The organism is Duganella sp. Root198D2 (assembly GCF_001428585.1).
Classification (GTDB): domain Bacteria; phylum Pseudomonadota; class Gammaproteobacteria; order Burkholderiales; family Burkholderiaceae_D; genus Rugamonas.
In genome coordinates, this window is sequence record NZ_LMIC01000005.1 from 56916 (window position 1) to 114586 (window position 57671).

The 57671-nt window shown below is 63.0% G+C and carries 50 protein-coding genes (2 of these 50 cut by a window edge); 23 read left to right on the forward strand and 27 right to left on the reverse strand.

Annotation, left to right across the window (positions count from 1 at the left end):
* Together carB and carA are read right to left on the reverse strand one after the other, a co-directional pair.
* Positions 1-1861: the 5' end (the start) of a carbamoyl-phosphate synthase large subunit gene (gene carB, locus ASE26_RS07570; RefSeq protein WP_055926407.1), read on the reverse strand. 1955 nt of this gene lie to the left of the window's left edge; 1861 of the gene's 3816 nt are visible here — the first part of the coding sequence; it begins with the start codon at positions 1859-1861; its stop codon lies beyond the left edge, outside the window.
* Positions 1854-3011 (reverse strand): glutamine-hydrolyzing carbamoyl-phosphate synthase small subunit, encoded by a 1158-nt coding sequence (gene carA, locus ASE26_RS07575; protein WP_055926409.1) that lies wholly within the window; start codon positions 3009-3011, stop codon positions 1854-1856. The genes carB and carA overlap by 8 nt, the downstream gene beginning before the upstream one ends.
* Before the next feature lie 214 nt (positions 3012-3225).
* Here carA and ASE26_RS07580 point away from each other — a divergent pair, with 214 nt between their 5' ends.
* The 4 genes from ASE26_RS07580 (at position 3226) to ASE26_RS07595 (ending at position 8241) form a co-directional block, all read left to right on the forward strand.
* Positions 3226-3708, forward strand: coding sequence for a dihydrofolate reductase (locus ASE26_RS07580; protein WP_082507157.1), 483 nt, complete (start codon positions 3226-3228; stop codon positions 3706-3708).
* A gap of 3 nt (positions 3709-3711) precedes the next feature.
* The gene (locus tag ASE26_RS07585; protein WP_055926414.1) at positions 3712-4275 is read left to right on the forward strand and encodes a DUF4337 domain-containing protein; all 564 of its coding nucleotides are present in this window, start codon (positions 3712-3714) and stop codon (positions 4273-4275) included.
* Between the two features lie 83 nt (positions 4276-4358).
* Positions 4359-6614, forward strand: coding sequence for an arginine/lysine/ornithine decarboxylase (locus ASE26_RS07590; protein WP_055926417.1), 2256 nt, complete (start codon positions 4359-4361; stop codon positions 6612-6614).
* A gap of 289 nt (positions 6615-6903) precedes the next feature.
* Positions 6904-8241, forward strand: coding sequence for a sigma-54 dependent transcriptional regulator (locus tag ASE26_RS07595; RefSeq protein ID WP_055926420.1), 1338 nt, complete (start codon positions 6904-6906; stop codon positions 8239-8241).
* A 6-nt stretch (positions 8242-8247) separates the two neighbouring features.
* Here ASE26_RS07595 and ASE26_RS07600 read toward each other — a convergent pair whose 3' ends face one another.
* The 9 genes from ASE26_RS07600 to ASE26_RS07640 all read right to left on the reverse strand — a co-directional run bounded on the left by ASE26_RS07600 (position 8248) and on the right by ASE26_RS07640 (position 17744).
* Entirely contained in the window at positions 8248-8976 is a 729-nt protein-coding gene (locus tag ASE26_RS07600; RefSeq protein ID WP_055926423.1) for an amidohydrolase family protein, read from the reverse strand.
* The gene (locus ASE26_RS07605) at positions 8973-10067 is read right to left on the reverse strand and encodes a hypothetical protein (RefSeq protein WP_156397881.1); all 1095 of its coding nucleotides are present in this window, start codon (positions 10065-10067) and stop codon (positions 8973-8975) included. Before ASE26_RS07605 ends, ASE26_RS07600 begins: the two co-directional genes overlap by 4 nt.
* The gene (locus ASE26_RS07610) at positions 10060-11097 is read right to left on the reverse strand and encodes an aminotransferase class I/II-fold pyridoxal phosphate-dependent enzyme (protein WP_055926429.1); all 1038 of its coding nucleotides are present in this window, start codon (positions 11095-11097) and stop codon (positions 10060-10062) included. Before ASE26_RS07610 ends, ASE26_RS07605 begins: the two co-directional genes overlap by 8 nt.
* A gap of 7 nt (positions 11098-11104) precedes the next feature.
* Entirely contained in the window at positions 11105-13279 is a 2175-nt protein-coding gene (locus ASE26_RS07615; RefSeq protein ID WP_055926432.1) for a hypothetical protein, read from the reverse strand.
* A gap of 13 nt (positions 13280-13292) precedes the next feature.
* Entirely contained in the window at positions 13293-14552 is a 1260-nt protein-coding gene (locus ASE26_RS07620; protein WP_055926435.1) for a hypothetical protein, read from the reverse strand.
* A gap of 5 nt (positions 14553-14557) precedes the next feature.
* Positions 14558-15727 carry a hypothetical protein gene (locus ASE26_RS31165; protein ID WP_200953762.1) on the reverse strand — a complete coding sequence of 390 codons (1170 nt, stop codon included), beginning with the start codon at positions 15725-15727 and terminating at the stop codon, positions 14558-14560.
* Positions 15728-15876: 149 nt separating this feature from the next.
* Positions 15877-16722, reverse strand: a complete 846-nt coding sequence (locus ASE26_RS07630; RefSeq protein ID WP_055926438.1) for an intradiol ring-cleavage dioxygenase — start codon at positions 16720-16722, stop codon at positions 15877-15879.
* Positions 16723-16735: 13 nt separating this feature from the next.
* The gene (locus tag ASE26_RS07635; RefSeq protein WP_055926441.1) at positions 16736-17260 is read right to left on the reverse strand and encodes a hypothetical protein; all 525 of its coding nucleotides are present in this window, start codon (positions 17258-17260) and stop codon (positions 16736-16738) included.
* Positions 17250-17744 carry a Spy/CpxP family protein refolding chaperone gene (locus tag ASE26_RS07640; protein WP_055926445.1) on the reverse strand — a complete coding sequence of 165 codons (495 nt, stop codon included), beginning with the start codon at positions 17742-17744 and terminating at the stop codon, positions 17250-17252. The genes ASE26_RS07635 and ASE26_RS07640 overlap by 11 nt, the downstream gene beginning before the upstream one ends.
* Before the next feature lie 127 nt (positions 17745-17871).
* Between ASE26_RS07640 and ASE26_RS07645 the strand changes: the two genes are divergently transcribed.
* Positions 17872-18555, forward strand: a complete 684-nt coding sequence (locus ASE26_RS07645) for a response regulator transcription factor (RefSeq protein ID WP_055926809.1) — start codon at positions 17872-17874, stop codon at positions 18553-18555.
* Positions 18556-18558: 3 nt separating this feature from the next.
* Positions 18559-20103 carry an ATP-binding protein gene (locus ASE26_RS07650; protein ID WP_055926447.1) on the forward strand — a complete coding sequence of 515 codons (1545 nt, stop codon included), beginning with the start codon at positions 18559-18561 and terminating at the stop codon, positions 20101-20103.
* Between the two features lie 23 nt (positions 20104-20126).
* On the opposite strand, the gene dcd is transcribed toward ASE26_RS07650, so the two are convergent.
* Positions 20127-20693: a dCTP deaminase gene (gene dcd, locus ASE26_RS07655; protein ID WP_055926450.1), complete on the reverse strand. Its 567-nt coding sequence runs from the start codon at positions 20691-20693 to the stop codon at positions 20127-20129.
* A 41-nt stretch (positions 20694-20734) separates the two neighbouring features.
* On the reverse strand, positions 20735-21574 hold the full coding sequence (locus tag ASE26_RS07660; RefSeq protein ID WP_055926453.1) for an alpha/beta fold hydrolase: 840 nt from the start codon (positions 21572-21574) through the stop codon (positions 20735-20737).
* A gap of 186 nt (positions 21575-21760) precedes the next feature.
* On the opposite strand from ASE26_RS07660, the gene ASE26_RS07665 reads away from it, so the two are divergent.
* Positions 21761-23245 carry a rhomboid family intramembrane serine protease gene (locus tag ASE26_RS07665; RefSeq protein WP_057245918.1) on the forward strand — a complete coding sequence of 495 codons (1485 nt, stop codon included), beginning with the start codon at positions 21761-21763 and terminating at the stop codon, positions 23243-23245.
* Here the strand turns inward: ASE26_RS07665 and ASE26_RS07670 are convergent.
* The 6 genes from ASE26_RS07670 to ASE26_RS07695 all read right to left on the reverse strand — a co-directional run bounded on the left by ASE26_RS07670 (position 23230) and on the right by ASE26_RS07695 (position 31267).
* Entirely contained in the window at positions 23230-24537 is a 1308-nt protein-coding gene (locus tag ASE26_RS07670) for a hypothetical protein (RefSeq protein WP_055926459.1), read from the reverse strand. The genes ASE26_RS07665 and ASE26_RS07670 overlap by 16 nt on opposite strands.
* A gap of 231 nt (positions 24538-24768) precedes the next feature.
* The gene (locus ASE26_RS07675) at positions 24769-27252 is read right to left on the reverse strand and encodes a DNA internalization-related competence protein ComEC/Rec2 (protein ID WP_057245919.1); all 2484 of its coding nucleotides are present in this window, start codon (positions 27250-27252) and stop codon (positions 24769-24771) included.
* A gap of 25 nt (positions 27253-27277) precedes the next feature.
* The gene (locus tag ASE26_RS07680) at positions 27278-28081 is read right to left on the reverse strand and encodes a TatD family hydrolase (protein ID WP_055926465.1); all 804 of its coding nucleotides are present in this window, start codon (positions 28079-28081) and stop codon (positions 27278-27280) included.
* A 10-nt stretch (positions 28082-28091) separates the two neighbouring features.
* Positions 28092-28769: a lipoprotein-releasing ABC transporter ATP-binding protein LolD gene (gene lolD / locus ASE26_RS07685; RefSeq protein ID WP_055926468.1), complete on the reverse strand. Its 678-nt coding sequence runs from the start codon at positions 28767-28769 to the stop codon at positions 28092-28094.
* Positions 28762-30024, reverse strand: a complete 1263-nt coding sequence (locus ASE26_RS07690; protein WP_055926471.1) for a lipoprotein-releasing ABC transporter permease subunit — start codon at positions 30022-30024, stop codon at positions 28762-28764. The genes lolD and ASE26_RS07690 overlap by 8 nt, the downstream gene beginning before the upstream one ends.
* Positions 30017-31267, reverse strand: coding sequence for a lipoprotein-releasing ABC transporter permease subunit (locus ASE26_RS07695; RefSeq protein ID WP_057245920.1), 1251 nt, complete (start codon positions 31265-31267; stop codon positions 30017-30019). Before ASE26_RS07695 ends, ASE26_RS07690 begins: the two co-directional genes overlap by 8 nt.
* 66 nt (positions 31268-31333) lie before the next feature.
* Here ASE26_RS07695 and ASE26_RS07700 point away from each other — a divergent pair, with 66 nt between their 5' ends.
* Positions 31334-32323, forward strand: coding sequence for a hypothetical protein (locus ASE26_RS07700; RefSeq protein WP_057245922.1), 990 nt, complete (start codon positions 31334-31336; stop codon positions 32321-32323).
* A complete protein-coding gene (gene recJ, locus ASE26_RS07705; protein WP_057245923.1) occupies positions 32320-34014 on the forward strand; it encodes a single-stranded-DNA-specific exonuclease RecJ in 1695 nt (564 codons plus the stop codon). The genes ASE26_RS07700 and recJ overlap by 4 nt, the downstream gene beginning before the upstream one ends.
* Here recJ and ASE26_RS07710 read toward each other — a convergent pair whose 3' ends face one another.
* The 3 genes from ASE26_RS07710 to ASE26_RS07720 are packed head-to-tail and all read right to left on the reverse strand — an operon-like array spanning position 34015 to position 36694.
* Complete coding sequence (locus ASE26_RS07710) at positions 34015-34467, reverse strand: DUF4440 domain-containing protein (protein ID WP_055926483.1); 453 nt, start codon at positions 34465-34467, stop codon at positions 34015-34017.
* 32 nt (positions 34468-34499) lie between these two features.
* Positions 34500-35309 (reverse strand): type VI secretion system baseplate subunit TssG, encoded by an 810-nt coding sequence (locus ASE26_RS07715; protein ID WP_162259164.1) that lies wholly within the window; start codon positions 35307-35309, stop codon positions 34500-34502.
* A complete protein-coding gene (locus ASE26_RS07720) occupies positions 35273-36694 on the reverse strand; it encodes a type VI secretion system baseplate subunit TssF (protein WP_156397882.1) in 1422 nt (473 codons plus the stop codon). Before ASE26_RS07720 ends, ASE26_RS07715 begins: the two co-directional genes overlap by 37 nt.
* 132 nt (positions 36695-36826) lie before the next feature.
* On the opposite strand from ASE26_RS07720, the gene ASE26_RS07725 reads away from it, so the two are divergent.
* Genes ASE26_RS07725 through ASE26_RS07735 form a run of 3 tightly spaced genes read left to right on the forward strand, consistent with a single transcriptional unit; the run spans position 36827 to position 38278 of the window.
* Positions 36827-37264 carry an MbcA/ParS/Xre antitoxin family protein gene (locus tag ASE26_RS07725; protein ID WP_055926491.1) on the forward strand — a complete coding sequence of 146 codons (438 nt, stop codon included), beginning with the start codon at positions 36827-36829 and terminating at the stop codon, positions 37262-37264.
* Entirely contained in the window at positions 37265-37948 is a 684-nt protein-coding gene (locus ASE26_RS07730; protein WP_055926494.1) for an RES family NAD+ phosphorylase, read from the forward strand.
* Between the two features lie 9 nt (positions 37949-37957).
* Positions 37958-38278 carry a DUF2288 domain-containing protein gene (locus ASE26_RS07735; protein ID WP_055926497.1) on the forward strand — a complete coding sequence of 107 codons (321 nt, stop codon included), beginning with the start codon at positions 37958-37960 and terminating at the stop codon, positions 38276-38278.
* Here the strand turns inward: ASE26_RS07735 and ASE26_RS07740 are convergent.
* Together ASE26_RS07740 and ASE26_RS07745 are read right to left on the reverse strand one after the other, a co-directional pair.
* Entirely contained in the window at positions 38241-42359 is a 4119-nt protein-coding gene (locus ASE26_RS07740) for a DUF3857 domain-containing protein (RefSeq protein WP_082591310.1), read from the reverse strand. The two genes, ASE26_RS07735 and ASE26_RS07740, sit on opposite strands and share 38 nt — an antisense overlap.
* Before the next feature lie 44 nt (positions 42360-42403).
* Positions 42404-44389: a bifunctional 2',3'-cyclic-nucleotide 2'-phosphodiesterase/3'-nucleotidase gene (locus tag ASE26_RS07745; RefSeq protein WP_055926502.1), complete on the reverse strand. Its 1986-nt coding sequence runs from the start codon at positions 44387-44389 to the stop codon at positions 42404-42406.
* 230 nt (positions 44390-44619) lie between these two features.
* Here ASE26_RS07745 and ASE26_RS07750 point away from each other — a divergent pair, with 230 nt between their 5' ends.
* The 9 genes from ASE26_RS07750 (at position 44620) to lysS (ending at position 51171) form a co-directional block, all read left to right on the forward strand.
* The gene (locus ASE26_RS07750) at positions 44620-45240 is read left to right on the forward strand and encodes a PEP-CTERM sorting domain-containing protein (protein WP_055926505.1); all 621 of its coding nucleotides are present in this window, start codon (positions 44620-44622) and stop codon (positions 45238-45240) included.
* Positions 45241-45306: 66 nt separating this feature from the next.
* The gene (locus ASE26_RS07755) at positions 45307-45816 is read left to right on the forward strand and encodes a phage tail protein (RefSeq protein ID WP_055926508.1); all 510 of its coding nucleotides are present in this window, start codon (positions 45307-45309) and stop codon (positions 45814-45816) included.
* A gap of 19 nt (positions 45817-45835) precedes the next feature.
* Complete coding sequence (locus ASE26_RS07760; protein ID WP_055926511.1) at positions 45836-46378, forward strand: phage tail protein; 543 nt, start codon at positions 45836-45838, stop codon at positions 46376-46378.
* 14 nt (positions 46379-46392) lie between these two features.
* Positions 46393-46914: a phage tail protein gene (locus tag ASE26_RS07765; protein ID WP_057245929.1), complete on the forward strand. Its 522-nt coding sequence runs from the start codon at positions 46393-46395 to the stop codon at positions 46912-46914.
* A 6-nt stretch (positions 46915-46920) separates the two neighbouring features.
* Positions 46921-47397: a GNAT family N-acetyltransferase gene (locus ASE26_RS07770; RefSeq protein ID WP_057245931.1), complete on the forward strand. Its 477-nt coding sequence runs from the start codon at positions 46921-46923 to the stop codon at positions 47395-47397.
* A gap of 3 nt (positions 47398-47400) precedes the next feature.
* A complete protein-coding gene (locus ASE26_RS07775; protein WP_057245933.1) occupies positions 47401-47787 on the forward strand; it encodes a hypothetical protein in 387 nt (128 codons plus the stop codon).
* Positions 47788-47857: 70 nt separating this feature from the next.
* A protein-coding gene (gene prfB / locus ASE26_RS07785; RefSeq protein ID WP_156397884.1) for a peptide chain release factor 2 occupies positions 47858-48962 on the forward strand; the annotation gives its coding sequence in 2 pieces (ribosomal slippage) (positions 47858-47938 and positions 47940-48962; 1104 coding nt in all).
* A gap of 3 nt (positions 48963-48965) precedes the next feature.
* The gene (locus tag ASE26_RS07790; RefSeq protein WP_057245934.1) at positions 48966-49628 is read left to right on the forward strand and encodes an HAD family phosphatase; all 663 of its coding nucleotides are present in this window, start codon (positions 48966-48968) and stop codon (positions 49626-49628) included.
* A 4-nt stretch (positions 49629-49632) separates the two neighbouring features.
* The gene (gene lysS, locus ASE26_RS07795) at positions 49633-51171 is read left to right on the forward strand and encodes a lysine--tRNA ligase (RefSeq protein WP_055926524.1); all 1539 of its coding nucleotides are present in this window, start codon (positions 49633-49635) and stop codon (positions 51169-51171) included.
* A gap of 33 nt (positions 51172-51204) precedes the next feature.
* Here the strand turns inward: lysS and ppnN are convergent, their stop codons facing one another.
* Positions 51205-52575, reverse strand: a complete 1371-nt coding sequence (gene ppnN / locus ASE26_RS07800) for a nucleotide 5'-monophosphate nucleosidase PpnN (RefSeq protein ID WP_055926526.1) — start codon at positions 52573-52575, stop codon at positions 51205-51207.
* Between the two features lie 182 nt (positions 52576-52757).
* On the opposite strand from ppnN, the gene ASE26_RS07805 reads away from it, so the two are divergent.
* On the forward strand, positions 52758-54263 hold the full coding sequence (locus tag ASE26_RS07805) for a peptide MFS transporter (RefSeq protein WP_055926528.1): 1506 nt from the start codon (positions 52758-52760) through the stop codon (positions 54261-54263).
* A 133-nt stretch (positions 54264-54396) separates the two neighbouring features.
* Entirely contained in the window at positions 54397-55725 is a 1329-nt protein-coding gene (locus tag ASE26_RS07810; protein WP_055926530.1) for an IS4 family transposase, read from the forward strand.
* A gap of 29 nt (positions 55726-55754) precedes the next feature.
* Here ASE26_RS07810 and glpD read toward each other — a convergent pair whose 3' ends face one another.
* Positions 55755-57266 carry a glycerol-3-phosphate dehydrogenase gene (gene glpD / locus ASE26_RS07815; RefSeq protein WP_055926533.1) on the reverse strand — a complete coding sequence of 504 codons (1512 nt, stop codon included), beginning with the start codon at positions 57264-57266 and terminating at the stop codon, positions 55755-55757.
* An 11-nt stretch (positions 57267-57277) separates the two neighbouring features.
* Positions 57278-57671, reverse strand: partial view of an amidohydrolase family protein gene (locus ASE26_RS07820; protein ID WP_057245936.1) — the end only. 878 nt of this gene lie beyond the right edge of the window; the window shows 394 of its 1272 coding nt (coding positions 879-1272); its start codon lies beyond the right edge, outside the window; its stop codon occupies positions 57278-57280.

Here is a 57671-nt window from a genome sequence, read left to right on the forward strand (position 1 = left end):
GCACATCTTCCAGCGTCAGCGATTCGAAGTACAGGCGGTCGGAAGTATCGTAGTCGGTCGATACGGTTTCCGGATTGCAGTTGACCATGATGGTCTCGTAGCCGTCTTCGCGCATTGCCAGCGCCGCGTGCACGCAGCAATAGTCGAATTCGATGCCTTGGCCGATCCGGTTCGGGCCGCCGCCCAGCACCATGATCTTGCGGGCGCCGGTCGGCTCGGCTTCGCATTCCTCGTCATAGGTGGAATACATATAGGCGGTGCGGGTCGCGAATTCGCCGGCGCAGGTGTCGACGCGCTTGTACACCGGGCGGATGCCCTGGGCGTGGCGCTGCTTGCGCACCGCATCTTCGTGCACGCCAAGCAGGTCGGCCAGGCGGCGGTCGCCGAAGCCTTGCTGCTTCAGCCGGCGCAGCACCGCGCGGTCGAAACCGCCCAACTGCTGCGTGGCTACCCATTCCTCGACTTCCACCAGGTCCTGGATCTGGGCCAGGAACCAGGGATCGATATGCGACAGGCGATTCACCTCCGCCAGCGACATTCCCTGTGCGAAGGCCTCGCCCACGTACCAGATACGTTGCGGGCCTGGCAGGCCCAATTCCTGTTCGATCACGTCGCGGCCGGTGGCGATGCGCTGCAGGCCGTCAACGCCGATATCGAGGCCGCGCAGCGCCTTCTGGAACGATTCCTGGAAGGTGCGGCCCATCGCCATCACTTCGCCCACGGATTTCATTTGCGTGGTCAGGCGGTCGTTGGCGCCGGCGAACTTCTCGAATGCGAAACGCGGGATCTTGGTCACTACGTAGTCAATCGCGGGCTCAAAAGAGGCCGGGGTGGCGCCGCCGGTAATATCGTTCTGCAGTTCGTCCAGCGTGAAGCCGACTGCCAGCTTGGCCGCGACGCGGGCAATCGGGAAGCCGGTCGCTTTGGAAGCCAGCGCGGAGGAGCGCGACACACGCGGGTTCATTTCGATCACGATCATGCGGCCGTCCTGCGGATTGACCGCAAACTGCACGTTCGAGCCGCCGGTATCGACGCCGATCTCGCGCAGCACGTCCAGCGAGGCATTGCGCATGATCTGGTATTCCTTGTCCGTCAGCGTCTGGGCCGGAGCGACGGTGATCGAGTCGCCGGTATGCACGCCCATCGGGTCCAGGTTTTCGATCGAGCAGACGATGATGCAGTTGTCCTTGCGGTCGCGCACCACTTCCATCTCGAATTCCTTCCAGCCGATCAGCGATTCCTCGATCAGCAGTTCAGAAGTCGGCGACAGCTCCAGGCCGCGCAGGCAGATGGCGGTGAATTCGTCGGCAGTGCGGGCGATGCCGCCGCCGCTGCCGCCCATGGTGAAGGACGGGCGGATGATGACCGGGAAGCCGAGGCGTTCCTGCGCCTGCCAGGCTTCGGCCATGGTATGGGCAATGCCGGAACGCGCCGACTGCAGGCCGATACGCTCCATGGCTGCCTTGAACTTGGCGCGGTCCTCGGCGCGGTCGATGGCTTCCGGTGTAGCGCCGATCAACTCCACATTGAAGCATTCCAGCACGCCGTGGCGGTGCAGGTCGAGCGCGCAATTCAGCGCGGTCTGGCCGCCCATGGTCGGCAGCACGGCCTGCGGACGCTCTTTCTCGATAATGCGCGCCACGGTTTCCCAGGTGATCGGCTCGATATAGGTGACATCGGCCATGCCCGGGTCGGTCATGATGGTGGCCGGGTTGCTGTTCACCAGCACCACCTCATACCCCTCTTCGCGCAGCGCTTTGCAGGCCTGGGCGCCGGAGTAATCGAATTCGCAGGCCTGGCCGATCACAATCGGGCCGGCGCCAATGATCAGGATGCGCTTGATGTTGGTCCGCTTAGCCATGGCGTGCGCCCTCCATCATGCTGACAAAGCGGTCAAACAGCGGCGCCAGGTCGTGCGGTCCCGGCGATGCCTCCGGGTGCCCCTGGAAGCAGAACGCCGGTTTGTCGATGCGGCGGAAGCCTTGCAGCGAACCGTCGAACAGGGAAATATGAGTGACTGCGCAGTTATTCGGCAGCGAATCAGGATCGACGGCAAAGCCGTGGTTCTGCGAGGTGATCATGACACGTCCAGTCTCGATATCTTGTACAGGATGGTTGGCCCCGTGGTGGCCGAATTTCATCTTCACGGTGCGGGCGCCGGAAGCCAATGCCATGATCTGGTGGCCGAGGCAGATGCCGAAAGTCGGCACGCCGCGTTCAATCAATTCGCGTGCGGCTTCAATGGCGTAGTCGCAGGGCTGGGGATCGCCAGGGCCGTTCGACAGGAAGATCCCGTCCGGGTGCAGGGCCAGTGCTGCTGCGGCGCCGGCTTTGGCAGGCAGCACCGTCACGCGGCAGCCGCGCTGGGCCAGCATGCGCAGGATATTGGCTTTCACGCCGAAGTCGTAGGCCACCACGTGGCAGCGCGGCTGCACCTGGCGGCCATGGCCGTGGCCCAGCATCCATTCGGTCTCGTTCCATTCGTATGGCGCAGCGGTGCTGACGGTTTGCGCCAGGTCCATGCCGGACAGGCCGGGAAACTCGCGGGCCAGGCGCAATGCCTCTTCCGCTGCGCCGCCGGCGATGATAGCGCCGGACTGGGCACCCTTCTCGCGCAGGATGCGGGTCAGCTTGCGGGTATCGATGCCGGCGATGGCAACCACGCCCTGCTCCGCCAGCCAGGACGACAGGTCTTGCTCGCTGCGGAAATTCGATGCGAGGAAAGGCACGTCTTTCACCACCAGGCCTGCCGCGTGGATCAAAGGCGCTTCGCCATCTTCGCGGTTGACGCCGGTGTTGCCGATGTGCGGATAAGTCAGCGTGACAATCTGGCGGCTGTAGCTTGGGTCGCTCAGGATTTCCTGGTACCCGCTCATGGCGGTATTGAATACGACTTCGCCAGCCGTGGAGCCATTGGCACCGATCGAGGTGCCTTCAAACAGGGTGCCATCAGCCAATGCGAGAATAGCGCGCCCGGCATTCCCTTGGGGATGCTTGAGTGGGTGTTTCATCAGGGGTTCTCCTGGGGTCCATATCGTTATAAAACCAACAAACAGAATTACTCAGCAGTAATTCCTAGCGCGCTGGAAGCTACGATACGCCGGCACACCCCCGCCAAAACTCTCCAAACGTCACAAGGCCCCGTTCCAAGGCCAAAATACATTGCGGTGGCGCAATTCCGCAACGTGACCGGATTGCAAAGTGCTCCGATATATAATGTCGGCCATGACGAATTTGACCATTATCGTTGCCACAGATTCCAGTAATGGCATCGGCATCAACAACACTCTTCCTTGGCACTTGCCGGAGGACCTGGCGCACTTCAAACGCCTGACTTCCGGCCACCCGATTATCATGGGCCGCAAGACCTTCGATTCGATCGGCCGCCCTTTGCCCAACCGCCGCAACATCGTCATCAGCCGCAACGCGCAATGGCAGCACGACGGCGTGGAGCGCGTAGGCTCGCTGGACGAAGCGAAGGCCCTGATCGCCGGCACCGACGAGGCATTCGTGATCGGCGGCGCGCAGGTGTACCAGCAAGCCTTGCCGCTGGTTGATAAGCTTGTAATCACCCGCATCGGCCGCACTTACGAATGCGATGCATTCTTCCCGGCGCTGGCGGCGGGCGAATGGCAGGAAGTAGCGCGCGAGGAGCACGTTTCGGCAGCCGGGCTGCCTTATTCATTCATCAGCTTTATCAGGAACTAAAACATGTCCGGACACGGTTTCCACGTCCACGGCCCGCATGACCACGCCGTGGAACACGCAGCACACAGCAACGACAAATTCTCCGGCAACATCGCCGTGACAACGGCCATCCTGGCTACCGTGGGCGCCATCTTCGGCTACCAGGGCGGCGCTACGCAGAACGATGCAGCCCTGTTCAAGAACAATGCGGCCATCGCCAAGACCGAAGCGTCGAACCGCTGGAACTACTACCAGGCCAAATCGTCCAAGCAAAACCTGGCGGAGCTGGCCATGCTGCTGCCAAACGCCGATGTGGAGAAGTTCAAGGCCGAGGTGCTGCGCTACAAGGAAGAGAAGGACGCCATCAAGAAGGATGCCGAGGGATGGGAAGCAAAATCGACCGACTGGGACCATAAATCGGATCACGCCCTGCACAAGCACCACCAGTGGGCACTGGCCACCACGGCCGAACAAATCGCCATTGCGTTGGCCGCGATCACCCTGCTGACCAACCGTAAATGGCTGATGTATGCCACCTACGGCGTGGCGGCGGTGGGCATCGGCCTGGGCGTGATTGCGTTGCTGTAAAGTTTTTTCCCCCGGGAGCGTAAATTCTGCGATACTCCCGGTCTTATTTTTTTGAGGCGCTTGGTCGCGCCTGGAGACCATCGATGAAATTCCGCTTCCCCATCGTCATCATTGACGAGGATTTCCGTTCCGAGAACACGTCCGGCCTGGGTATTCGTGCCCTGGCCGCGGCGATGGAAAATGAGGGCATGGACGTCCTGGGCGTGACCAGTTACGGCGACCTGGCGCAATTTGCGCAGCAGCAGTCGCGCGCCTCCGCTTTCGTACTGTCGATCGACGACGAAGAGTTCGGCGGCGGCACGCCGGAGGAAACCGACAACGCACTGAAATCGCTGCGCGCGTTTGTCGAAGAAATCCGCTACAAGAACGCTGACATCCCGATCTACCTGTACGGTGAAACCCGCACTTCGCGCCATATCCCTAACGATATCCTGCGCGAGCTGCACGGCTTCATCCACATGTTCGAGGACACCCCGGAATTCGTGGCGCGCCACATCATCCGCGAAGCCAAGTCCTATCTGGACAGCCTGGCGCCGCCATTCTTCCGTGCCCTGGTGCACTACGCGAACGACGGCTCCTACTCCTGGCACTGCCCGGGCCACTCCGGCGGCGTGGCGTTCCTGAAGTCGCCGATCGGCCAGATGTTCCACCAGTTCTTCGGCGAGAACATGCTGCGCGCCGACGTCTGCAACGCGGTGGAAGAGCTGGGCCAGCTGCTGGACCACACCGGCCCGGTCGCCGCGTCCGAGCGCAACGCTGCCCGTATTTACAACGCCGACCACGCCTACTTCGTCACCAACGGCACCTCCACCTCCAACAAGATGGTGTGGCATTCGACCGTGGCCCCGGGCGACATCGTCGTGGTTGACCGTAACTGCCACAAGTCGATCCTGCACTCGATCATCATGTGCGGCGCGATCCCTGTGTTCCTGATGCCGACCCGGAACAACCTCGGCATCATCGGCCCGATCCCGCTCGAGGAATTCACCATGGAGAGCATCGAGCGCAAGATCGCCAACAACCCGTTCGCCCAGGCTGCGGTGAACAAGAAGCCGCGCATCCTGACCATTACCCAGTCGACCTACGACGGCGTGGTCTACAACGTGGAAACCCTGCGCGAAATGCTGGACGGCAAGATCGACACCCTGCACTTCGACGAAGCCTGGCTGCCGCACGCCACCTTCCACGATTTCTACAAGAATATGCACGCGATCGGCAAGGACCGCCCGCGCGCCAAGGAGTCGATGATCTTCTCGACCCAGTCGACCCACAAGCTGCTGGCCGGCCTGTCGCAGGCTTCGCAGGTGCTGGTGCGTGACTCGGAGACTGTGAAGCTGGACAAGGATGCCTTCAACGAGGCGTACCTGATGCACACCTCGACTTCGCCGCAGTACTCGATCATCGCCTCCTGCGACGTGGCAGCAGCCATGATGGAAGCGCCGGGCGGCACCGCCCTGGTGGAAGAGTCCATCCTGGAAGCGCTGGACTTCCGCCGCGCGATGAAGAAGATCGACGAAGAATGGGGCCAGGACTGGTGGTTCAAGGTCTGGGGTCCGGACAGCTTCGCCGAAGAAGGCATCGGCTCGCAGGAAGACTGGATCTTCACCGAAGACAGCAAGAAGTGGCACGGCTTCGGCGACCTGAAGGCGGGCTTCAACATGCTCGACCCGATCAAGGCCACCATCGTCAACCCGGGCCTGTCGCTGGACGGCCAGTTCGGCGAGACCGGCATCCCGGCGTCGATCGTGACCAAGTACCTGGCGGAACACGGCGTGATCGTGGAGAAGTGCGGCCTGTACTCCTTCTTCATCATGTTCACCATCGGCATCACCAAAGGCCGCTGGAACACGCTGCTGACCGCACTGCAACAGTTCAAGGACGACTACGACAAGAACGCCCCGATGTGGCGCATCCTGCCGGAGTTCTCGGCTGCCAACCCGCGTTACGAACAAATGGGCCTGCGCGACCTGTGCCAGCAGATCCACGACTTCTATAAAGCCTACGACGTGGCGCGCCTGACCACCGAGATGTACCTGTCGGACATGGTGCCTGCAATGAAGCCGTCGGACGCTTTCGCCAAGATGGCCCACCGCGAAATCGAACGCGTGGCGCTGGACGACCTGGAAGGCCGTATCACCTCGATCCTGCTGACGCCTTACCCGCCGGGCATCCCGCTGCTGATCCCGGGCGAGCGCTTCAACAAGACCATCGTGGACTACCTGCGCTTCGCACGTGACTTCAACGAACGCTTCCCAGGCTTCGAGACCGACGTGCACGGCCTGGTCAAGCGCGAAGTGAACGGCCGCAAAGACTACTTCGTCGACTGCGTCAGGCAGTAAGCTCGTCCCGCAGAAAGAAGCCCGCACAGGACGCAAGTCCCTGCGGGCTTTTTTGCATTCATGGCCGCCTCACGCTGGCGTTCAGGAGACGCCAACTGCGCAACCACGAGATAGTTGAGTATTCCGCCAGCATTCAGATACTTTGAAATATGACTCTACCCGCCGACGGTCGTGCGGGCGATGCGATCGCCGACAGGGCGACAGCTGCGATGCGCGATTGAGCAAGCTCAATCCAATGGACTGAGTTCGCTCTATAGTTGAACTTCAGTCCGCACCGAGGGGAGAATCTATGGCGCTTTCAGCTTGCATTCTCGCGGCCGGGAAGGCGCCTGCAAATGCCAGCAACAAGCTGCGGATCGACCTGACCGACGCTGGAGTCTCCGTCCTCGAAGCGCCACAGGAAAGCGACGCTTCCATCCTCTTGTTCAAACACTGGGATAGCGAACTGGCTGCGACCTTGCATGTGGCGGGCGCGCGGCAGATGCTGGCCATCTGCTGCGAACCTGGCGAACTGGCGGCCGACGCCATGTGGGAAGTTCTGGCAGCCGGGGCGTCCGACCTGCTCCTGTGGCGCAATGGCGAGGCAATCCTGCCGCAGGTCCTGGCTCGCCTGGAACGCTGGCAAAATGTCGCACAGCTCATGTCGTCCGACCGCATACGCGCTTGCCTGGTCGGGCAAAGTGCGCCGTGGCTGCACATACTGCAAAGCCTGGTCGAGGTGGCGGCCTTCACCGACTCCCCTGTCCTGATCACCGGCGAAACCGGGACCGGCAAAGACTTGCTGGCGCAAACCGTCCATCGCCTGCATGGGGGGCTGGGGCCGCTCACGGTGGTCGATTGCACCACACTGTCGCCAGAACTGGCCGGCAGCGAATTGTTCGGGCACGAGCGCGGCGCTTTCACCGGCGCCTACAGCGCGCGCGACGGCGCTTTCGCCGCTGCCAATGGCGGCGTGCTATTCCTCGACGAAGTGGGCGAGTTGCCGTTGCCGCTGCAGGCGCAGCTCCTGCGCGTGATCCAGGAGCAGCAATATCGTCGCGTCGGCAGCAATGACTGGCACCCAACGCGCTTCCGCCTGGTGTGCGCAACAAATCGGGACCTGGAGGCCGAAGTTGAGCGCGGGACCTTTCGCGCCGACCTTTACTACCGTATCGCGGCGTGGCGCTGCCGTACGCCACCGTTACGCGAACGGCAGGGCGACATCCTGCCGCTGGTGCAGCACTTCCTGCGCCAGTTGAGCGGGCACGATGTCGACCTCGATCCCGCCGTGCGCCAATACCTGCTCACCCGCAGCTACCCGGGCAATGTACGCGACCTGCGGCAGACCGTGGCACGCATCTGGCATCGGCATATCGGCCCGGGGCCGCTCACCATCGGCGATGTACCAGCGGAAGACCGGCCGCCCGGAGGAGCATCATGCTGGCCAGATGCAGCTTTCCTGAGTGCCATCGGGCGTGCGGTGGACCTTGGAGTCAACCTTGCACGCATTGGCCAGGCGGCGACCGACACAGCGATCCAGCTCGTGCTGCAGCAGGAAGGCGACAACAACCAGCGCGCCGCGCTGCGGCTGGGCGTGACTGACAGGACATTGCAACTGCGCCGCAAGGCACGCATTGCGCCTGCTTAGCCCTGTCTAAGCACGGCCAATCAGGCGCAGCAGGTTGCCGCCCAGGACCAGGGCTTCGTCCCCTGTCCCCAGTCGCAGCAAGCGGATCTTTTCCAGTTCCACGCCGGGATGCAGCCAGGGCCCGTCCGAACCGAACAAGATCTTGTGCGCACCAGCGCGGCGGATCGCCTGATCCAGCAGGTCGAAGCGCCGCACACCGGCAGTGTCCGTGTAGATATTCGGGTGCCTCGCCAAGTGGTCGATCAATGCCAGCTGCGCGGCCCAGTCGTCGGCAAAGCTGCCAAGATGGGGCAGGATGAAATTCACATCCGGATATTGCTCGGCCAGCAGCTCCGCCACCGATGTCACTCCGACCGGGTCGTACAGTACCGGCAGTCCAAAGCGGCGCGCCGCTTCACAGACTTCGCCGGTGATCGGCGCGTCGTGCCGATGCAGCTTGATGCCGGCAAAACCATACTGCTCCACCGCCTTGCGCACCAGCACGGCGATCCGCCCTGCGTCGCGCCTGGCGTGCACGAAAGCGAACGCAAGGTAGCGCTCCGGCTGCGCCGCCACCAGGCGCGCCACGCCAGCGTTGGCGGCACCGTAATCGGAATGGAAGGCGGCCAGCAGCACGGTGCGGTCGATACCGGCCTCCCTCGCGCGCCGGGCATACCGGCCCAGCGCGGCGTTACTGTCCCAAGGGCCGGTCAAGCCGTCACCGGGGCCGGCGTGGCAATGGCAGTCGATGATCATGACTTGCCGAAGTGCGGGGCGTGGGTACGCAGGGCGTCCAGCACGGCACGCCGCACTGCTTGCGGGCTGCCGTCGCTGTCGCCGGCCCCCTGTGCGGCGCTGCCGGCAATGCGCACGAAGCGGCGCGCCACCTCCAGCTCGCGGTCCACTTCCGGCATTTCCTGGATTTCCATTTCCATTTCCAGAGCATTGCTTAGCGCCCCACCCAGCGCGCGGCCAAGCGCTGTGCCGACTCCGGGAATCGGGATGAACGATCCCAGCGCGCCGCCGACAAACGGCAAGGCCTTCTTTGCAATCCCCTTCAGGATGCCACCCAGTGGCTTGGCGACTTTCTTGATGCCCTTCCACACGCCTTTGAACATCTTGCCGAGGAACTGTTCAAGTTCCTCTTCGCTTTGCACGCCCAGCAGCTCCATCGCCAGCTCCATTTCCTGCTGGGGGCTGAACGGGCCGTGCCGGCAGCGCTTGCAGCCGCAGGGCGCTGCATGCTCTTCGCCCAGCACTTCGAACTCCAGCTCCCGGCGCTGGTTGGTCAGTACGCCTTGGTGATGCCGGAACATCGTGTCGTGCAAAATTCGTTCGCGCCGGCGGCGATCGGCGTCGTCCGCCAGGTTGGCCGCGATGTAGACGCTGACATCAGATGGCCGGATGCCCATCATGCCGGCGCAGATGCGGTGCTGCGCCAGGCGCTGGCCCATGTGGCGGGCCTGGCCGCTGTAACCCCGGCGCTGGCCATTCACGGTGAATTCGAGGTAGTACAGTCCGGGTCCGTGTGTACGCGTATCGGCTGGTGCCCGGTCAAGCGTGGTAACCGGTGCATAGGCCGGTTGCAGGGCAAGCGGCATCCGCCCGACGGCCTGGGCGATGGTCGGCGGCAGTTCATTGTCGCCATCGCGGTCGCCCTCATCCGGACCCGGCTCGTCGCCGGCCGGCGGCTCAAGCAACGGTAGTGGCTCAAACACCGGCACACGGTAAGGCCAGCCTCCCCCAAACACTGGCGCTGGGCGCGATCTGCGGGCGGGACGCGCACGCGGCCGTCCCATTGCGCGGGCAGCTTTAGGCCGCCACTCAAATTCCATCGTCTCAAACATGCAGCACCTCCATCAGTTTTCCGATTGAGCGGGCGGCATAGGCAACCTGCTGTGCGCTGTGGTCAGCCCGCAGCAACAAAGTCAGGATTTGCCTTGCCGGTGTTCCCTGCAACAGCACTTCAACGCCGGCCAGCGACAGTTCGTTTCTTAATGCCTGGCCATCGCACGACGGCGGCAGCACGACGCGCTGAACCGGAAACTCGCCGCCCAGGCAATCGATCCCGTGTGCAGCCAGGGCCGCCTGAAGTTGCGCTATCCGATCCCTCAAGCGCTCGCGCAGCGCCCGGCCCACCCTGCGATTGGCGGCCAGCGCACAGCGGCCAGCCGCAATCGCAGCCAAGGATGGCGGGCTGCAATGGACCCGTGTCGCGCTGGCCGCCATAAATCTGCCCAGCATCCTGCGCGGCCCGGCGAGTACCGCCAGCGGCGCCCCGAAGCCCTTGGCCAGCGATGCGCCCACCAGTACCGGGGCGCCGCCAAGGCCATGTTCCGCCACCGATCCGCCGCCATCGACTCCCAGCAGGCCGAGCGCCTGTGTGTCATCCAGCAGCAGCATGCCGCCGCTGGAATCCGCGATGTCGGCGTAGGCCGCCAGCGGCGGTGCCGCAGCATCGCCCGGGGTATAGCCGTCCGACAGGATCACCGGCCTGCGCCCGGCGGTACGCCAGCGCAGCGCCATGGCCGCTGCCTGTGCTGCATTACAGTGGCTGAAGCACTGCAGGGGAACGCCTTGCGCACTGGCGCGTTCGGCGCCCCAGCGCGCCACCGGATAGGCGGCGCTGTCGACCAGCAGTGCCACGCGGGCGCTCGCCAGCCAGCCGAACAAGTCCCAGAACAGGTGCAGGCTGGAGGGAAGCAGGCAAGCCGCTTCGCAATCCATCAGGGTGGCAAGCGCGGCGCCAAGTTCCGGCTCACCCGGCACCGGTTCCATTGCCGCCGGCTTCCCCAGCGTCAGCTCATCCCACGCCAGCAGCGACTGCGCTGGATGGCGCATGCCCAGGTACAGGGCGCTGGTGAAGTCGGCGCGCACCGCTGCCTCACGCCGTGCGCGGCATGGCCTCCAGCCGCTGCCGCAGCAGCACCGACGGCATGCTGGACTCCAGTTTCGGATTCGCAGTTTCCGAAGTCATGTCAACACCGGTAACTGCGCGGTAGGCATGCATATAGCCCTGCGCCTGCGGGCGCCAGAAACGCGCCCACGCAAAGGCCTCGGTCGGGTCGTACACATCGCTCCAATGCGTGTAGCGGATCGACAGCAGCAACTGCTCGCCGAACATGGCCAGGTCGCGGAAATGGGCGATGCTGGTGTCGCTCCAGCCTTGCACCTTCTTCATCGCGTCCACCCGGTCCATCCACGGCTCTGGATGCGCCACCATCAGCCGGGTGGGCAGGAATTCTCGGAACTCCGGGCGCGCCAGCATCCATTGCTGCATCAGCATCTCTATGCGTGCCGTGGACGGCAAATCGCCGAACTGGTTATGCGCACCCTGCGACAGGATCAGGTGCACTTCCTTCAGCGCGTTCAGGATCGGGAAGGCGTCGGCCTTGACCGTGGTGTCGTCGTCCTGGCGATAGAACGGCATCAACTGGCGCAGCAGGTTGTGAAAGGCTTCGACGAATTTGGAACGGCTGTCGGCTGGGCGGAAGTCGCGCACGGCCCTGCCGTCCAGGTGGATGCCGTAATGGTGGTCGTACTCGTAATTGCGGCGCACCACGCTAAGGCGATGCTGCTCGTCCTGTACATAGCCCCACAGCAGGTTGTTCAGGGGACGCAGCATATCCACTTCCATATTGGCCAGCGGATCGGGGCCGTTGCCATGCGCGGGCGAGCGCACGTTCTGGAAGCGGCGAGTGATCGCGTTCATGGTCTGCACCAGCATCCCCTCTTCCTGCCAGTACGACCAGATCAGCTCCATCATGCAGGGATTGACCAGGCGGTCGCGGATAAAACCCGCGCACAGCTCGGCGTCATGGTGCTCCTTGTGGTCCATATGGATGCGCACATCGGGCAGCTTGCTGCGGATCAGGGCCAGGTATGGCAAGATCCTGGTCTTCGGGTCCAGCGAAGACAGGTAGCGCTTGACCAGTTCCTCCTCCAGCTTGCGGTCGTCGGGCAGGTCGCGCCGGTCCAGGTATTCAGCATCATCCTTGCCGCGGAAGGCATATGGGGTGCGCAGCACGCCGCAATTGACCATGACGAAGGCTTCGGTGGCGGCCTTCAGCACGCGATAGGAGTCCGAGTCGCTGAACGGCAAGGCGCGCCGCTTTTCGAGCGAACGGAAGGCGTGTTCCTTTTCGTGGAAGCGCTCGCGCTCGAACTCGGGGACAACGCCGCCGGCGTTGTGGCAGAACAAGTGATCGACGAAGAGCTGGTAGTTGTTGAAGGACAGCGCCTCGGCGCTGTTCCGGATCAAGGTCCAGTGGGCGATGACGGGGCGCCACTCCGCCTCGGTGCGCGAGGCCTGGGTCGTGATCTTGCCGGCCACCTGCAGCGGGCTTGGTTCGTCGACGATCACCTGCCTGGCGTTGCGGTAATGGGCAGCGTCGTCCGGATCGATCGCGCCGGCGTCGTCATAGGCGCGCATGTAGACGCTCACCGCCACCTCCGCAGTGCCGACGGAGTTCAGCCGCGCGCTCGATTCGACCCCGTCCCTGCCCTGGCTTTGCAAGGGTGCTTCCGGCACGTAGTACATGTCCGGCATCGGGTTCGTTTCTTTCGCATCGTGCTTCACTGTCACCCATGCCTGGTCGCCCACCAGCCCATGCAGGCGCGACAGCTTTTCGCCATTGGAGTAGAACTCTGTCTCCAGGCGGAAGCGGGTGTCCAGCTCATAGGCGCATTCGCCGCGCATGTCGCCATCGCTGATACCGATCAGCCGTCCCCTGATCATATTCCTGTCGAATGGACTGGCGTTCATGTACAGCACGATATAGAACCCGTTTTCCAACCCCGCGAACTGGCCATCGCCGGCGGGACTGGTATGCGTATGGGCGACCAGGGTCCATGCCGGATTCGCATCGACGGCAGCCTGCTGGCCGTCGATGCGCTTACTGGCTTTCAATGCATCGGCTTCAGCCTGGGTCAGCTTGTACAGGTTGAGTTTTGCATGCATGACCGGGACGGGGCCGTTGGCCGGCGTCATTGCGCGTACATGCACGTCGATCCGGCCATGCCCGCCACCGGATTTCGCCTGTGTTACGTTCTTTGCCATGATGGAGCTCTCCTCAAAGGTCGGTCAGGGTGTTGCGAAGCGCCCAGTGCGTCAGCAGGCGCGCCAGCAGCATGCTTTCGTGTTCCGGGCTCAGGATGCCGTCCGCACGCGCCTGGCCGATGACGGCGAACACCAGCACCGGCGAAGCCTCATACATGCGTTGCGGCTTGCGCTGCCACAGGCGGAACAACAAGGCCAGGTAGGCTGGCTGGCGTTGCTGCACTTGCAGCGCTTGCGGCAGCGAGGCCCCGCGCAGCAAGGCCGGACGGTGGCTGGCCAGCAAGCCCGCCAGCGCCGGCATCGAATTGCGCAGTGCCATCAGCAACCGCCGCTCCGCTTGCGGCAGGCCGTCCATGGGATAGTAGGACTCCCACAAGCGTGCCATGCGCTGCCACTGCGGGTGCGGATAGAGCCGCTCGCCCATCGCACAACTCAACAGGACCCGGATCCACGGCACCGGATGCGGGTCGTCGATGTTGATGCGAAAGACAAAAATACGCGGCAGGCTGACCACGCCGATCAGGCCGTGGGTCGCCGCCACGCCTACCCTTGCCAGCGACCAGAAGTCGGCGACGATTTCCGAGATCCAGCGCTCCCACAGCTTCCACACTTGCGCCGGCCCCGTCGCACCGGACTGCAGCGATTGCAGCACCGGCCGCAGCGAGTTGACCAGGTCCAGCAGCGCCGCCCCCTGGTGTCCAACCTCATGGAACAGCGAAGAGGCGATGCTGGCGCCGACCATCCGCTCGCGCGGCACGCGGATGATGGCGACAGGATTGTCGCCGCCGCCCGGCAGCCGGGTACGGACGCGCCGGATCGACGCGCCCGGCCCGCGATCCAGGTAGCACACGACCGGCGGGGCCTGGTAATAGCCGCCACGCAGTGCCAGCGCATCGGCGGAAGCGATGTCCAGCCCTGCCAGCCACACCCCGTTGCGGTGCTCGCTGCGCTGCGTGATCACGTCGTTGAACATGTCGAACTGGATCAGGGCCGCATTGAACTTCATGCGCAGGAACGTGAAGCGGCGCTGGGCATGGGACGGACTGGCGCGCCGCCCAGCGGGGCTGCGCAACCAGCGCAGGAAGCCGCGCACCATGGCCCGCAACTCGCGCCGCCCCGCGACGAGTTGCCGCTCGATGCCAAGCTGCGCGCTCGGCAGCAAGGCTGCAGCCGGCACCATCGGCTCGATCAGGGCGAATGGCAGCACTCGGGCCAGGCGCGTCAGCAGGGACCGCGCCTCCTGTGCCAGCATCCAGGCGGCGTACGGGCTCATTTGGCTCAAGCTCCGTACAGGACGATTTTGCGGCCCTGGCGCACCCAGCGGCCGGCGTTGCCGTGCATCGTTCCGGCCGTGCCGCGCGCGCCGCCCTGCTGCGCGCCCTGCCCGCCCTGCTGGCCGGCCCGTGCCAGCAAGCCCGGTGCGTGCTGGCGCACTGCCGCGGTAGCGGCCTGCATGGCGATCTGGCGCGGGTCGCCGCCCCGCGCCTGCGCCGCGCGGTTGACGGTGTCCGCTGCCACTTTGACGAAAGTGCGGGCGCCGTCGAATTCGCGGTCCTCTCCCGATACTTCACCCTCCGCCTCCAGGCCCAGCGCACTGCCCGCGGCCGACGCCAGGCCGCTACCGATCTTGGCCCCCAGCGGGCCGCCGAAGTAGCCGCCGATAGCGCCACCGGCCAGCGGCAACGCTTTCTTGGCCACACCTTTCAGCGCGCCGCCAATCGCCTTGCCGACCGGCGAGCGGATCACATTGCCGGCGAACGAAGCCGCCTTCTTCAGGAAGCTGCCCAGGAACTGCTCCAGTTCCGCTTCATTGGTCACCGACAGCAGTTCGCTGGCCAGTTCCATTTCTTCGGCTTCGGTCAGCATGCCTTGCTGGCCCATTTCGCCGCCCCATTCCGACTCGCCAAACTCATACTCGCCTTCATAGGAGGTTTCGTTGCCGAATTCCAGGGTGGTACGGTCGATGTCATGCATGATTAGCCCCCTTTGATGTGATGCTGCGGATGGTGGAACGGGATGCCGTTCCATGATGGATACGATGATGGGCAGCAGGCCCGGTGCATACTGCCTGGCCGCTAAGTTCAATGCGGCGCGCCTTACCTGGCGCGGGTCGCCGCGAGCGGCCTGCCTTGCACGGCGTGCGGCCAGGCCGGCGAAGCGCATGAACTGGCGCGCCGTTTCGAATTCGCGGTCTTCGGCACTCAGGCCTTCAAGCTCCAGGCCGAGCATGCGGCCAGCCCTGGGGCCCGCAGAGAGTACATGGTCGGCCAGTTTGGGCAGTAGGCCATCCAGGCCTGGTGCCGCATGGCGGAACCAGGCAGGCAATCGGCCTTCGCGGCGCGCCGCCAGCAATTCAGCGGCTTGCGGCAGGCTTTCATCGCGCCATGCCGCCTGTGGCGCCGCCGGGGACAGTTCCAGTTCCGGCCGATAGCTGAGCAGACGGTCCATGCTTTCTCCAGTGCCTAACCATGCAGGGATTAGTGCAAGGCGCGTGCCAGCGCAACCACCGGGGCAGGCGCCGACCGCGGCGAAAGCGGTTTCGGGGAACGGCGGAAAAGGAGGAAATGGGGCGAAATCGGCTTCGCCCCGAAAGGGAGTCAGGCGGCGACTGCTACCGTCAGGGTCACCACATAGCCGTCGGCGACGTTGCCGCTCATGGTGCCGAGCTGCAGGGAGTAGCCATCGCTGAAGATATTGTCGGTGGCGTAGCTGATGCGCGACAGGTTGCTGGCGGAACTGCTGTAAGCCGAAGTGGCATAGACCTGATTCAGCGTCGCCATCGGGAAGGTGAACTGCGAGGTCTTGATGCGGTTCGAGGCGCTGCTGCTTTGCGCCAGGCTGCGATAGACCTCGAAATGCACGTGCGGCATACGGCCGTCATAGCAACCGGGGAAGATGGTGGTGAAAGACAGGTCGCCGTTAGCGTCCGCGCCCTGCACCCCGCGCAGGTAATTCTGGTCCGTCACCCCGCTGGAGTACAGCGAATAGCGGCCTTCGCGGTCGCAATGCCACAGGTAGACCGCGAATTCTCCCGCCGCGCCGCAGCTGTTGTTCGCGTTGATGATCTTCAGCTTGATGGTCAGCGGAATGCCGGCCGCCGTGCCGCTGGCGCCATTGAAGCTGCCGCGGATATCGCTGCGTACAATGCCGCTTTGCGTCAGCACATTGACAATGCCGCTTGCATTACTGTTGGTGCCGTCGCCCGGATATGGGCCGCCGGTTTCCTCGGGAATCACCGTGCACCCTCCTGTGGAGGTGCTGGTGCCGGCGCTGCCACCGCTGCTGCCACTGCCCGCGCTCGTGCTGTCCGCGCCGCCGCCGCAGGCCACCAGCGGCAGCGTGGCCGCGCTGGCGAGCAACCATCGCAGCGAGCGGCGGCGGTTGCTGCCCATGTTCATCATTGCTTCCAGGTCTGCTGCCAGGCCGTGGTCGTGCGCGTCCATAAGGTTCTCCTTTTTATGCTGTGGTGTTAATCAGGTTGCCGCTACTGCCGGCCTGCGGCAGTTTGTCCGCCAGCGCCTGCAGGAAGCTGGCCAGCTTGCTCCTAGATTCAGCGCTGTCGGCACCGAGCGACGAGAGCAGCGACGAGAAGGAGGACTCGAGCGACGAAGTTTCGCTGGTTTCATCCGGATCGCCTTGCAGCGAAGAGACCAGGCTTTGCAAGTCCGCCGCCAGCCGGCCAGGGCCACCCGGGCCGCCAGCGCCTTCCGCTTGCGCACCATTGGCCTCGCCCTGCTCATGCAAAGAAGTCATGAGTTCCTGCAGGAAGCTGCCCAGCGAGGACGCCGCGCTTTCCTTGTCGGTCGACGCGACATCGCTGATGCCCAGCGATTCCAGCGCCGAACCGATCGCGTTGATGAAGCCTCCCTCGCCCGGCGGCGGGCCGGGTGGCGGCGGTGGCGGCGCCTGGCGGGCCTGCTCGGCGCCGCTGGTGGAAAGCTGGCTGGTGTAGCCAGTGAAGCCGACCGCGTTAACGTTCATAGAAGTCTCCTCGTTGCCGGCGGGCCTTACGCTCGTCCAGTTGTTTACGCTGCTCTGGGGTCAGCAGGGCCAGCACCTTCTGGTGCGTACGCATATGGGAAAGGGTCAGGTTGGCTTGCGCCTGCGCCGCGGCCTGCGCCAGCCTGGCGGCGCCAGCGTCATCGAACTTTTCGGCATTGCGCATCTCTTGCAGGGCGCGCATCGCCTTTTCGTGGGTACGGGCCTGTTCGCGCAGGTATGGCTCCTGGTCGTGCATCAGCTGGAACAGTTTGTCCTCTTGGCTTTCCGATAACGCCAGGCCACGCAGGAACGGCAAGCTTGGCGCGCCGAAACGGGGGCCCCGGTGGCCGCCCTGGAAATCACCGTGCGGGCTGGCCAGCGGCGGCTGGTCGCCTTCTGGCGGCGTGGCTTCCTCAGCGCGGGCCAGCAACGGCAGCGCCATGGCAGCGGCCAGCAGTAGCCGGGTCAATTTGCTCTTGTTCATTCTCAATCTCCAGTGTTGATGGTGAGCTTCCATTCTCTGGCTACGGCCTGTAAAGCGCCGTAAGTGGCAGGTAAAAACGTGTAAAGATGGAGCAGCCCGGCAGGAACGATTTGCTATCATGGGCGCCATGAACAAGGTCCTATTGATTGACGACGACGTCGAACTGGTCGGCATGTTCCAGGAGTACCTGGAGCAGGAAGGCTTCGAAGCCAGCACCGCCCACGATGGCGAAGCCGGCACCGCCTCCGCATTGACGGGGGCATATGCCATTGCGGTCCTCGATGTGATGATGCCGCGCATGAACGGCCTCGAAACCCTGCGCCGCATCCGCGCCGTGAGCCAGATGCCGATTCTGATGCTGACGGCGCGCGGCGACGATACCGACCGCATTGTCGGCCTCGAACTGGGCGCGGACGATTACGTCACCAAGCCCTGCACGCCGCGCGAACTGACCGCGCGCATCCGCGCCATCCTGCGCCGCACGCAGGCCGTTCCGGATACGGGCAGCGGACCGCTGGTGATCGGCCAGCTCACCATGTGGCCGGAACAGCGCCGCGCAGCGTGGGCCGGCATGCCGCTCGAGCTGACCAGCACCGAATTCAACCTCCTTGAAGTATTGGCCCGCAATGCGGGCAAGCCGGTCAGCAAGAATGTGCTGTCCGAACAGGGCCTGGGCCGCCCGATGGCGCGCTTCGACCGCAATATCGATGTGCATATGAGCAGCTTGCGCCACAAGCTGGGCTCCATTTCGGACGGACGCTCCTGCCTGCAGACGGTGTACCGCCTCGGCTACCAGTTGGTCCGGGAGTAAGCCGTGGGCCGCCTGTTCTGGAAGTTCTTCTTTTCGATCCTGCTGGCCCAGGTAGCGGCCACCGCCGCCATAGGCGGCGCCGTCTGGCTCAAGGCGCGCGCTGCCACGGAAGCGCGGCCATCCGATATTGAGACCGGGCCGCCGGCGGAAATGTCGATCGAGTCCGCCGCCGCCACCCTCGCCTTTGGCGGCACCGACGGCTTGCGGCAGCTGCTGGAAAACATGCCGCGGCATCGCGTCTATGCCGTGGGCGATGATGGCAAGGAACTGCTGGGGCGCATCACGACGCCGAGCATGCTGTCGGAAGCACAGAAAAAGCTTGCCAGCGCGGACCCGCGCGGCGTCCGCCAGGTCGCCGCGCCAAACGGCCAGCGCTACCTGCTGTTCCTGCCTTCGCGCCGCCACCAGGGCGTGCTCGAAGCGCCCGACTCCCGCACTTTGCTTGCCGGTTCGGGAATCCCAGGACTCGACCCACGCGCCTATCGCCGCCCGGAAGGACGCCGTCCGTCAGCGCCACCGCCCGACGGTCCCGAAACACGCCCACCCGGCGCGGACGGACGCGCTGCTGCGGGACCAGGCGCAGCCGCGGGCCCTGGTCCTGAACCTGGCCGTGGTGAGCCAGGCGGCCCACCGCCCCGTTTCCGCCCATTGACGCCATTCATCCCGATCGGTGCCGCCGTGCTGGCAAGCCTGCTGTTCGCAGCCCTGCTCGCATGGTATTTTGCCCGTCCCATCCGCGCGCTGCGCCAGGCCTTTGACGCCGCGGCAAGCGGCGACCTCGCCCCGCGCTTCACCGCCAAACCGCGGGCCGGCGGCGACGAACTCACCACCCTGGGCCGCGACTTCGACCGCATGACAGGCCGCCTGCGCGCCCTGCTTGATGGCCAGAAGAACCTGCTGCATGACGTTTCGCACGAACTGCGCTCCCCGCTGGCCCGCCTGCAGGCAGCCATCGGCCTGGCCCACCAGCAGCCGGAAAAGGCAGCCGCCTCGATGCAGCGCATCGAGCGCGAAAGCGTACGGATGGACAAGCTGGTCGGCGAACTGCTTACCCTGTCCCGCCTCGAAGCAGGCGCCTTCGACGCGCCCAAGCAGGAATTCAGCATTGGCGAACTGCTCGACGACATCCTGCAGGACGCGAAGTTCGAGGCCGCAACCAACGACCGCGAAGTGGCCTTCGGCAGCACCGCGGACGCCCAGGTCAGCGGCCAGCCGGAACTACTGGCGCGCGCCGTCGAAAACGTGGTCCGCAACGCCATCAAGCACAGCCCCGCCGGCGGCAAGGTCGAGGTGGAGACCGCGCACGACGCGCGCTTCATCCGCATCCGCGTCATGGACGACGGACCTGGCGTGGCGCCGGAAGACTTGGGGAAGATTTTCCAGCCCTTCTACCGCGGCAGCAACACGGAAAAGGACGTGGACGGACATGGACTGGGCCTGGCAATCGCCCAGCAGGTGGTGCAGCAGCACGGCGGCCGCATCGCCGCCGCCAATCGAACCGGCGGCGGACTTTGCGTGGAGCTCTCGCTCCCGCTGACCAGCGCTTAACCTTAACGCTTAACGCTTAACGCTTAAGCCTTCGGCAGGGTCACGCCGTGCTGGCCCTGGTACTTGCCGTTGCGGTCCTTGTAGGAGGTCTCGCAGATCTCGTCGCTCTCGAAGAACAGCACCTGGGCGCAGCCTTCGCCAGCGTAAATCTTGGCCGGCAGCGGGGTGGTGTTCGAGAACTCCAGCGTCACATAACCCTCCCATTCAGGCTCGAACGGGGTCACGTTGACGATAATGCCGCAACGCGCGTAGGTCGATTTGCCCAGGCAAACGGTCAGCACATTGCGCGGAATGCGGAAGTATTCGATGGTACGGGCCAGCGCGAAGGAGTTCGGAGGAATGATGCAGACATCGCTCTTCACATCGACGAAGGAGTTCGAGTCGAAGTTCTTCGGGTCGACGATGGTGCTGTTGATGTTGGTGAAAACCTTGAACTCATCAGCGCAGCGAATGTCGTAGCCGTAGGACGAAGTGCCGTAGGAAATCACCTTGCGGCCGTCCACGGCGCGTACCTGGCCAGGCTCGTACGGCTCGATCATGCCGGTTTGTTCCGCCATGCGGCGTATCCATTTGTCGCTTTTAATCGTCATCGCAGGTGCTTTCTGGTTTAAATAATGGTGCGGATTTTACATCAGGCGCGCATGCGCTGGGGCGCTTCGCTGGCCTGGAGCCCGCTCCCCAGCATCTGGCGGATCACGTCGCGCGTCATTTCAGCCGCCACGCGCGGCATCTCCATCGGGAACAGGTGCGAGCCCCGCATCATGCGGAAATTGCGGCCCACCAGCTTGCGGGTATGCTCCAGCCCCGCCTGGCGATTTTCCACCGAGTTGTCGCCCGCCACATAGCCCACCGGAACCGGGAATTCGCCATTGACCAAGGTGCCGATATGGTGCGGCAGGCTGCGGTAGATGGCGGTTTCGGCTTCGCGGGTAAAGCGCAGCTGCACGCCCTCCGGGTGCTCGACCAGGCCGTGTTCCAGGTAATCGAGCAGCACGCCCGGCGCCCAGGCGCCGAACACTTCCTTGCTGGCGAAATGGCGCAGCGCTTCCTTGTGGCTTGGCCAGACGTTGCGGCGCTTGACCGAGAAACGCGCCGGCGAATAGCGGTCGGAAAACCGGGTGCCCTTGAACAGCCGCCACACTTTGGCGCGCCAGCCGGCAACTACAGGGGAATCGAGCATCACCACGCAGCGCACCAGTTCCGGGCGCTGGGCAGCCGCCATCAGGCTAAGGAGCCCGCCCAGGGAGTGGCCAACCAGGATCACCGGCTCTTTCTGATAGCGGGATTCCAGCTCGGCGATCAGTTCTTCCACCAGCTTGGCCCAGCCGTCTTCCACCGGGTAGCGCGGGTTATGGCCATGCATGTCGAGCGCCTGCACTTCGAAATCCTGGCCAAGGTACTCGAAGAATTGACGGTAAGTGCCCGCCGGATAACTGTTCGCGTGGGCGAAATGGACTTTCGGTTTCGTCATCAACTTATTCTAAAAGCAATGGCAACAGGTGTTTCGTACAAAGCTTCTAATTATCGCTCAGGATGGACGCCCATGCCAGTATTGGGCATGCCGCTGGACGCCACGTCTTCATGACATGTAAGATCCCGATGTATGTCCAAATGGCAAGAAAAATTCGAACAACAATAAAAAGTTGGTGTCAATCCGATGCTTATCGTCCCCATAGAAAACCGTCCCGACTGGAAGAATCCGCCTGTCGCGACTCTGCTGCTCATCCTCATCAACGTGCTGATTTTCTTTGCCTATCAAGGCAAAGATCCGCAACGGCTGGAGCAATCCTACCGGTGGTATGTGGAATCAGGACTGTTCGAGCGCGAGCAACAGCCGTTTCGCCAATACCTGAGCCGGGCCACCCCGCAAGTAAGGAAATCTCTCGACGCAGCGGATGACGAGGATATGCCGCAGCGAGAGCGATTGGCGCGGCAGCGCGACATGCAGTTTGAGCATGCAGCCTACGACCGGCCGTTCATCCAGGCCTTGCACCAGGAACTGGACAGCGATCCGGAGTGGCGCACTGACCGCAGCCGGTTCGAGCAGCTGGTCAATTCCCTCAGCTACCGGGCCTACGCCTTCAATGCCAGGGAAGCGCGCTGGGATACCTGGATCACCAATATGTTCCTGCATGGCGACTTCATGCACCTGCTGGGGAATATGGTATTCCTGTTCCTGTTCGGCTTTGCGCTGGAAATCGCCATCGGGCGCGGCGTTTTCCTGCTGCTCTACCTGTGCAGCGGATTTGGCGGGACCTTGCTGTACTGGATGTCGGAGTTTGGTACCGATCACAGCGCACTGGGCGCGTCGGGGGCGATATCGGGCTTGATGGGCATGTATATCGCCTTGTATGGCCTGAGAAAAATCAATTTCTTCTACCACGTAATTTTCTTTACCGGGCAGTTGCGGGCGCCGGCGCTTATCGTCTTCCCGGTCTGGGTGGGCTATGAGCTGCTGGGGTCGAGCTCTGGCAATGACGGGGTAGCCCACTGGGCCCATACGGGCGGGCTGTTGTTCGGCTTCGTCCTGCTTGCGCTCTGGATGCGCCTTGGCCTCGACTACAACCGCAATTTTGTCGAGAAGATTGACCCCGACACCCCGCTCAAGTCCGCGCTGTCCCGGCTCCAGGAACTGGTCGTCATGATGAAGCTGGATGAGGCGCGGCGGGCGGCTGTGCAGCTGGTAAAGGCGCATCCGCACGATGCGCGCGCCTGGCGCGCCTTGTATAACGTCGTGAAAATCTCTCCGGCAAGCCGGGAATACCACGAGACCGTGCACGCCCTGTTCAAGCAGGCCGGCCATGCCGCGCGCGATCCGGTGCTGCAAGACCTGATCGTGGAAGTGGCGCATGCCTACACCGCGACTGGTGGCGCTACACCGGCGCTGACGGAATCGGTGTCGCTCCTGCTCGCGCAGCGCCTCGGCCGGGTCGAGCATATCAAACCGCTGGCCGTCCTGACCGAGCGTCTGCTGGAACGGCAATGCCGGCACCAGATGATGCCAAGAATTTTGCAGGCAGTGGCCAATCTGTCCGCCAAGGCACAGCTGGCGGCGCAGGCGCAGCGCTACCGCGAACAGTTATTGGAGCGCTTCCCCGATTCGGACGAAGCGCGCCAACTGGCCGCTCACACGGCAGCCTGACTCATTTGCCCGAGCGACAGGATCACCTTGCGATAATTCCCAACCTCGCCGGCGATGGCGTGGCCGGCATGCTGCTTGAGCAGGAAGTCGAGGATCATGACGGCCTTGCCATCGTCGCGCAATCCTTCCGAGTAGATGCGCGCCAGCAGGTAATAGGCCGCCGGCAGCTCCTCGCTCGTCGGTGCTTCCTTGTGCAGCATGCCGATCAGCGCAATGGCTTGGTTGAAACGCTTCTGGGCAAAATACTCCTCCGCTAATGCGCGCCGCAAGGCGATGCTCTTCGGCTTGTAGTGCGGCACCACCATGCATGCCGCTTCCAGCACAGCGGTCATGCGGTTCTTGCGCTGCATGTCGAGCAAGACCTGCAGGTATCGCTCCGTATGCTGCTGTATGCGCTCCGGCTCGCTGCGCGATTGGCACAGCAGCTTGTGGTGATATTCCAGCACCTGCAGGTCGTTCGGGTAGTCGGCAACCATGCCGGCCATGTGCTTCAGCGCGTCCGGGTAGCGGGATTCCCGCACCAGGATCACCGCACGGGCCAGTTCCAGGGCGCGATAGTCCGCTGGCGCGGCCGTCCCGTCGTCGTCGGGCTCGATGCCCAGGTCTTCGTGATGCTGGAACAGCAGGTATCCCATCATCGCCCCCATGACCATATTGAAATAGACGGTGACCACTACTGGAATTGCGATGAGCAGGTAGAAATAGTGCTCAGCAAGGTAGCGCAGTGTTGTGGCAGGCAAGAGCCCGATCGCCCGTTCCGGCCCTTGCGCAGTAATGAACAATACGAAAAGCAAGCCGAAATAGGACCAGCCGATACGCAACGCCAGCTGGAATACCTGGATGGGATCGAGGGCGTCGCGCAAGGAACCGTGGATGGCCAGCAGCATGATGCTGGCCGGCAGCAAACCCGACAGGCAGATGATCAAACCGAAACCCAGCAAGCCGAAATGCCCCAGGCAGCCCACTGCTATGCCGTAGCCCAGCATCAGTCCGAACATCTTGAGCGTGGTCGGATTACCGTCGAACAATTCAGGAATGCTGGGCGGCTGCGCCCTGCCCTGGCTGCAAAACTCGATGACGCGCAGGCCTTGCCGGACTGCCAGCGCAACCACAATGAAGATCGGCAAGAAGATCTGGATGCTCTGCGGGTCAAACAGCATCGCCGATGCGCTGGCCAGGCCGGCAAGCAGGGCCAGGAAAAGCAGTCCGTTCAGCGCGAACGGATAGGCGAAGAATCGGGACAATTGCGACCAGAACGACGGCAGGGCATTACCGACGCCGAGCGCTCGCATTTTTCCGCTGCACAGCGTGCAATACAGCGTATGGGTCGCTTGTCGCGCGGCCGGGAAACATTCCTGGCACAGGAGCGTACCGCAAGCGACGCAATTCCAGTTTGCCGCCCTGTCCGCGTGATACACGCAATAATCTGTTGCCACGATGCCGCACCTTCCACTGAAATGATAACTAAGTAGCCAACATGATAACATTGACTCTCAGCAATTACCATGTCGCCGTCATCATCACTAGCGGCCATACCAGTAGCGCAGATGCTGGGCGCGCCACGTGCTGACATCCACCCGATCGCCGAGCGCGAGCAGCACCGCGCCCGCCTCGTCCGTGCGTTCGCGGCGGATGCCCAGCTCGCCGTAGCGCATCCACACCGTGTCTTTCGGATGGTGGTAGCGATTCCTCCACCCCACCTGGAATACGGCGACGGCCGGACGTACAGCCGCCAGAAAGGCCGCTGTGGACGAGGTGCCGCTGCCGTGGTGCGGCGCCAGCAGCACATCGGCACGCAGCCGATCGGCGCCGCCCAGGACCAGCTCCGCTTCCTGCGCCGCTTCGATGTCGCCGGCCAGCAGGATCGCTGTGCGGCCATTGCTAATCCTTAGCGTGCAGCTGCGCGCATTCGCCTTCAGCCCGGGGTTGGCATAGCTGCCGGCTGCCGGATGCAGCATCTCGAAGCGCACGCCGTCCCACTCCCAGCGCTGTCCCGCGGCGCACTGCAGATGGCGCCTGGCCGCCCGCGCGATCGGGTGACCGGGCGCCAGCGACGAGGCGACCCAGCCCACCTCCTGCTCGCCCAGCACTGCCAGCGCGCCGCCGCTGTGGTCCGTGTCGCTGTGGCTGACCACCATGCCGTCGAGCCGTGCAATGCCGCGCTGCCGCAGGTACGGCAGGATCACGCGGTTGCCGCCGTTGGTCTCCGGCGTGTAGGCAGGACCAGTGTCGTAAAGCAGGCGGTGCCTGCCGGTCTCAATCAGGACGGCCATGCCCTGCCCCACGTCGAAGGCGGTGGCGCGCAATGCGCCGGGCGGCGGGCTGTCCGGCTGCGCGGACAGCAGCGGCAGCCAACAGGCGAGGCCAAGCCAACGCAGCGGCCAGCCGCGCGGGGCCAGCATCCAGGCCGTCCCGCCGAGGGCCAAAGCGAAGCTTGGCCACCCCGGCGCAGGGGCGGACCAGACGGCCAGCGGCAGGACGGAGAGCCGCTGCAGGAGGTCGAGCAGCGCCTCCAGCAGCCAATGGGAGCATTGCAGTACCGGTGCGGCCAAAGGGTCGGGCAGGACGCTGCCCGCCAGCGCCAGCGGAGTGACCAGCAGGCTGATGGCGGGAATGGCAATGGCATTTGCCAACGGGCTTACGAGCGAAACCTGCGAGAACAGCAGCATTGTCAGCGGCACCAGGCCGGCCGTGACGGCAAGCTGGGTCAGCGCGGCCAGGCGGAGGTTCTCGCGGGTGCGGGCCAGCCATGCGGCGTTGCGCCAGGCCGCGGGTCCCGGCGCGGCCGGCGGCGCGCCCGCAGGGTCCGCGGCAGCTGACAGCGACATCCGGCCGACTGTGGCATACAGGATCGCCGCGACTGCGCCAAACGACAGCCAGAATCCCGGCCACATCACCGCCCAAGGATCAAGGATCACGACCACCCCTGCCGCCAGGGCCAGTACGTGCGAAATCGCCGACACCCGGTCCAGCCACACCGCGATGGCTACTACCGCGAGCATGTACAGGGTCCGCTGCGCCGGAACCCCGAACCCGGCCAGCGCGACGTATCCCCACGCGGCCAGGAAACCTGCGACCACCGCCAGCCGCGCGGCGGGCAGCAGCAACGGCAGCTGCCATTCCGGCATGAAGAACGATTTGCGCCACAGCCAGCCGGCCGCCCACGCCGCCAACCCGGCGATCATGGTGATGTGCAGGCCCGAGATGGAAACCAGATGCGAAATACCCGTACGGCTGAATACTTGCCAGTCCTGCTGGGAAATCCCGCGCTGGTCGCCCATCGCCAGCGCGGCGATTACGCCGGCAAATCGTGCGCCGGGCAGCGCGGCATTGATGTGTTGGCGAATCGCATAGCGGGCGCGTTCAACCGCATTGTGCACACTCGGCACGAAACCGGACAGGCGTTCATTGCGCCCCTCGGCGCGTACATAGCCGGTAGCCCGGATGCCCTGCTCCAGCAGCCACAATTCATAGTCGAAGCCGAACGGGTTGGCATTTCCATGCGGCCGCTGCAGGCGTACTTTCAGTCGCCAGCGCTCACCCGGCAGCAAGTCCGGCGCCGGCGCCGCGTTGCCGGGACGCGTCCCCGCGTACCAGGACAGCACAATGCGCGGCGGGACGGCCGATGGCGATTCAACGGCGAAATTGAAGCGCGTGCTGCCATCCTGGCGGTTGGGCAGGCTGTCGATCGTGCCGACGATGTCGAAGTCGCGCCCTTCGTCGGACTTCGCCAGCTCGCTGGACAGGCCAGCCTGCGCAATGAAGGCGGCCCAGGCGAAGCCCAGCAAAGCTCCCGCCGCGGCAACCAGGCATGCGCGGAAAAGGCAGGAGAAAGTGGCCAGGGGCTGCGAAGCGTTCAGCAGCGTCCGCCGCGTCAGCCACGCGCTCCCGGCAGCGGCAAGGATCGCACCGGATGCGCACCCCAGCTGCGTGCCGGCTTCCGGCAATACCGCCTGCGCCTGGAGCCAGGCTACGCCGCCGACCAGGCCGAGGATTGCGCAGCGCATCTCCCCTCCCCGATCGGCTGGCCGGTCAGGCGGCCATCAAGGCCCGCAAGCGCGGCATCACATCCAAAGCATTCCGGGTTGTCACCGTCGCGACTTCACCGGCCTCTTCGCCGCGCAGCCCGGCCAGCGCCTCGCCGATCCCCGCCACCTCGGCCGGCGTATTCACGCCCGGATGCACCCAGGCAGGCGCAATATCCGGCGCATCCGTCTCAACGACGATCGACGACAGCGGCAATTCGGCCGCGAGGCGGCGGATCTGCAGCGCCCGGGTAAACGTCAGGTTGCCGCCGAAGCCAAGCTTGAAACCGGCGTCGATATAGGCCTGCGCCTGCTGGAAACTGCCATTGAACGCATGTGCGATGCCGCCTGCCGGCCCAACCTGGCGCACGTGCTTCAGCACCTGGTCTTGCGACTTGCGCACATGGCACAGGACCGGCAAGTCGAAATCCCGCGCGATCTTGAGCTGCTCGCGCAGGAAGTACACCTGCTTCTCGCGCATATCCGGTTCGCACAGCATCGGAACGAAGAAATCCAGCCCGATCTCGCCGATAGCCACGAAGCGCGGATCGTCCATCGCCTGCGCCACCGCTTCGCGCATGAAGGCCAGGTCATCCTCCACCGCGTGCGGCACGTAGATCGGATGGATGCCCAGCCCGTAACTGCCATTGGGAGCCCGGTGCGCCAGCTCGCGCACCACGGAGAAGTTGGCGCGGTCGACCGCCGGAATCACCACCATCCCCACGCCGCGCTCCTGCGCCTGCGCAGCCAGCGCCAGCGATCGGTCGCCGAATTCATGGGCATCAAGGTGGCAATGGGTATCGATCCACATGGTGCGGGCCTCAGGCAGGATGCAAACCTTCGTCGGTCAGGCGCAGCATGCGGTCGCAGCGCTCTGCCAGCCCGGCGTCGTGGGTCACGATGATGAAGGCCGTCCCCAGGGTGCGCGACAGCTCGAGCATCAGGTCGAACACCTTTTCGGCAGTCGAATGATCCAGGTTGCCGGTCGGCTCATCGGCCAGCACGCAGGCCGGCTGCGTTACCAGCGCGCGGGCCAGCGCCACGCGCTGCCGTTCGCCGCCGGACAATTCGCCCGGCACGTGGGTAACGCGCTTTTCCAGGCCCACGCGCGCCAGCATTTCGCGCGCCTGCTGCTCCGCCTGCGCACGCTTGACGCGGCGGATCAGCAGCGGCATTGCCACATTGTCCAGCGCCGAAAATTCCGGCAGCAGGTGGTGGAACTGGTAGACGAAGCCCAATTCGCGATTGCGCAGGTCGCCGCGCGCCGCCTCGTTCATCGCGGCGAAGTCGCTCCCTTTCAGGACCACGTTGCCGGTGCTGGGCGTATCCAGGCCGCCAAGCAGGTGCAGCAGGGTCGACTTGCCGGAACCGGAAGCCCCGACAATCGCCACGCGCTCGCCGCGCGCCACGGACAGGTCGATCTTTTCCAGTACCTTGACCTTGTAGCTGCCCTGGGTGAAGGTTTTGCCGAGGTCGCGGCAGCTCAATACATTACTCATAGCGCAGTGCCTCCGCAGGTTTGACGTTGGCCGCCCAGCGGCTCGGGTACAAGGTTGCCACGAACGCCAGCACCACGGCCACCACGCCGATCACGCCGACATCGGACCAATGCATGTCCGATGGCACGGAGCTGATTGTGTAAATATCTTTAGGCAAGAACTGCACTCCCAGGAGGTTTTCAATAAATGGAACGATGACGTCGATGTTCAGCGACACCAGCACGCCGCCGGCCACGCCAAGCACCGCGCCGAGCAGGCCGACCAGCGCGCCCTGGATCACGAAGATCTTCTGGATCGAACGCGGCGAGGCGCCGATCGTGCGCAGGATGGCGATATCGGCCTGCTTGTCCGTCACGGTCATGACCAGGGTCGACACCAGGTTGAAAGCCGCTACCGCGACAATCAGCGCCAACACTACGAACATCATGCGTTTTTCAGTTTGCACCGCTGCGAACCAGGTCGCATTGAGTTTTGACCAATCCCGTACAGTCATTTCCTTCGGAACCAGTTTTTGCAGCTCGCCGGCCACTTCCGGCGCGCGGTGCATGTCTTCCAGGCGCAGGCGCAGGCCGGCCGGTCCGTCCAGCCTCAGTAACCTCTGCGCGTCCTCGATATGGATGAAGGCCATGCTCTCGTCGAACTTCTGGTGGCCTGCCACGAACACGCCGGCCACGGTAAAGGTACGCATGCGCGGCACGATGCCGGCCGGGGTTACTGTCCCCTGCGGCAGCACCATGGTGACCTTGTCGCCGAGGCTGACCTGCAGGGCGCGCGCCATGTCGACTCCCAGCACGATGCGGAACTCGCCCGGCCGCAGGTCGTTGAAGCTGCCGTAGCGCGTAGTCTTCGCCAGGTCGGACACGTTCGGCTCCGCCTCGGGCAAAACGCCGCGCACCACGGCCGGGCGCAGCGCCTCGCCACCGTGCGACAGCATGGCTTCGGCCTGGACAAACGGCGCGGCGCCCTTCACTTCAGGATTGCTTTGCAGCTTTTGGGCCAACTCTTGCCAGTTCGGCAAGCTGGTGCCGCGCTCGAATACTTCGACGTGGGCCAGCACCGACAGCATGCGGCCGGTAACGTCCTTGCGGAAGCCGTTCATCACCGACAGGATGATGATCATGGCGCCCACGCCCAGTGCGATGCCGCCGACCGAAATCAGCGAGATGAAGGAAATGAAGCTGTTGCGGCTATTGCGCTTGCCCGCACGGGTATAGCGCAAGCCGACGATCCATTCGAATGGCAGGTTTTTACTCATAACGCAGGGCCTCCGCAGGTTTGACGCGGGCGGCCCACCAGCTTGGATAAAGGGTCGATACAAGGGATAGCAGCAAGGACGTCACGCCAATCGAGGCGACATCGGCCCAGCGCAGGTCGGAAGGCACGGCACTGATGAAATAGATTTCCTTGGACAGGAAGTGCATGCCGAACAGGCTTTCAAACATGCCCACGATCACGCCGACGTTGAGTGCCAGCAGCACGCCGCAGATAACGCCGATGGCCGTGCCGAATACCCCGACCAGCGCCCCCTGCACCACGAAAATCTTCATGATGGAGAATGGCGACGCGCCCAGCGTGCGCAGGATCGCGATATCGGCCTGCTTGTCCGTCACCGTCATCACCAGCGTGGCCACCAGGTTGAAGGCCGCCACTGCAATAATCAGGGTCAGGATAATGAACATCATGTTCTTTTGCGACTTCACCGCGGCGAACCAGCCCGAATTCAGCTTGGTCCAGTCGCGGATCACCAGGTGGCCCGGCAGGACGGTGCGCAGTTCATTTGCCACGGCCGGGGCCTTCTGCATGTCCTGCAGGCGCAGGCGCATGCCGAAAGGGCCGCTGACGTTGATCAGTTCCTGCGCATCGCCCAGGTGGATCAGCGCCAGCCCGGAATCGAATTCGTTATGTCCGGACTCGAAAGTTCCGGCCACGATGAACGAGTGCATGGTGGGCGCCATGTTCGAAGTGGAATTCCCCTGCGCCATTGCCAGCGCCACCTTGTCGCCCGGCTTCGCTTCCAGCTCGCGCGCCAGTTCCTCGCCCAGGATGATGGTGGAAGTTCCGGCTTGCAGTGCCTCCAGGGCGCCCTGTTTCATCTGCTTGCCGATGTCGGACACCTTTGGCTCCTCGCCCGGCAGCACGCCGCGCACAATGGCAGGACGCATCAAGTCACCGCCATGCACCAGCATTCCCTGCAATTCGATGAACGGCGCTGCGCCCTTCACCTGCGGGTTGCGCGCCGCGGAAGCGGCGGCGGTACGCCAGTCGCCCAGGCCGGCTCCGCTCACCTCATAGACTTCCACATGGCCCAGCACGGACACCATGCGTTCGGTCACCACCGTCTGGAAGCCGTTATAGACGGACAGCACCACAATCAGGGCGGTGACGCCAAGAGCGATGCCTGCCATCGAAATCGCGGAGATGAAGGAGATGAAACTATTGCGCCCATTGCGCCTGCCAGCGCGTGTGTAGCGCAGGCCAACCAGCCATTCAAACGGCATTTTTATTTAAATTGATACAGTAAAGCCCGCAGTTTGCCATATAAAGAGATTCCACTACAATGCCGCATGGCTTCCACGACCGTCGTACTCCCTTTCGCATTACCGCCCGCCGAACTGGCCCCGGAACTTTCCCGCAACCTGCAGGCCCCGGCTCTCGCGACATTACTTTCGCGCAACAGTTTGCTAAAAAAGCATGTTGCCGGCGACGAAAGCCGCGTTCTGCCGCACGAAGCGTGGCTGGCCCGTGAGCGCGGCGCGCTGGCCGCGGCCGTCATGCAGGGCTTTGGACTGGCGCCGCAAGAAGGCTATTGGTTCATCGTCCACCCGGTGCACATCCAGCTCGCCCGCAACCACCTGGTGCTGGCGGATGCGCGCCGCCTGCGCCTGGACGAGGCGGACTCGCGGGTGCTGTTCGAACTGGCCAAGCCCTATTTCGACGAATTGGTGTGGGGCGATGCCGAGACCTGGTTCATGCGCGCTGATGGCTGGCAAGGCCTCGATGCCGCTTCGCCGGATGCGGCCTTGGGCAGCAACCTGGCCGACTGGATGCCGGTCGGCCCCACCGCGCTGGCCTTCAAGAAGCTGCAGAACGAGATCCAGATGCTGTGGCACGAGCATCCGGTCAACGAGGCCCGCCAGCAGCGCGGCCTGGCGCCGGTCAATTCGTTCTGGATGTGGGGCGGCGCCGGCGCCGGCTCGGCCGCCGGTGCCGGCGCCCCGCCGCGTGCACTCGCAGTCGCCGCGGGCGCAGCGCCTTCGTGGCTGGCAGCCTTGGCGACGCCCGCTGCGAAGGTGGCGCCGGGAGAAAACGGCGCCGTTGTACTGCCCCAGTTAATCCCCGCCGCAGCCGGCAACGACTGGGGCGCCTGGCTGGGCGCCATGCAGCAACTGGAACACGAATGGTTCGCCCCGCTGTTGGCCGCCTTGCGCGGCGGCAGCACCAATGAACTGACAATGATCCTGACCAGCCGCGAAGGCTGGACCGAAATCCGCACCAGCAAAGCTGCCCTGCGCAAATTCTGGCGCGCACAGAACCTGAAGAATCTCACGCAATGACCCGTATCGCCATCCGTCCCTGCCCATCGCAGGAAACCGAACTGCTGCGCCAGGGCGGCGTCCACCCGGTGCTGGCCCGCCTGTTTGCCGCGCGCGGCCTGAACAACCCGGCAGACCTTTCCAGCGAACTGGCGGCCCTGATCCAGCCTTCCGGCCTGCTGCACATCGACCACGCCGCCGAATTCCTTGCCGACTCCATCGCAGCCGGCAAACGCATGGTCATTGTGGCCGACTATGACTGCGACGGCGCCACCGCCTGCGCCACTGCCATTCGCGGCCTGCGCGCCATGGGCGCCAAGGTGGACTTCATCGTCCCCAACCGCTTTGAATACGGCTACGGCCTGACGCCGGAAATCGTCGAGCTGACCGCGCGCGAGAAGTCGCCCGACATCATCATCACGGTCGACAATGGCATTGCCAGCATCGAAGGCGTGGCGGAAGCCAAGCGCCGCGGCATCGACGTTGTGGTCACCGACCACCACCTGCCAGGCGACAGCCTGCCCGATGCCCGCGTCATCGTGAATCCCAACCAGCCCGCTTGCGGCTTCCCGTCCAAGCACCTGGCCGGCGTGGGCGTGGTGTTCTACGTGCTGCTGGCACTGCGCGCGGAACTGCGCCGCCGCGGCGTGTTCGACGCCCAGACCCAGCCCAAGCTGGATGCCCTGCTGGACCTGGTTGCGCTGGGCACCGTCGCCGACGTGGTACGCCTGGACACCAATAACCGCATCCTCGTCGGGCAGGGCCTGAAGCGCATGCGCGCGGGCCGCATGCACCCCGGCGTGGCGGCGCTGTTCCGCGTTTCCGGCCGCGCCGCGCACACCGCCTCTCCATTCGACCTCGGCTTCGCCCTCGGCCCGCGCCTGAACGCGGCTGGCCGGCTGGAGGACATGTCGCTCGGCATCGAATGCCTGCTGACGGACGATGAAACCCGCGCTTGGGAGCTGGCGCAGCAGCTTAACGACATCAACCTGAAACGCCGCGAGATCGAGGCGGAGATGCAAGACGCCGCCCTGCTGCACCTGGATGATTTCCAGCCAGCCGACAGCACCACCATCTGCGTCTACGACGACAGCTGGCACCAGGGCGTGATCGGCATTGTCGCCTCGCGCCTGAAAGAACGCTTCTACCGCCCGACGATTACCTTCGCTCCTGCCGGCGACGGCATGATCAAAGGTTCCGGGCGCTCGATCCCCGGCTTCCACCTGCGCGACGCACTGGACCTGGTCTCCAAGCGTGCGCCGGGCGTGATCGACAAATTCGGCGGCCACGCCATGGCGGCGGGCCTCAGCTTGCGCGCCGAAGCCTTCGAGCATTTCTGCGCCGCCTTCGAGGCGGTTGGCCAGGCCTGGCTCACCGAGCCGCAGCTGGAACGCGTGGTGGAGACTGACGGCCCGCTGGAAGAAAACTGCTACACGACCCAGTTCATCGAACTGCTCGACGGCCAGGTCTGGGGCCAGGGCTTTGCGCCGCCGGTGTTCTGCGATGAATTCCGCGTGCTAAGCCAGCGCATCCTGAAAAACCGCCACCTCAAGCTGATGCTGGAAAAGAAAGGCGTGCGCTACGACGCGATCTGGTTCGGCCATACCGATGCGCTGGGCGAGCGGGCCCGCGTTGCTTTCCGCCTGGACGCCAACGAATACAACGGCGTGACCCGCGTCCAATTGCTGGTGGAGCACGCCGAATCGGCCTGATCACGGCTTTTTGCAGTCGCAAATGCGTTCGCCCTTGTCGAACACGATGCGCCACTTGCCCGGCGCTTCCAGTCGCCAGACGGAATTGAAACGCGAGGTGACCTTGCCTTGCGGGTCGCGCACCGGGCCCGAGGAATGCGCCAGGGTGCCGGAATCAAGGACCTCGACCTGGTCGGGTTCCCAACTGAACGGCGCTTCCGGCTTTTCGTAGAGGGGCTTCCATTCCGCTGCGACGGTATCCTTGCCGCGCAGGACCTTGGGACCGTTGTAGAAGATCGCTTCGTCCGCGAGGAAGGCCGCAAAAGCCTGGTGGTCACGCTTCGCCATCGTAGCCGCGAAGGCGCGCTCGGTGTCGGCCACCTGCTGCTTTAACTGCGCATTGTTGGGTGGTGCATGCATGCTGGTGCAGGCCGTCGTCGCTGCGAAAGCCGCCAGCAGGATCATCTTCTTCATATCGTCCCCTCGCTTTAGAGTGTCGCCAAATACTAGCAAAGCTGATAACGCAAGTCATCCCTTTCGCCAGTCGGCTGCGTTGCCAGCAGCGCGTCGTACCCAAGGCGCGAGCCAGCACCCAGCTGCGCCGCCGCACTCGCGCCGGGGCTGATGTGCACGCGAGCCTCGGCCTCAAAGCCGCCATCGCCCGCCAACGATTGCCATAACTGCGCCAGCGCCAGCGCATCGCGCCCGCCAGGCAGGAAGGCCTGGGCTGACTGCCGGCCGAGCGGACCGGCATGGACGCGCACGGCGCGATCGATGCGCCACAATCGTTCACCGAGCAGCGCCCCGTCGCCACAGCATGAGTTGCCGCTACCAAGCGCAGTTGCCTGCGCGGGCGGCAGCCTCTCCCAACGGCCGGCAAATTGTTCGATCCGCACCGGCACGCCCAAGGCATGCGAAAGCTGTTCGCCGAGCGCCCTTGCCCTCAGCGGTCCGCGTTGCAGCGGCGCCGCAGGCAACGGCGTATATTCGGGCCGGCTTTCGCGCCAAGCCTCGCAAAATGCATCGATTGCCGGCGCCGACAGCAGGTCGATGAAGGCGCGCGCCGCAAGGCCTCCGGCCCGAGCCACGGCCTCGGTGTAGTAGTACGGCAGCGCCCCGGCCATGCCGAGCAAGCCTATGCAAGCGGGGGTAACGGCGCTGCCATCCAGCTGCGCGACATCGCTGGCGGGGAAAGCCAGCGACAGGCTGTTGCGCCACGCCGGCGCATCAAGCAAAGCTGCCAACTGGTAGACGGCATAGCCATGCGCCCCTGCCTCGCTCACTCCAGCAATGTGCCGGCATTCCTCGCTTTGCATCGCATCAGCTCCTCGCCAGTATCGGCCGAAGCCAGCACCAGCCGGGTAAAGGTATTCATGTGCGCGCATTCACCGAAAAAGCGGTCCATGACTTGTCCAAACAGCAGCAGGCCGCATCCTGCGAATGCCGCTGCATCCACTTGCAGCCGGATTTCGGTTCCCGCCAGCGCCGTGGCCCGGCCCGGGCGCAGCAGTACGGTCCGGGCGTGCAGCTTGCGCACTGCATTGATGATTGTGCGGCTCGCCGGGGAATTGTCGATGGCCTGGGTTGCCATCAACTCGCGCAGCGCGACTGCATCAAGCGGCAAGTGGTCCAGCGCCAGCAACGAGTTGAGCTGCCAGCGGCAGCCCGCCCCCCGGGCCGGTCGCGCCAGTACCTTGCCGCGCTCGCAGCAGGTCACATCGATGGAAGCGACCGTGCCCGCCGGCCAGGCATGGGCGCCATGGAAGGCGATGCGCCATTCATGGCCGGCCGGCGCACCTTCGACCCGGCGCGCACTCCACCCCAAGTCCTCCGCTCCGCCAACGTGAACCCGGTCGATGCTGAAGATTTCCACTTCGGGCGAAATTGAAACCACGTATTCGCTTTGGCGACCGTCAATCCTCACTGGCGCGGCAGCTATCCGCTGCAGGCATGGGCGTGCCGCCCACCCAGCGCGCAGATGGCTGGCTTGAAGGGTCTGCAGAAGGCTCGCAGCGCGAACTGGCAGCTTTAACTGTCCGCGCCGGGCTCCAGCAAACGGGGAAAGGTCCAGTCGCAGGACATTGAAGCGTGAAGGAAAATTGAAATACTCGCGCAGCAACGCCAGCCCGGCATGCGCACCCGGCGCACGCGGGAGCAGCGCTTGCGCCGGGTCGAGGCCAGTTGGCGCCAGCGGCCAGCGCCCGAGCGAGCGCCACTCGCCCTCCCCATCGGCGCAGAAGGCCGCGGCGCGGGTTCCGCCCGCCTCGTCCAGCATGGCGCTGCGCAACGCCGCGCTGAAGGCGGCGTCACCGTCGATGAAGATATCGACGGTGTTGGCGCGGCGCGCGCCGGTATCGACCGCGAACTCGATCGAGGCCGGCGTGCCGGGACAATATTGGGCGGTCAGGATCGCGGCATGTGCCTCAGGGCCGACACGGCACTCCGGAAAGGGGCGCAACTGCTCCGCGAAATGCAGTTCAAGCAAGTGCTCATCCTGCTGGCAGCGCGCCCTCTGCAAAGCTAGTGCCGTACGCGCGTGGAGGGTGGCGACGCCCTGCACCAGGCGGTCGACATGTGCGTCCGGCGGCCAGTCCCCTGCGCCAAGTTGCCGCGCCAGGCCGGGATGCCGCTCAGCCATACCGGCGGCATTGGCCCGGAAGCGCCGCAATTGCTGCTCCAGCGCCGGAAGGATTTTCTCCATCGCGCGTCCCTGTTCGATGATTTTGTGCAATATTGACAGCAGGCGGCAAGCCCCGTTTTGACTCCGCACAAACACATTCAACTTGAAATAGATGCGAAAATGGAGTATAAATAATCCATAAACGGAGGAAATATGAATCCCGCCTTTGCCTACCCCAACAGCGAATACGCCATCCCCCAACCGGTCGACCTGAGCCGCAAAGAGGAACGTGAACGCCTGTCGCACGCCGCCCTCAAAGGCTTCTTCAAACTGGCCGCCGCCTGGAAACTGCGCGACGACGACGCCCGTGAATTACTGGGCGGACTGTCCAGCAGCGCCTTCTACGAGTGGAAAAAACATCCCGACCGCGTGCTTGAAGTCGACCGCATCACACGCATTTCCTACCTGCTGGGCATCTACAAGTCCCTGCACATCATTTACGGCGACAAGCTGGCCGACGAATGGGTCAGCCTGGCCAACCGCAACAGTATTTTCGGCGGCCGAACCCCGCTCGACTACATGGAAGCCGGCGGCCTGCTCGCCATGCAAACCGTGCGCCAATTGCTCGACGCTCGTCGCGGAGGCCTGTAATTGCCGCCATTCCGCCTGCTGCGCCAATTCGACACCGTGCGCCTGATTCCCTCGCGCTTCGTCTACAAAGAAGATTCCGTGCTGGCCGCCCTCGCCGATAACGACGCCGAGCTGCAGCAGCTATTTGAACTTGACAACGCCACCAATGCCCGCCTGCGCGCGGAACACGGCGGCGCCCTCGGCATTGGTATCGAAGAACTGGTCTACTACGTACCCAACTACCGCAGCATCAATGCCGCCTTCACCTATGCCCGCCCGCAAGGCAGCCGTTTCAACGACGGCCAGCGCGGCGCCTGGTATTGCGCCTTCGAGCACGAAACGGCACTGGCGGAAGTGATCTTCCACAAGACGGTGGAATACGCCGAGATCGACCGCTTCGACGACAGCGTCAGCTACCAGGCCCTGCTCTCGGACTTCAGTGCCCAGTTCCACGACATTTGCGGCCAGCCTGAATATGCCGACTGCCTGGACCCGGACAGCTACGTCGCCTCGCAACGCCTGGCCCGCAGCCTGCTGGCCGAAGGTTCGACCGGCGTCATCTACCCGAGCGTACGGCGCGAAGGCGGCACCAACCTGGCCTGCTTCCGCCCGGCGCTGGTAGGCAATGTTCGCAAAGGCCCGGCGTATCGGTTAACATGGCGGGGTTCGCCGGCGGCCATCGTCGAGCAGATTCCCACGATTTAAGAGTTGAACATGCAGCTGAAACCAGAAAAAGACGCGGAGCTCCGCGCCAAAGTGAACCGCGAAACCGCACGCATCCCGTGGAGCGAACTGCTCAAGCACTTCGCCCAGGGCAATGTGGTGTGGGTGGCCGATGAACTGGACCTGGTGGACGTCGCCGTGCGCATCGCCCACGACGACAAGACCAGCATTTCGGCCTGGATGCAGGCCGGCCAGGTCGCCAAAGTCTCCGACCAGCAGTGCCAGGAATGGATCGCCAGCGACGCCCACCTGTGGGCCAGCGTCGTCAGCCCGTTTATTCTCGTCCAGCAGGAGAAGCGGAAGCCTCACTGAAGCCAGGCAGGGGGGTCCTTACCGTCCAGGTTTCGGCGAACGCCTCCGCCTCTTTCCTGACGGCGGCAGGCAACTGCGCTGCCAACTCTTTATGTTCCTTGCGGCGCTCCCACAGACCGTATTTTTCGGCCAGCGCAAGGTACGTATAAGCGATGCGCAAATCCTTTTTGACGCCGAGTCCGTTGGCGAATAAGGAAGAGAAGCTGAGGAACGCCGTCCGGTTCTCAGCCAGGGCTGCACGTTTGTACAACTCGATCGCCTTGGGATAGCTTTGCTGCACACCTTGCCCTAGTTCGTACATTTCGCCCAAGTTATTGATGGCAGCGCCATATTCCTGCCTGGCGCCGATCGCATAAAACTTCAAGGCCAGCGCGCGATCGATGGCGACTTTGCCGTCAGTATTGTATGCCTGGCCCAAGGCAAAGGCCGACCGCGCCGACAGCTCCGCGTTACCGGCCCATAGTTCGATGGCTGCTGGCACATCGGCACTGCCGCCCAAACCGTAGTACAACATCTCCGCCAAGAAGTACGTAGCGTCCGGATCATGCTTCGCGTGCGCCTTCTTCATCCAGTCCCTCGCCATCACGAGATCTTGCTTTACAGCGAACCCGTACCGATACATGCGCCCGAGGTTCATCATCGCAGCGGCATCTCCGTGTTCAGCCGCAGCTCGCAAGTATTCAAGGGCGAGCGCCTTGTCAGGCAAGCTCATCACTCCGCTCTCAAAATAGAAGCCGGGCAATGATTGCTCTTTATTGGAAAGGCTCAACAAGTGGAGCAGCTCAGCGACGATGCTCGCGCCATCATTTTCCTGGCTCGCAAACAATTCCCAGAGCTTGGTCTGCTGAACATCCGCTTTGACGCCAATACCCTGCCGATAATAGGACACAAGTTCTTCCTGCGCAGCGGTAAGTCCCAGTCCCGCGGACGCACGCATCAGCGCGAACGCTGTTGCATGGTCTTCTTCGACACCCTTGCCATGCCTGTATAGACTTGCCAGGTTATACAAGGCAATTTCATCCCCGTACTCGGCGGCCTTGCGGAACCATTCCGCAGCCAACTGTGCATTCGCAGGCAGTCCCAGGCCAAGCAAATAACAATTCCCCGCCTCATTCTGGGCGCCCGCATGGCCTTGACTGGCTGCGGCCAGGAACAATTGCGCCGCCCTGGCAGGGTCTTTCGGAACAGATTGCCCTTCCCGATACATCATCCCCAATTTGTACTGCGCCGGCGCCGACCCGCGTTTTGCAGCGTTTCGCAAGGCATATAGGCCTTCGTCGCGTTCATCGATAAGCAGTAAATTCATTGCAATGACGGCCTCGGGCTCTGGCCTGTCAAGGCGGGCCAGTTCGGCTTGCGCCAGAATGTAGGGAATGCTGGCCCGAATGCCATTGGCATTAAGCCAGCCAAAAGCCTTCCGTGCTGCCGTCGTATCCTTCCTGGTCAAGGCAAGCTCGCCCACCTGGAACCAATAATCGTTCAATGCCATCACCGCCGCATCCGCTGGCATTGCCCTGGCAATCGCCTCTACTTCGGCCGCATCCAGCGTGCCAGCCTGCAAGGCGAGTAATGGCAGGGGCCAGGGGCCCCGTGGATGACGCTTTGCCTTGGCCATCAACTCTTCCGGCACATGCCTTCCCGCACGCTGCAATAAAGTCAGGAGGCGCAATGTATCGAAACCATTCACCTGCGCCACCACTGACTTGGCCTTGTAGGAGCGCTCCATGTCGGAGGCGGCACCAGCCAGATCGCCGGTCACCCAGCGTGCGGTCACCTGCTCTGCAAGCTGAGGCGAATTGTCCGCAAGTTTGCCGGCTGCCAGTACGGACAGTGCACCGGCACCATCACCCGCAACCAACAGACTGTAGGGAGTGCACTCAATCGCCTTCGGATCTTTTTGCTCGCTTAGCAAGCGCTTATGCAGGGCCTCTCCCTCGAAGACGCTATTAGTCCTCAGTGTGGGCCTGATTGCAAAAAACATCGTCGCGTATGCGCATGTATCCTGCAGCGAAACTTCCGCTGGTTTCTTCCCTTGGGATCTGCTCCTATATGCGACCATGCCGTCCCACATTAATGCAAGCTGGAAGTCGCGATACGGGAATCCGGCCACGCTTGGAGGCGACAGCTGATCGTCCGTCACCTTGAAAGTGCCGGACAGGAACTCCTGCAGTTTCTTCGATGTTTCGTGCAGGGCCGGCATATCCGAGGCCGGGACCCGGCTTTCCTTGATGCGGTAATCGAGCTGGTAATCGATCAGATTGCCGCGCAAGATATAGTCATCATGCGCTGCCAGGTACGGACTATCGAGCTGGCGGCCAGCAGGCGGAACGTTGAGGCGCAGCGCTTTCGGCAACTCCATGGTGAGCCGGTAGCGGCTACGGTATTTCCCTGAAGCCGGCACGAAGGGATAATTCCTCGCAATTTTGGCCGGTATGTCAAGGCTCCCCTCGAGTATCCGGGTGTCGTACGAAATTTTGTAAACCTGATCTTTATGCTCAACCGGCTTGGGCACGGAATAGCGCGCCGTCATTACGAAGCGGCCGTTTTCTTCCGCCACAGTCGGCGCTTCCAGCAGTGTCACCCCTGGGTACTGCTTTTCATACAGCTCCAGCGCCCACTTGCGCTGCAATGGCTGCGACAGGCTGCTGAAATGGCGGCGCGCCCACGCTGCGTAATCGCCCCAATAATAACGCTTCGCCAGCAGCGTGCCAGCGCCGTCGAACTGCGGCACAGCAAGGTTCTCGCTCAGCTCGAAATGCGGCACTTCGCTGCTATCGACTGGAATCGCCAGCAAGGCCGATGTCGCGGGATCCACCACCAGGCCCGAGCCGCCGGCGAGGGCAGGCCGAAGGTCAGCCAGTGCCTCGGTTTGCCCGGTCTGTGTCGGGTCGACAAAATAGTCGCGGCCATCGATAGTGACGCGCACGATCACATGGTCAAACCAGGATGGCGATGGCTTGACCCGCGCAGGAAGCCGCGGCGCGGATGCGGAAACCAGAACTGGCTTGGCCTCGATCCCCATCTGGCGCAGCAAAGCCACAAGTAGCCGACTCTTGTCCTTGCAATCGCCATAGCGGTTGCGCAGCACCACTTCCGGCAACTGCGGACGATGCGAATTTTCGCCGATGGACACGCTGAAGTAGCGCACTTCATCCTGCACCCAGCGCAAGGCTGCAGTTGCGCGGGCCGTTTGAGTACCGCCTTTTGCCAGGCTATCAGCCAGTGCGGCCAGCTGCGGGGTCGATTTCGCAGGTTCAAACAAGGCTGACGCCCACTGCGCCACGGCTTTCCAGTCGGCGAACTCGCTGAACTGCAAAATGCGCCCAGGCATGTATTCAGCCGGCGTGGACGGCTCTCCTTCCAACGCAGCCAGCTCGCGCCCATCGAACGTAAGCCGGGTATTTTCGCCGACTTCCTCTACGCGAGGCTCGAGCTTGCCGGTGACGAAATCCCCCAATTGCGTCCACCCGATCGAACGTTTGCGCGGATACGTGACGACCAGGCGGCGCTGCTCGGCCGGGAATTCGCTGTCCCACGCCTCGACGCGATGCATTTTCCCCCCGAATACGGGGTTCGCACCTTCAATGGTGTAGGTTACCCACAACGTGTCGCCGATGCGCACGTCGCGCAACAGCATCTGCATGGTCTTGGCCCCGCCATATACGCCCTTTTCCAGGCCTTCTTCACGTTCGAGCGCTCGGATGCTGACGGTCGCGGTATGGTCGATCAACTGGCCCTTGCGAATGATCGCCACACGATGGATCAACAGGTGCTGGTAAGCCGGGACGTAGGTCAATGCATACTGACCAATGCCGGCCAACGCACTCTGGTCATTGACCAACACTGCTCGGTTATACAGGGTTGCGGTCGTTGCACCCGCCCAGACCTGCGTTTCAGACACCAGGTCGACGACGGGATCTGTCTTCTCGCTTGCAGACGCGCGCAGCGGCGCCACTACCCAGGCAGGCAAGGCTGCCTGCCGGACGAAATCTTGCCCCTTGATGGCGACAGGCGCCGCGTATAAAGGAGCCGCCGCAAGCGCCACAACAGAAGTGGCTGCAAGGTATCTAAAAGATTGCATCAAAGTTCCCGAAGTTAACCTTGGGAAAATTATAAACTATGCAATCAGTTTATTGGCAAATCAAACAATATTTCATACGCACCATCGCCGCGCTCCTGGACGAAGTCGAGCCCGGCTTCACGCGCAAGTGCCAGCTTGCCTGGCGCCGACCGGAAAATCACCGGTCCCTTGGTACGCGCCGGGGCAAACCGCCAGCTATGCGCGGCGCCATTGGCGGCGCGGGACAGGTGCTGCACCGATTTGATGTAAGCAATCAGCACCGCACGGTTATTGTCCGGCGAAGCGAAGATCGTCTTGCTGCCATCCAGCCCCGGGAACCCGCCACCGCCGCTGGCGCGGAAGTTATTGGTCGCGACGATGAACTCCTGCCCAGGCTGCACCGGCCTTCCGCGCCAAGTCAATTCCTTAATGCGCTGGCCCGGCGGCTGCGTCACATCGATCTGGTAGCGCACGTCCGGGTCGGTCAGCATGTCGAAATTGAAGCCAGCGAAGGCGGCGTTGACCAGCTCCTGCGGTTCGCTGCGGGCTGGATCGATGATATTGAAGCGGCCGGCAGACTTTTCCAGCCAGGCCTTCAGCGTTGCGCCATCGACTTTCACGGCGTGCAAGTCGTTCGGGTACAGGTAAAGGTCAGCGGCATTGTTCAGGGCCATCTGGCCGGGAGCGACGTCTGTGTAATCGGCCGCGCCCGCCGCGCCGGTCTTGAATGGCGCCGACATGGACAACACAGGCAACTGCGCATATTGCGGCAGGTTCGCCTGCACATGCCGCCGCACATAGTCGGCCTGCGCCTGGTTCACAATCTGGATCGCCGATACGTCGCCCACGTCGGCAAAATAGGCCGACATGCGGAAGTCCGTATCGCCAATCGGCGTTTTGACGTAGGCGATAGTCGCCTCGTGTTCGGCCTTTACCAGCGCGGCGATTTCCGGGTCAGGGTCAACGAAGCTGCGGTCAGGACGCTGGATGCTGCGCGTTTCAACCTTCGCTGAGCCGGCATCGGACACCCAGCGCTCGCCGTCGTGACGCAGCGCAAGCTGGACCACACCCAGGTGCTTGCCCCAAAGTCCAGGCATCACTGTCGGCACCCCATGCACCCGCCCCTGGACCTTGTCGACGCCAGGCAGGTTGAACCCAGCAGCCTTGCCGGCCGCATTCGGGAATACGTCGTGCGAATGCCCCAGCAACAGCGCATCGATGCCGGGCACCTGCGCCAGGTACAAGCTGCCATTCTCCATTGCAGGCGCGTAGGCCGCGCCATCCAGGCCAGCGTGCGAAATGGCCACGATCACGTCCGCGCCCTTGGCGCGCATCTCGGGGATGTAGCGTTGCGCAGTTTCACGCCAGCCTTCGGTGCGCACACGCCCCTCAAGCCAGCGCTTGTCCCAGCCCATGATCGCCGGGGTCGTGAAGCCGATGATGCCCACCTTGAGCGTCGCCTCAACGGGTCTGCCATCCGGTCCGGTCGCGCTCACACGCTTGTCGAGAATGCGATAAGGCTCGAACAGCGGCACGCCGCTGCGGGCATCAACCACATTCGCCAGCACCACCGGGAACGCCGGGCCGGCGCAAGGCTGGGCGCGGGCCGAAGCTCCTTCCGCGCCAAAGCGGCTAGCCGTGACCTGGCCCAGGAAATCCAGTCCCCAATTGAATTCATGGTTGCCGACCGAGCCACCTTCGAATCCGAGTACGTTCATGGCCTTGTAAATGGCCAGCGCTTGGCCGCAACCAACTGGCGCTACCAGCGCCTGGTAGTCGCCCAGCGCGGTGCCCTGGATCGTGTCGCCGTTGTCGAGTAGCAGCGAATTCGGGAATTCCTTGCGCGCCTGGCGGATCAGGGTCGCCGTGCGCTCCAGCCCCAGCGAGGCGTCCGGCGCCAGTTTGTAGTAGTCATAGCTGCGGACATTGGCATGCAGGTCCGTCGTTTCAAGAATGACGAACGCGGCTTGCGAGCCTTGCGGCGGCTTGGCTGGAATGCTGCTGCAGCCGGCCAGGAAGGCGGCGGCTGGAACGAGAAAAAGGAGGCGCATTGACTGTCTTTTGAATTGAAATTTACCGATGAATATTTGCCTTGCGCCACTGACGTAGCCCTTGCAATCCAAAGAATTGCACATTGCACTCGGGGGCGCAGCGCACCGGCTTGCAAAATTATATGGAATCTTTGCAAATGCGCCACGTTGACGCAAATAAATGTTCGATTGTCAATACTCGGTCGTATGATCCATCTCAACTTTCAGCCATCCGCCAAAAGGAAAAGATCATGAAACTCCGCACCGCGCTTACCTCGATCCTGCTCCTCACAGCATCACTTGCGCAAGCGGGCCCCAACCTGGTCTTGAATGGAAATTTCGAGAATCTTGACGTCAGCATGTGGACCATTGCCAGCCCGGGCGGCGGCGGCCAGGCCTTCGACCGGGACGTAACAGGCTCCCCGCTGGCGGACGGCAGCAACCGCGTCTTCGGCGACTTGAATACTACCGAGCTTGGCTTCTTGCGCCAAACGATTACCACGATTGCCGGCGCCACCTACCAGCTCAAGTTCGACCTGCAGCGCTGGACCACCGATCCGCAATTCCCGCCGGATAACCAGGCCCAGGTCAAATTCGGCGCCGCCACGGTCTTCAACGAAGCGGATATTGCCGGCGACTGGGGCACGCATACCCTGATCGTGACCGCCCTTTCGGCAAGCACCCTTCTTGAATTCGGCAACTTCAACAACGACCCGATCTACTGGAACCAGCTCGACAACATCAGCCTTGAATTCCTGCGCGGACCGAACGACCCGGGTGACCCGGATTTGCCCGAACCAGCCTCCCTGGCGCTGCTGGCCGGTGGCCTCGCGGCCCTGGGCTACAACCGCCGCCGCGCCGCCCGTTCCTGAACCATTCCATCCACTGAAACGGTTGCAGCGCCCCAGCCGGGGCGCCTGCACCTGCAAGGAGGCTGCATGTCCGAACCGTATCTCGCAGAAATCCGGATGACGGGATTTCAATTTGCCCCCAAGGGCTGGGCCCTGTGCAATGGCCAGATCCTGCCAATCAACCAGAACCAGGCGCTGTTCTCCATATTGGGCACCACCTACGGCGGCAACGGCCAGACCACATTTGCCCTGCCCGACCTGCGTGGCCGCGTACCGGTCCATATGGATGCCGGCTTCGGCCTGGGCCAGCAGGGGGGCGCAGCCAGCCACACCCTGAGCGCCAGCGAGATGCCGGCACACACTCATAGCCTTGGCATTTCGACGGCAGTCAGCCACCAGGCCGACCCGAGCGGGCGCGTGCTGGGCAATGTCGAAGCCGGTGCGCTCAACTACTACGCGCCGCAAGACAGTACCGCCACCCTGGCGCCCAGTACGGTCGGCAATTCCGGCGGCAGCCAGCCGCACGAGAATATGCAGCCCTACCTGGCCATCAATTTCATCATCGCGCTGCAGGGCAGCTTCCCCTCGCAGTCCTAGACCAGACCGGAGCCGGCGCATGGATAACTTCATCGGCGAGATTCGCCTGTTCGCGGGTAACTTCCCGCCCCTCGGCTGGGCATTTTGCGACGGCAGCCTGCTGTCGATAGCGCAGAATACCGCCCTGTTTGCCCTGATCGGCACCACCTACGGCGGCAACGGGCAAACCACCTTTGCCTTGCCCGACCTGCGCGGGCGCGTGCCGCTGCACCAGGGCACGCAGCCCGGCACCGGCAACAGCTATGTCATCGGCCAGCAAGCGGGCGTCGAAACGGTGACCCTGAACAGCAACCAGATCCCGGTCCATAGCCACAGCGCGAGCGCCAGCACGGCGGTGCCGCCAGCCACCGGCACCGGCATCAACCTGGCCGGACCGACGACTTACGTACCGGCCGCGCCGGCAAAGCCCAGGTTTTACGCGCCTGCCGCTTCCAGCGCTGTGGCCATGTCGCCCCAGGCGATCCAGCCGGCCGGAGGCAACCAGCCGCATAACAATATGGCGCCCTTCCTGGCGGTCAGCTTCATCATCGCCATTGAAGGCATCTTCCCATCGCAGAACTAGCCGAGGAGTCCAGCATGGCAGAGCGTTATATCGGCGAAATCCGCATGTTCAGCGGTAATTTCGCACCCGTCGGTTGGGCTATGTGCAATGGCCAGCTACTCCCCATTGCGCAGAACACCGCGCTGTTTTCCATTCTCGGCACCACCTACGGCGGAAATGGCAAAACCAACTTCGCGCTACCGGACCTGCGCCAGCGCATTCCAATGCATGCCGGCAGCGGGCCTGGGCTCAGTCCGCGCGACCTGGGTGAGCAAGGCGGCGCGGCCACAGCGACGCTGACCGCACTCGAAATGCCTTCACACAGCCATGGCATGACCGCCTCCAGCGCCACCGCCTCGGTGCAATCACCGGCCAACGCCATCCTCGCCAAACCGGTCACGATCAGCGCGCCTTACCACGATGCGACAGCAATTGCGCCATCCGCGGCGGGTCCGCTAGGCACGGCCGGCGGCGGCGGCGCGCATAACAATCTCCAGCCCTACCTGGTGGTCAACTTCATCATTGCCTTGAGCGGCATCTTCCCGCCGCGCAGCTGAGTAGCGATGAGCAGCCATCTCGCCATGCGGCCGGTCGAAGCCGGCGACCAGACCTTCCTGCTGGCGCTGGTGGAAAGCACGCGCGAGGATCTCGCAATCCTGGACCACGCCGTCAAAACCATGCTGGTTCGCATGCAATATGAAGCCCAGCTCACCGATTACCGCCGCCGCTTCCCCGGCATGGAGGAAAGCATCGTCCTGGCCGACGGCCTTGCTGCCGGCCGCCTGTACGTGGCGCGCGGCCGGGACGAGATCCGCCTGGCCGACATCAGCCTGCTTCCCGGCTTCCGGGGCCAAGGCATCGGCTACCGCCTGCTGGCCCGGCTGGAGGACGCCAGCCAGCGCGCGGGCCTGCCCTTGCGCTTGCACGTTTTACAAGACAACCCGGCCGGCGCCCTGTATCGCCGCCTCGGCTTCCAGCCGGCGGCAACGGACGGCCTGTACATCGCCATGGAATGGCATCCCATCTTGTTAAAGGAATAAGTCATGGAACGTCGCAATTTCATCCTCGCCGCAGGCACCCTGGTTGGCGCCCCGGCCGTAGCCCGCGCCGCATCGCTGGCTGCCCTGCCGCCAAGCGCATCCACATTGCGCATGGCCGGTTTCCGCGACCTGGTGGGCCAGCAATTCATCGCATTCCAGGGCAAGCGCGGCACCTCGCTCGACCTGCTGGCTGTGCGCGGCGGCAAGGAAGCGCCGCACCAGGAGCAGTTCACCCTGCTTTTCACCGGCGCGCCATGGCTGGATGCGGGTATTTATGAAATAGACAACCCTCTTTCAGGTCGCATGTCCATCTTCATGGAGCCTGCCGGCCGTGGCCCGGCAGCCGGCCTGGGCGCCCTGTACCGCGCCGAATTCAGCCTGCTCGTGTGAGCTGCCCGATGCGCCAGCCTCTGAGGTATAATTTCAGGTTCGATTTCACAACTATCAGACCTGAAAAACCATGGAAGCTGAACGCATCAATTCCCTCGCCAACCTGCTCGCGGACCTGACCAACCGCGAAGCCGAACTTCGGAGGTATCTTTGACTTCGATAAGAAGTCGGAGAAACTGGAACAACTGAACGCCGAACTTGAAGATCCGGCCGTTTGGAACGACCCGAAAAAAGCCCAGGACATGGGCCGCGAGAAAAAAGCCCTTGAAGGCGTGGTCCTGACCTTGCAGAAGGCAGAAAGCGACCTGCGCGACATGAACGAACTGTTCGCAATGGGCAAGGAAGAAGGCGACGACGACACGCTCGAAGCCGTGATTGCGGATACCGCCGACATCCAGCAGATCATCGAACAGATGGAATTCCGCCGGATGTTCAGCAATCCGATGGACCCGAACAACTGCTTCATCGACATCCAGGCCGGCGCCGGCGGTACCGAAGCCCAGGACTGGGCGTCCATGCTGCTGCGCCAGTACCTGCGCTATTGCGACCGCAAAGGCTTCAAAGCCGAGGTGCTGGAAGAGTCCGAAGGCGAAGTTGCCGGCATCAAGACCGCCACCCTGAAAGTGGAAGGCGAATACGCTTACGGCCACCTGCGCACCGAAACCGGCGTGCACCGCCTGGTGCGCAAGTCGCCGTTCGACTCCTCGGGCGGCCGCCACACATCCTTCGTGTCGCTGTTCGTATACCCGGAAGTCGATGATTCGATCGAGATCGAGATCAACCCTGCCGACCTGCGCATCGACACCTACCGCGCATCCGGCGCCGGCGGCCAGCACATTAACAAGACCGACTCCGCAGTGCGTATTACCCACGGCCCGTCCGGTATTGTGGTGCAGTGCCAGAACGACCGCTCGCAGCACCGCAACAAGGCCGAAGCGATGGACATGCTGAAGGCCAAGCTGTACGAACTGGAACTGCGCAAGCGCATGAGCGAGCAGCAGTCGCTGGAAGACTCCAAGACCGACGTCGGCTGGGGCCACCAGATCCGTTCCTACGTGCTGGACCAATCCCGCATCAAGGACTTGCGCACCGGCTTCGAGACCGGCAACACCGGCAAGGTGCTGGACGGCGACCTGGACGACTTCATCTCCGCGTCCCTGAAGCAAGGCATCTAAAGCATGATTCAGCAGCGCGCCTTCATCTTCGACATGGACGGCACCATCGTCGACAACATGGGTTTCCACACCCGCTCGTGGCTGGAGTTCTTCAGCCGCCGCGGCCATGCTGTCGACGAGGCGGCCTTCTTTGCCGCCACCGCCGGCCGCACCGGCCACGAAATCATGCGCCAATACCTCGGCGAGGGCCTGGCGCATGACGACGTGACCGCCCTGATCGGAGAGAAGGAAGTGCTGTACCGCGAAATCTATGCTCCCCACCTGCGCGCCGTGGAAGGCTTTGGCGCACTGGTGAATGCAGCCCAAGCCGCCGGCATTCGCCTGGCGGTGGGTACCGCCGCCCCGCCCTGCAACGTGGACTTCACGCTGGATGGCCTGGGTGTGCGCGAACTGTTCGACACCGTCGTCGGCGCCGCCGACGTCAAACGCGGCAAGCCGGAACCAGACGTGTTCCTGCTGGCGGCCGAACGCTGCGGCGCCGATCCGGCGCACTGCATCGTGTTCGAGGACGCGCCTTTGGGCGTGGAAGCAGCGCGCCGAGCCGGCATGCGCTGCGTCGTCCTGACAACCACTTTGCCTGCTGAAGCGTTTAAGGCGTTCGACAATGTGATCTGCATTGCACGCGACTTCAGCGAAATCGATATCAATACACTGACAAACCATTAAAACCATGACTACGGAAAACCAAGTGCAAGACCAGGCACCAGGCCAGGACGACAACAAGATCATCGCCGAGCGCCGCGCCAAGCTGGCTGCCATCCGCGAAAAACAGAGCGTCGCCTTCCCTAACGATTTCCGTCCTCAGCACAAGGCTGCCGACCTGCACCTGCAGTATGGCGAGAAGACCCGCGAAGAACTGGAAGCCGAGCCTGTACCCGTCGTCATCGCCGGCCGCATGATGCTGCGCCGCGAAGCCGGCAAGAAAGCCGCCTTCGCGACCCTGCAGGATTCCTCCGGCCAGAAAGCCGACGGCCGCATCCAGATCTACGTCAACATGGATACCACCGGCGAAGAGGCAATGGAAGCCTTTGGCAGCTGGGACCTGGGCGATATCCTGGGCGTGACCGGCACCCTGTTCAAGACCAAGACCGATGAACTGACCGTCAAGGTCAGCGAGATCAAGCTGATCACCAAGGCCCTGCGCCCGCTGCCGGACAAGTTCCACGGCCTGGCCGACCAGGAAACCAAGTACCGCCAGCGCTACGTCGACCTGATCACCAGCGAAGAAACCCGCCGTACCTTCAAGGCGCGTACCGCTGCGATTTCGTCGATCCGCCGCTTCATGGAAGCCAACGAATTCATGGAAGTCGAGACCCCGATGCTGCACCCGATCCCGGGCGGCGCGTCGGCCAAACCTTTCATCACCCACCACAACGCGCTGGACATGCAGATGTTCATGCGTATCGCTCCCGAGCTGTACCTGAAGCGCCTGGTGGTGGGCGGCTTCGACCGCGTGTTCGAGATCAACCGCAACTTCCGTAACGAAGGCGTGTCGGTCCGTCACAACCCTGAATTCACCATGATGGAGTTCTACGCGGCCTACACCGACTACGAATGGATCATGGACTTCACCGAGAAAGTGATCCGCCAGGCCGCGGTCGACGCCAAGGGCAGCGCCGTGCTGACCTACGGCGGCCGTGAACTGGACCTGTCCAAGCCGTTCCAGCGCCTGACCATCTGCGGCGCCATCAACAAGTACGCGCCAGGCTACACCGAAGCGCAGCTGAACGACATGGACTTCCTGAAGGCCGAGCTGCTGAAATTCGGCGTCAAGCCATTCGCTACCTCCGGCCTGGGCGCGCTGCAGCTGGCGCTGTTCGAAGAAACCGCCGAAGCGCAACTGTGGGAACCGACCTTCATCATCGACTACCCGATCGAAGTGTCGCCACTGGCCCGCGCTTCCGATACCCGCGAAGGCATCACCGAGCGCTTCGAGCTGTTCATGGTTGGCCGCGAGATCGCCAACGGCTTCTCCGAGCTGAACGACGCCGAAGACCAGTCGGCACGTTTCCTGGCCCAGATGAAGGCCAAGGAAGCCGGCGACGACGAAGCGATGTACTACGACGCCGACTTCATCCGCGCACTGGAATACGGCATGCCGCCGGCCGGCGGCTGCGGCATCGGCATCGACCGCCTGATGATGCTGCTGACCGACTCGCCGAACATCCGCGACGTACTGCTCTTCCCGCACCTGCGCAAGGAAGACTGATAAAAAAGGGCCGCTCGATTGCGGCCCTTTTACTTACTGGATCACCCTGTAGCAAGGCGTGTAAGCCTTGCCCGCCAGCTTCATCCGGCTTTGCGCCACGAAAGACGCCAGCAGCGCATCCATCGGCCCCATGATTTCCTTGTCGCCGTGGATCTCGAAGTGGCCATACTTCTCGATGGTGCGAATGCCCTCTTCCTTCACGTTGCCCGCTACCACGCCTGAAAACGCCCGGCGCAGGTTGGCCGCCAGCACGTGCACCGGCTGGTTCTTGTGCAGGCTCAGGTTGCGCATGTTTTCGTGCGTCGGTGCGAACGGACGCTGGAACTCATCGTCAATCTTCAAAGCCCAGTTGAAGTAGTAGGCGTCCGAACGCGATTTGCGGTACTCGCGCACCTGCTTCATCCCCTCCTGCATCTCCTGCGCCACCAGCTCCGGATCATCGACGATGATCTTGTAGCGCTTCTGCGCCTCCGGGCCCAGCGTCAGGCCGATGAACTCATTGATCTGCACGAAGTATTCGCGCGCTGTTTCCGGACCAGTGAAGATCAGCGGGAACGGAATGTCCGCATTATCCGGATGCAGCAGGATGCCAAGGATATACAGGATCTCCTCCGCCGTACCCGCGCCGCCCGGGAACACGCAGATGCCATGGCCTACGCGCACGAATGCCTCCAGGCGCTTTTCGATATCCGGCATGATTACCAGGTCGTTCACGATCGGGTTCGGCGATTCGGCGGCGATAATGCCCGGCTCCGTGATACCCAGGTAGCGCCCACCGGTAAAACGCTGCTTGGCGTGACCAATGGTGGCGCCCTTCATCGGCCCCTTCATCGCGCCCGGGCCGCAGCCGGTGCAGATATCCAGCCCGCGCAGGCCAAGCTGGTAGCCCACTTCCTTCGAATAGTTGTATTCAGCGCGGTTGATCGAATGGCCGCCCCAGCACACCACCAGGTTCGGATTGAGCTGCGGCTTCAGTACATTCGCATTGCGCAGGATATGGAATACGGCGTCGGTGATACCCTCACTGCGGGCCAGGTCGAACTTCGGATTCCCCGTGACTTCGTTGCTGACAAAGACAATATCGCGCAGCACCGCAAACAGGTGCTCGTGGATACCCTTGATCATCTTGCCATCGACGAAAGCGATGGCCGGCGCACCTTTGATTTCCAGCTTGATCCCGCGCTCGCGCTGCAGGATGTTGATGTCAAACGACTTGAAGCGATCCAGCAATTCCTTTCCATCGTCGATCGTGCTGCCGCAATTCAGCACCGCCAGGGCGCAGTTGCGGAAGATGTTATAGAGGCCGCCTTTACCCGAGTCGAGCAGTTGGACCACCTCCGCCTTGGACAGGACTTCAAGCCTGCCCTCCGGAGCGATGAGAGTATCGACAACGTTGCTGTCCATGATACATAAATCCTTTTATTTAACTTTTGGGGGACTGCACCTTCAATATACGCTCTTGGTATGCCGATTCACAGACGCAAGCTTGGCAAACATACCACAATGCTGCTTTGCAGCACGCGAATTTGCCCTTAACCGTTCGGGGTGGATTACAATTCGGCTTTTTTTCGACCAGGAGAAACCGCATGAGCGGTCCTATCACGCAAACCACCGAGGCTAAAATCCCTGAGTTCAGGCAGATCATGGGTCACCCTGCTCCGCTCTGGATGCTGTTTATGTCCGAATTCTGGGAACGCTTTGCGTTTTACGGGATCCGCTGGGCGCTGGTACTGTACATCGTTTCGCAGTTTTACCACGGCGATGCGTCGGGCCAGGCGGCAGCCAACCTGACTTACGGTTCCTACCTGGCGCTGGTGTATGCCGGTGCATTGTTCGGCGGCTATGTCGCCGACCGCGTGCTGGGCTACCAGCGTTCCATCCTGGTCGGCGCAAGCTTCATGGCGGCCGGCCTGTTCATGATCGCCATCCCCGACCCGACCATCTTCAAGTTCGGCCTGGCGACCATCATCGTCGGTAACGGCATGTTCAAGCCGAATATCTCGACCATGGTCGGCAAGCTGTATTCGCTGGACGACACCCGCCGCGATTCCGGCTTCACCATTTTCTACATGGGCATTAACGTCGGCGGCTTCCTGGCCCCGATCATTACCCAGCTGCTCGCGCAGAAAGTCTTCAACACCGGCGACACGCCGGCTTACAAGATCGTGTTCATCTCTGCCGGCGTTGGCATGATCATTTCGCTGTTCTGGTTCTACCTGGGCCGCCGCAGCCTGAAAGGCATTGGCGAACCGGCAGCGGAAGCCAAGAGCCCGATGCGCATCGCTTACGTCTCCCTGGGCGCACTGGTCATGATCCCTGTCGTGTACAGCCTGCTGGCACTGGGCGCAGAAAAACTGCAAGGCGTGCTGTCGGTGCTGTTCCTGATCCTGGTGGTGATGCTGATCGTCGAAGGCGTGCGCAACGGCCCTGTGGCCCGCGACAAGACCATCGCCATGATGGTGATCTTCGCCTTCAACATCATGTTCTGGTGCTTCTTCGAACAGGCAGGTTCCTCCTTCACCTTCCTGGCCGACCAGATCGTGAACCGCGAACTGGGCTTCATGACCTTCCCGGTTGCCTGGTTCCAGTCGGTCAACTCGCTGGCCATCATCTTCTTCGCACCGGTTGTGGCAGCAATCTGGGTCTGGATGGGCAAGCGCGGCCAGAACCCATCGATCCCGCGCAAGTTCGCGCTGGGCATTATCGGCAACGGCCTGGCCTTCGGCCTGCTGATGTACGCGCTGACCCACCTGGTCGACGACAAGAAAATGATCCCGTTCTGGACCCTGTTCATGGTCTACGTGATCCAGTCCATCGGTGAGCTGTGCCTGTCCCCGATCGGCCTGTCGATGGTGACCAAGCTGGCCCCGACCCGCCTGGTTGGCATGGGCATGGGCGGCTGGTTCCTGTCCACCGGCATCGGCAACAACCTGTCCGGCATCGTCGCCTCGATGATGTCCGGCGAGCACGGCATGACCGTTGAATCGGCGCTGACCGGCTACACCCAGGGCTTCTGGATCCTGATCGGCGGCGGCGTGCTGCTGTTCATCCTCGCCCCGTTCATCCAGAAACTGATGCACGGCGTGAAATAAAAAAATGGGGTACGCCCCCATTTTTCAAGCAAAAAAAAGGCAGCTTCGGCTGTAATGCCGTTCAGTTAAGACTGAACGGCATTTTTCTTTCTGGATGTTGTAAACGTTGATCGGGGCTGTTAACCTGCGTCACATGCTTGATGACGCACTCCATTTTCTCGTGCAAGCCCAGGAATGCCCGGACTGGGCGCGACTAGGTCAGCATTTGCCCTGCGAGTGGGTCGAGCAAGCGGTCGCGTACACTGGCAAAGCAAGCATCCGTCAACGCCGCCTGCCGGCTGAGCAGGTAGTGTGGCTGGTAGTTGCACTTGCGCTGTATCGTCATCAGTCCATCAGCGAAGTGGTGGATGATCTGGACCTGGCATTGCCGGATGCGCAGGTGCCCTTTGTAAGCAAGAGTGCGGTCGCGCAAGCACGGCAACGCCTTGGTGCTGAACCCTTGCGGGCGTTATTCGAGATATCGGCTAAAGCTTGGTCGGAACAAGACGGTAAGCAATATTTATTCAAGGGGCTGAGCCTGTTTGCGATGGACGGCACGACTTTGAAGACGGCCGATACGCCAGAACATCGCAAGCATTTTGGCTATCACGTTTCTCCCAGCGGGCGAATCTCCAGCTATCCGCAGGTGCGGGGTGTGACTTTAACTGCCGTGCCGACGCACCTGATCCGCGATGCGAGGTTCGGCCCTTATGGAATCAACGAAATGCTCTATGCTAAAGAGCTGCTCACATCGATTCCTGATGACTCGCTCACTGTTTTTGACAAGGGCTTTCTGTCGGCTGAGATTCTTTGCGGCCTGGCTAATGGTGGAACCAACCGCCACTTCATCATTCCCGCGAAGGCCAATACCAAATGGGAAATGGTCTGTGGCACACCGGACGACGGCATCATCGAGATGCGCGTATCGCCCCAAGCACGCAAGAAATGTCCGGCTCTTCCCAAAGCATGGCGCGCTCGCGCCATCACAGTCATCGACCAGAGCGCACGCAAATACGTACTACTGACATCACTGTCCGATATCAAGCGCTATGCGGCTAAGGACATCGCCGCCTGTTACGCGAACCGCTGGCAAATCGAGACCAGCTACCGTGAACTCAAACAGACAATGATGGGCATGGCATTGACTCTGCGCAGCCGTACTGTGGAACGCGTCTACCAGGAAATCTGGGGCACACTGACCGCCTACAATCTCATACGTCTGGAAATAGCCAAGGCAGCGCTGGCAGTGAAATGCGCGCCGATAGAAATCAGCTTCATCCGTGCATTCCACACCATTCAATACGAACTGCACTGGGCTGCTGTGACCCGCGCGCAGGGCAAACTTCCTGCACTGATGCAACGCCTTCGCCAGCGATTGGTCATGCTCCCAAATGAAGGACGGCCCGGTCGAAAAATCGACCGGGCCGTCAAAGCCCTGCCTCAGCGATATGTCGTTCGATACCTGAAAAAGGATCTTAACTGAACGGCATTACAGCTTCGGCTGCCTTTTTTTCAGTTTGCTGCAAGCCAGGCGTCGAGCCTGGCTTCGGCTCCGGCAGGCAAATGCAGTCCGAGCTTGGAGCGGCGCCACAGGATGTCGGCCGCAGTGACAGCCCATTCCTTGCGGCGCAGGTAGTTCACTTCCGCCGCGTACACGCCAGGCAGGATCTCTTCCCCCATGTCGGCCAACGATGCGCAGCCTTCGAGCAGCGTATGAACGCGCGTGCCGTAGGCACGCACATAGCGCTTCACCAGTTCCTGCGGCAGCCAGTCGTACTTGACCTGCACTGCGGCGGCCCAGGTGCAAAATTCCAGCACCGAACGGTTCTGCGGCATGGCGCCGAACAGGTCGCCGCCCGGCAGGCAGGCCATTTCGGTCCAGCCTTTTTCCGGCCGGCCGAGCGTCTTGCACAGGATGTCCGTTGCGTCTTCGGCCAGCTTGCGGAAGGTCGTGATCTTGCCGCCGAAGATATTCAACAGCGGCGCCCCTTCCTTGTCGAGTTCCAGGAAATAATCCCGCGTAACAGCTTTGGCATCGGCCGCTGCGTCTTCCAGCAATGGACGCACGCCGGCGTAGGTCCACACCACGTCGGCCGGGCGCACCGGCTCGCGGAAGTACTCGCTGGCCAAGTCGCACAGGTAGCGGATTTCGCTTTCTTCAATCGTTACACGCTGCGGATCGCCCTTGTATTCGAGGTCGGTGGTGCCGATCAGCGTGAAGTCGCGTTCATACGGGATGGCGAACACAATGCGCCCATCCCTGTTCTGGAAAATATAGGCCTGGTCATGCTCGAAGATGCGGCGCACCACGATATGGCTGCCTTTCACCAGGCGCAGGTTGCGCGACTGCTGCTTGCCCCCTGCCGACTGGATAAAGGACTGCGCCCAGGGCCCTGCCGCGTTCACTACGGCCCGCGTGGTGATGCGTTTTTCCGTACCGTCAGCCTTGCGCAGCGTGGCTACCCAATGGTCGGCATGGCGCTCGACGCCGACGCAGCTGGTGCGGGTCAGGATGCAGGCGCCTTTGGCGCAAGCGTCCATCGCGTTCAGGACCACCAGCCGGGCATCGTCAACCCAGCCATCGGAGTACTCAAAACCGGCACTGAAGGACTCTTTCAACGGCCGTCCCGCCGGATGGCAACGCAGGTTGATGCCGCGCGAACCCGGCAGCAGCTCGCGCTTGGCCAGCATGTCGTAGAGGAAAAGGCCGGCGCGAATCAGCAGCGCCGGGCGCTGGCCGGCGTCGTGCGGCATCACGAAGCGCAACGGCCACATGATGTGGGGCGCACTGCGCAACAGCACTTCGCGTTCCGCCAGCGCTTTGCGCACCAGCCGGAATTCATAGTATTCCAGGTAGCGCAGGCCGCCGTGGATCAATTTGGTGGAGGCGGACGAAGTGTGTGACGCCAGGTCATCCTTTTCGCACAGGACGACGCACAGCCCGCGGCCCGCCGCGTCGCGCGCGATGCCCGCCCCATTGATCCCGCCGCCTACTACCAGTACATCGCAATCTACGTCCGCCATCCGTTCCCCGGCTACTGTTTATAAACTACGCCTTCTTTCATCACGAATCCTACCTTCTGCAGCAGCGTGATGTCTTTCAATGGATCGCCCGCCACCGCCACGATGTCGGCCGCAAAGCCCGGCTCCAGCGAACCGAGGCGGCTCGACTGGCCCAGCAGCGATGCGGCGCTGAGCGTGGCGGAGCGGATTGCTTCCAGTGCAGGCATGCCGGCTTCCACCATATAGGCGAATTCCCTGGCATTCTCGCCGTGCGGGAAAACACCGGCATCGGTGCCAAAAGCGATCTTTACGCCGGCCTTGTAGGCGCGTGCAAACGTGCCCTGGATTTGCGGCCCGATGGCGGCCGCTTTCGGACGCACCAGGGGCGAATAGTAATTCGGTTCCCTGGCCTTGTCGGCGACGTAG

Excerpts from the sequence above, each read along its gene's own strand:
- ASE26_RS07690 (WP_055926471.1), bottom strand. The coding sequence starts at position 30,024 with ATGAGTAAAAACCTGCCATTCGAATGGATCGTCGGCTTGCGCTATACC.
- dcd (WP_055926450.1), bottom strand. The coding sequence starts at position 20,693 with ATGACGATTAAAAGCGACAAATGGATACGCCGCATGGCGGAACAAACC.
- ASE26_RS07760 (WP_055926511.1), top strand. The coding sequence starts at position 45,836 with ATGGATAACTTCATCGGCGAGATTCGCCTGTTCGCGGGTAACTTCCCG.
- ASE26_RS07590 (WP_055926417.1), top strand. The coding sequence starts at position 4,359 with ATGAAATTCCGCTTCCCCATCGTCATCATTGACGAGGATTTCCGTTCC.
- ASE26_RS07630 (WP_055926438.1), bottom strand. The coding sequence starts at position 16,722 with ATGGACGCGCACGACCACGGCCTGGCAGCAGACCTGGAAGCAATGATG.
- ASE26_RS07790 (WP_057245934.1), top strand. The coding sequence starts at position 48,966 with ATGATTCAGCAGCGCGCCTTCATCTTCGACATGGACGGCACCATCGTC.
- ASE26_RS07735 (WP_055926497.1), top strand. The coding sequence starts at position 37,958 with ATGCAGCTGAAACCAGAAAAAGACGCGGAGCTCCGCGCCAAAGTGAAC.
- ASE26_RS07715 (WP_162259164.1), bottom strand. The coding sequence starts at position 35,309 with ATGCAAAGCGAGGAATGCCGGCACATTGCTGGAGTGAGCGAGGCAGGG.
- lysS (WP_055926524.1), top strand. The coding sequence starts at position 49,633 with ATGACTACGGAAAACCAAGTGCAAGACCAGGCACCAGGCCAGGACGAC.
- ASE26_RS07765 (WP_057245929.1), top strand. The coding sequence starts at position 46,393 with ATGGCAGAGCGTTATATCGGCGAAATCCGCATGTTCAGCGGTAATTTC.
- ASE26_RS07660 (WP_055926453.1), bottom strand. The coding sequence starts at position 21,574 with ATGACGAAACCGAAAGTCCATTTCGCCCACGCGAACAGTTATCCGGCG.
- ASE26_RS07810 (WP_055926530.1), top strand. The coding sequence starts at position 54,397 with ATGCTTGATGACGCACTCCATTTTCTCGTGCAAGCCCAGGAATGCCCG.
- ASE26_RS07620 (WP_055926435.1), bottom strand. The coding sequence starts at position 14,552 with ATGAGCCCGTACGCCGCCTGGATGCTGGCACAGGAGGCGCGGTCCCTG.
- ASE26_RS07680 (WP_055926465.1), bottom strand. The coding sequence starts at position 28,081 with ATGTGGATCGATACCCATTGCCACCTTGATGCCCATGAATTCGGCGAC.
- ASE26_RS07580 (WP_082507157.1), top strand. The coding sequence starts at position 3,226 with ATGACGAATTTGACCATTATCGTTGCCACAGATTCCAGTAATGGCATC.
- ASE26_RS07635 (WP_055926441.1), bottom strand. The coding sequence starts at position 17,260 with ATGAACGTTAACGCGGTCGGCTTCACTGGCTACACCAGCCAGCTTTCC.
- ASE26_RS07700 (WP_057245922.1), top strand. The coding sequence starts at position 31,334 with ATGGCTTCCACGACCGTCGTACTCCCTTTCGCATTACCGCCCGCCGAA.
- ASE26_RS07615 (WP_055926432.1), bottom strand. The coding sequence starts at position 13,279 with ATGGCAAAGAACGTAACACAGGCGAAATCCGGTGGCGGGCATGGCCGG.
- ASE26_RS07720 (WP_156397882.1), bottom strand. The coding sequence starts at position 36,694 with ATGGAGAAAATCCTTCCGGCGCTGGAGCAGCAATTGCGGCGCTTCCGG.
- ASE26_RS07670 (WP_055926459.1), bottom strand. The coding sequence starts at position 24,537 with ATGCGAGCGCTCGGCGTCGGTAATGCCCTGCCGTCGTTCTGGTCGCAA.
- lolD (WP_055926468.1), bottom strand. The coding sequence starts at position 28,769 with ATGAGTAATGTATTGAGCTGCCGCGACCTCGGCAAAACCTTCACCCAG.
- ASE26_RS07770 (WP_057245931.1), top strand. The coding sequence starts at position 46,921 with ATGAGCAGCCATCTCGCCATGCGGCCGGTCGAAGCCGGCGACCAGACC.
- recJ (WP_057245923.1), top strand. The coding sequence starts at position 32,320 with ATGACCCGTATCGCCATCCGTCCCTGCCCATCGCAGGAAACCGAACTG.
- ASE26_RS07595 (WP_055926420.1), top strand. The coding sequence starts at position 6,904 with ATGGCGCTTTCAGCTTGCATTCTCGCGGCCGGGAAGGCGCCTGCAAAT.
- ASE26_RS07665 (WP_057245918.1), top strand. The coding sequence starts at position 21,761 with ATGCTTATCGTCCCCATAGAAAACCGTCCCGACTGGAAGAATCCGCCT.
- glpD (WP_055926533.1), bottom strand. The coding sequence starts at position 57,266 with ATGGCGGACGTAGATTGCGATGTACTGGTAGTAGGCGGCGGGATCAAT.
- ppnN (WP_055926526.1), bottom strand. The coding sequence starts at position 52,575 with ATGGACAGCAACGTTGTCGATACTCTCATCGCTCCGGAGGGCAGGCTT.
- ASE26_RS07585 (WP_055926414.1), top strand. The coding sequence starts at position 3,712 with ATGTCCGGACACGGTTTCCACGTCCACGGCCCGCATGACCACGCCGTG.
- ASE26_RS07695 (WP_057245920.1), bottom strand. The coding sequence starts at position 31,267 with ATGCCGTTTGAATGGCTGGTTGGCCTGCGCTACACACGCGCTGGCAGG.
- ASE26_RS07750 (WP_055926505.1), top strand. The coding sequence starts at position 44,620 with ATGAAACTCCGCACCGCGCTTACCTCGATCCTGCTCCTCACAGCATCA.
- ASE26_RS07675 (WP_057245919.1), bottom strand. The coding sequence starts at position 27,252 with ATGCGCTGCGCAATCCTCGGCCTGGTCGGCGGCGTAGCCTGGCTCCAG.
- ASE26_RS07645 (WP_055926809.1), top strand. The coding sequence starts at position 17,872 with ATGAACAAGGTCCTATTGATTGACGACGACGTCGAACTGGTCGGCATG.
- ASE26_RS31165 (WP_200953762.1), bottom strand. The coding sequence starts at position 15,727 with ATGGACCGTCTGCTCAGCTATCGGCCGGAACTGGAACTGTCCCCGGCG.
- ASE26_RS07755 (WP_055926508.1), top strand. The coding sequence starts at position 45,307 with ATGTCCGAACCGTATCTCGCAGAAATCCGGATGACGGGATTTCAATTT.
- ASE26_RS07725 (WP_055926491.1), top strand. The coding sequence starts at position 36,827 with ATGAATCCCGCCTTTGCCTACCCCAACAGCGAATACGCCATCCCCCAA.
- ASE26_RS07600 (WP_055926423.1), bottom strand. The coding sequence starts at position 8,976 with ATGATCATCGACTGCCATTGCCACGCCGGCCCCGGTGACGGCTTGACC.
- carA (WP_055926409.1), bottom strand. The coding sequence starts at position 3,011 with ATGAAACACCCACTCAAGCATCCCCAAGGGAATGCCGGGCGCGCTATT.
- ASE26_RS07605 (WP_156397881.1), bottom strand. The coding sequence starts at position 10,067 with ATGTTTGAGACGATGGAATTTGAGTGGCGGCCTAAAGCTGCCCGCGCA.
- ASE26_RS07640 (WP_055926445.1), bottom strand. The coding sequence starts at position 17,744 with ATGAACAAGAGCAAATTGACCCGGCTACTGCTGGCCGCTGCCATGGCG.
- ASE26_RS07710 (WP_055926483.1), bottom strand. The coding sequence starts at position 34,467 with ATGAAGAAGATGATCCTGCTGGCGGCTTTCGCAGCGACGACGGCCTGC.
- ASE26_RS07775 (WP_057245933.1), top strand. The coding sequence starts at position 47,401 with ATGGAACGTCGCAATTTCATCCTCGCCGCAGGCACCCTGGTTGGCGCC.
- ASE26_RS07805 (WP_055926528.1), top strand. The coding sequence starts at position 52,758 with ATGAGCGGTCCTATCACGCAAACCACCGAGGCTAAAATCCCTGAGTTC.
- ASE26_RS07745 (WP_055926502.1), bottom strand. The coding sequence starts at position 44,389 with ATGCGCCTCCTTTTTCTCGTTCCAGCCGCCGCCTTCCTGGCCGGCTGC.
- ASE26_RS07740 (WP_082591310.1), bottom strand. The coding sequence starts at position 42,359 with ATGCAATCTTTTAGATACCTTGCAGCCACTTCTGTTGTGGCGCTTGCG.